Origin of the sequence: Ottowia beijingensis (assembly GCF_013423955.1) — a bacterium.
Lineage (GTDB): Bacteria > Pseudomonadota > Gammaproteobacteria > Burkholderiales > Burkholderiaceae_C > Ottowia > Ottowia beijingensis.
Map to the genome: position 1 here is coordinate 2,212,104 of NZ_JACCKX010000001.1, position 53,846 is coordinate 2,265,949.

58 protein-coding genes and 14 pseudogenes (2 of these 72 cut by a window edge) are annotated in these 53,846 nt (G+C 67.5%); 51 read left to right on the forward strand and 21 right to left on the reverse strand.

What is annotated here, in order from left to right; genetic code table 11:
• The 20 genes and pseudogenes from H0I39_RS11095 to H0I39_RS11190 form a co-directional block, all read left to right on the forward strand.
• Positions 1-339 carry the end of a VanZ family protein gene (locus H0I39_RS11095; protein WP_180550516.1) on the forward strand. It extends 918 nt beyond the left edge of the window, so the window shows 339 of its 1,257 coding nt (coding positions 919-1,257); its start codon lies off the left edge, out of view; it ends in the stop codon at positions 337-339.
• A 9-nt stretch (positions 340-348) separates the two neighbouring features.
• On the forward strand, positions 349-693 hold the full coding sequence (locus tag H0I39_RS11100; protein ID WP_180550517.1) for a (2Fe-2S) ferredoxin domain-containing protein: 345 nt from the start codon (positions 349-351) through the stop codon (positions 691-693).
• 79 nt (positions 694-772) lie between these two features.
• The gene (locus H0I39_RS11105; RefSeq protein ID WP_180550518.1) at positions 773-1,411 is read left to right on the forward strand and encodes an alpha/beta hydrolase; all 639 of its coding nucleotides are present in this window, start codon (positions 773-775) and stop codon (positions 1,409-1,411) included.
• A gap of 69 nt (positions 1,412-1,480) precedes the next feature.
• Positions 1,481-2,637: pseudogene (locus tag H0I39_RS11110) on the forward strand (D-alanyl-D-alanine carboxypeptidase family protein).
• 169 nt (positions 2,638-2,806) lie between these two features.
• Positions 2,807-3,183 (forward strand): annotated as a pseudogene (rpsL, locus tag H0I39_RS11115) (30S ribosomal protein S12).
• Between the two features lie 166 nt (positions 3,184-3,349).
• A pseudogene (gene rpsG / locus H0I39_RS11120) lies at positions 3,350-3,819 on the forward strand (30S ribosomal protein S7).
• 69 nt (positions 3,820-3,888) lie between these two features.
• The gene (gene fusA, locus H0I39_RS11125) at positions 3,889-5,991 is read left to right on the forward strand and encodes an elongation factor G (protein ID WP_180550520.1); all 2,103 of its coding nucleotides are present in this window, start codon (positions 3,889-3,891) and stop codon (positions 5,989-5,991) included.
• A gap of 196 nt (positions 5,992-6,187) precedes the next feature.
• Entirely contained in the window at positions 6,188-7,384 is a 1,197-nt protein-coding gene (tuf, locus tag H0I39_RS11130; protein WP_180551789.1) for an elongation factor Tu, read from the forward strand.
• 23 nt (positions 7,385-7,407) lie between these two features.
• A complete protein-coding gene (gene rpsJ / locus H0I39_RS11135; RefSeq protein WP_180551790.1) occupies positions 7,408-7,704 on the forward strand; it encodes a 30S ribosomal protein S10 in 297 nt (98 codons plus the stop codon).
• A 181-nt stretch (positions 7,705-7,885) separates the two neighbouring features.
• Positions 7,886-8,563 (forward strand): 50S ribosomal protein L3, encoded by a 678-nt coding sequence (gene rplC / locus H0I39_RS11140; protein WP_180550521.1) that lies wholly within the window; start codon positions 7,886-7,888, stop codon positions 8,561-8,563.
• Positions 8,563-9,183 carry a 50S ribosomal protein L4 gene (gene rplD / locus H0I39_RS11145; RefSeq protein WP_180550522.1) on the forward strand — a complete coding sequence of 207 codons (621 nt, stop codon included), beginning with the start codon at positions 8,563-8,565 and terminating at the stop codon, positions 9,181-9,183. The genes rplC and rplD overlap by 1 nt, the downstream gene beginning before the upstream one ends.
• Positions 9,180-9,502 (forward strand): annotated as a pseudogene (gene rplW, locus H0I39_RS11150) (50S ribosomal protein L23); the annotation flags it as partial. The gene rplD and the pseudogene rplW, both read left to right, overlap by 4 nt.
• A gap of 14 nt (positions 9,503-9,516) precedes the next feature.
• A pseudogene (gene rplB / locus H0I39_RS11155) lies at positions 9,517-10,340 on the forward strand (50S ribosomal protein L2).
• A gap of 12 nt (positions 10,341-10,352) precedes the next feature.
• Entirely contained in the window at positions 10,353-10,628 is a 276-nt protein-coding gene (gene rpsS / locus H0I39_RS11160) for a 30S ribosomal protein S19 (RefSeq protein ID WP_180550523.1), read from the forward strand.
• 12 nt (positions 10,629-10,640) lie between these two features.
• Positions 10,641-10,970: a 50S ribosomal protein L22 gene (gene rplV, locus H0I39_RS11165; protein ID WP_106701745.1), complete on the forward strand. Its 330-nt coding sequence runs from the start codon at positions 10,641-10,643 to the stop codon at positions 10,968-10,970.
• Positions 10,971-10,988: 18 nt separating this feature from the next.
• Positions 10,989-11,887 (forward strand): annotated as a pseudogene (gene rpsC / locus H0I39_RS11170) (30S ribosomal protein S3).
• A 3-nt stretch (positions 11,888-11,890) separates the two neighbouring features.
• Positions 11,891-12,307 carry a 50S ribosomal protein L16 gene (rplP, locus tag H0I39_RS11175; protein ID WP_180550524.1) on the forward strand — a complete coding sequence of 139 codons (417 nt, stop codon included), beginning with the start codon at positions 11,891-11,893 and terminating at the stop codon, positions 12,305-12,307.
• Positions 12,308-12,322: 15 nt separating this feature from the next.
• Complete coding sequence (rpmC, locus tag H0I39_RS11180; protein WP_180550525.1) at positions 12,323-12,520, forward strand: 50S ribosomal protein L29; 198 nt, start codon at positions 12,323-12,325, stop codon at positions 12,518-12,520.
• A 9-nt stretch (positions 12,521-12,529) separates the two neighbouring features.
• The gene (gene rpsQ / locus H0I39_RS11185; protein ID WP_180550526.1) at positions 12,530-12,799 is read left to right on the forward strand and encodes a 30S ribosomal protein S17; all 270 of its coding nucleotides are present in this window, start codon (positions 12,530-12,532) and stop codon (positions 12,797-12,799) included.
• Positions 12,800-12,934: 135 nt separating this feature from the next.
• On the forward strand, positions 12,935-13,438 hold the full coding sequence (locus tag H0I39_RS11190; protein WP_180550527.1) for a peroxiredoxin: 504 nt from the start codon (positions 12,935-12,937) through the stop codon (positions 13,436-13,438).
• 386 nt (positions 13,439-13,824) lie between these two features.
• Here H0I39_RS11190 and H0I39_RS11195 read toward each other — a convergent pair whose 3' ends face one another.
• Both H0I39_RS11195 and H0I39_RS11200 read right to left on the reverse strand, forming a co-directional pair.
• Positions 13,825-14,301 (reverse strand): GNAT family N-acetyltransferase, encoded by a 477-nt coding sequence (locus H0I39_RS11195; protein ID WP_308645921.1) that lies wholly within the window; start codon positions 14,299-14,301, stop codon positions 13,825-13,827.
• A gap of 61 nt (positions 14,302-14,362) precedes the next feature.
• Positions 14,363-15,035, reverse strand: a pseudogene (locus H0I39_RS11200) (cytochrome b/b6 domain-containing protein).
• A 145-nt stretch (positions 15,036-15,180) separates the two neighbouring features.
• Between H0I39_RS11200 and H0I39_RS11205 the strand changes: the two are divergent.
• On the forward strand, positions 15,181-15,639 hold the full coding sequence (locus H0I39_RS11205; RefSeq protein WP_180550529.1) for a c-type cytochrome: 459 nt from the start codon (positions 15,181-15,183) through the stop codon (positions 15,637-15,639).
• A gap of 257 nt (positions 15,640-15,896) precedes the next feature.
• Here the strand turns inward: H0I39_RS11205 and H0I39_RS11210 are convergent, their stop codons facing one another.
• Positions 15,897-16,394 carry a TlpA disulfide reductase family protein gene (locus H0I39_RS11210; RefSeq protein ID WP_180550530.1) on the reverse strand — a complete coding sequence of 166 codons (498 nt, stop codon included), beginning with the start codon at positions 16,392-16,394 and terminating at the stop codon, positions 15,897-15,899.
• A 170-nt stretch (positions 16,395-16,564) separates the two neighbouring features.
• On the opposite strand from H0I39_RS11210, the gene H0I39_RS11215 reads away from it, so the two are divergent.
• Both H0I39_RS11215 and H0I39_RS11220 read left to right on the forward strand, forming a co-directional pair.
• Positions 16,565-17,779 (forward strand): nitroreductase family protein, encoded by a 1,215-nt coding sequence (locus tag H0I39_RS11215; protein ID WP_180550531.1) that lies wholly within the window; start codon positions 16,565-16,567, stop codon positions 17,777-17,779.
• The gene (locus H0I39_RS11220) at positions 17,776-18,414 is read left to right on the forward strand and encodes a nitroreductase family protein (protein WP_180550532.1); all 639 of its coding nucleotides are present in this window, start codon (positions 17,776-17,778) and stop codon (positions 18,412-18,414) included. The genes H0I39_RS11215 and H0I39_RS11220 overlap by 4 nt, the downstream gene beginning before the upstream one ends.
• Before the next feature lie 107 nt (positions 18,415-18,521).
• On the opposite strand, the gene H0I39_RS11225 is transcribed toward H0I39_RS11220, so the two are convergent.
• Together H0I39_RS11225 and H0I39_RS11230 are read right to left on the reverse strand one after the other, a co-directional pair.
• Entirely contained in the window at positions 18,522-19,256 is a 735-nt protein-coding gene (locus H0I39_RS11225) for an alpha/beta fold hydrolase (protein WP_180550533.1), read from the reverse strand.
• Between the two features lie 398 nt (positions 19,257-19,654).
• Positions 19,655-20,887, reverse strand: a pseudogene (locus H0I39_RS11230) (CaiB/BaiF CoA transferase family protein).
• Between the two features lie 310 nt (positions 20,888-21,197).
• Here H0I39_RS11230 and H0I39_RS11235 point away from each other — a divergent pair.
• From H0I39_RS11235 to ptsP, 7 genes and pseudogenes are all read left to right on the forward strand, one after another.
• Positions 21,198-21,605, forward strand: coding sequence for a hypothetical protein (locus H0I39_RS11235; RefSeq protein ID WP_180550534.1), 408 nt, complete (start codon positions 21,198-21,200; stop codon positions 21,603-21,605).
• On the forward strand, positions 21,566-21,736 hold the full coding sequence (locus tag H0I39_RS11240) for a hypothetical protein (RefSeq protein ID WP_180550535.1): 171 nt from the start codon (positions 21,566-21,568) through the stop codon (positions 21,734-21,736). The genes H0I39_RS11235 and H0I39_RS11240 overlap by 40 nt, the downstream gene beginning before the upstream one ends.
• Positions 21,733-22,335 carry an MFS transporter gene (locus H0I39_RS24125; RefSeq protein WP_373368290.1) on the forward strand — a complete coding sequence of 201 codons (603 nt, stop codon included), beginning with the start codon at positions 21,733-21,735 and terminating at the stop codon, positions 22,333-22,335. The genes H0I39_RS11240 and H0I39_RS24125 overlap by 4 nt, the downstream gene beginning before the upstream one ends.
• Before the next feature lie 98 nt (positions 22,336-22,433).
• On the forward strand, positions 22,434-22,988 hold the full coding sequence (locus tag H0I39_RS24130; RefSeq protein WP_373368291.1) for a hypothetical protein: 555 nt from the start codon (positions 22,434-22,436) through the stop codon (positions 22,986-22,988).
• 7 nt (positions 22,989-22,995) lie between these two features.
• Positions 22,996-23,446: pseudogene (locus H0I39_RS11250) on the forward strand (PTS sugar transporter subunit IIA).
• On the forward strand, positions 23,415-23,684 hold the full coding sequence (locus H0I39_RS11255) for an HPr family phosphocarrier protein (protein ID WP_180550536.1): 270 nt from the start codon (positions 23,415-23,417) through the stop codon (positions 23,682-23,684). Before H0I39_RS11250 ends, H0I39_RS11255 begins: the two are co-directional and overlap by 32 nt.
• A gap of 120 nt (positions 23,685-23,804) precedes the next feature.
• Positions 23,805-25,551 (forward strand): annotated as a pseudogene (gene ptsP / locus H0I39_RS11260) (phosphoenolpyruvate--protein phosphotransferase).
• Between the two features lie 85 nt (positions 25,552-25,636).
• Here ptsP and H0I39_RS11265 read toward each other — a convergent pair.
• Positions 25,637-26,529, reverse strand: a pseudogene (locus tag H0I39_RS11265) (DMT family transporter).
• 231 nt (positions 26,530-26,760) lie between these two features.
• On the opposite strand from H0I39_RS11265, the gene H0I39_RS11270 reads away from it, so the two are divergent.
• Positions 26,761-27,267, forward strand: a complete 507-nt coding sequence (locus H0I39_RS11270) for a hypothetical protein (protein ID WP_180550537.1) — start codon at positions 26,761-26,763, stop codon at positions 27,265-27,267.
• A 118-nt stretch (positions 27,268-27,385) separates the two neighbouring features.
• The gene (locus tag H0I39_RS11275) at positions 27,386-28,243 is read left to right on the forward strand and encodes an amino acid ABC transporter substrate-binding protein (RefSeq protein ID WP_180551791.1); all 858 of its coding nucleotides are present in this window, start codon (positions 27,386-27,388) and stop codon (positions 28,241-28,243) included.
• Between the two features lie 109 nt (positions 28,244-28,352).
• On the opposite strand, the gene H0I39_RS23300 is transcribed toward H0I39_RS11275, so the two are convergent.
• Positions 28,353-28,787 carry a helix-turn-helix domain-containing protein gene (locus H0I39_RS23300; RefSeq protein ID WP_307776900.1) on the reverse strand — a complete coding sequence of 145 codons (435 nt, stop codon included), beginning with the start codon at positions 28,785-28,787 and terminating at the stop codon, positions 28,353-28,355.
• Between the two features lie 111 nt (positions 28,788-28,898).
• Positions 28,899-29,295, reverse strand: a pseudogene (locus tag H0I39_RS24135) (sigma 54-interacting transcriptional regulator); the annotation flags it as partial.
• Here H0I39_RS24135 and H0I39_RS24140 point away from each other — a divergent pair.
• On the forward strand, positions 29,209-29,595 hold the full coding sequence (locus tag H0I39_RS24140; RefSeq protein WP_373368359.1) for a hypothetical protein: 387 nt from the start codon (positions 29,209-29,211) through the stop codon (positions 29,593-29,595). The pseudogene H0I39_RS24135 and the gene H0I39_RS24140 sit on opposite strands and share 87 nt — an antisense overlap.
• Before the next feature lie 104 nt (positions 29,596-29,699).
• Here H0I39_RS24140 and H0I39_RS23320 read toward each other — a convergent pair whose 3' ends face one another.
• Positions 29,700-30,299, reverse strand: coding sequence for a sigma-54-dependent transcriptional regulator family protein (locus H0I39_RS23320; protein ID WP_307776811.1), 600 nt, complete (start codon positions 30,297-30,299; stop codon positions 29,700-29,702).
• A gap of 349 nt (positions 30,300-30,648) precedes the next feature.
• Here H0I39_RS23320 and exaC point away from each other — a divergent pair.
• Positions 30,649-32,174 (forward strand): annotated as a pseudogene (gene exaC, locus H0I39_RS11285) (acetaldehyde dehydrogenase ExaC).
• 343 nt (positions 32,175-32,517) lie between these two features.
• On the opposite strand, the gene H0I39_RS11290 reads toward exaC, so the two are convergent.
• From H0I39_RS11290 to lipB, 7 genes are all read right to left on the reverse strand, one after another.
• A complete protein-coding gene (locus H0I39_RS11290) occupies positions 32,518-33,849 on the reverse strand; it encodes an IS1380 family transposase (RefSeq protein WP_180550132.1) in 1,332 nt (443 codons plus the stop codon).
• Between the two features lie 146 nt (positions 33,850-33,995).
• Entirely contained in the window at positions 33,996-35,009 is a 1,014-nt protein-coding gene (locus tag H0I39_RS11295; protein WP_180550538.1) for an AraC family transcriptional regulator, read from the reverse strand.
• Positions 35,010-35,047: 38 nt separating this feature from the next.
• Positions 35,048-35,491 carry a serine hydrolase domain-containing protein gene (locus H0I39_RS22180; RefSeq protein WP_373368292.1) on the reverse strand — a complete coding sequence of 148 codons (444 nt, stop codon included), beginning with the start codon at positions 35,489-35,491 and terminating at the stop codon, positions 35,048-35,050.
• Positions 35,443-35,745, reverse strand: a complete 303-nt coding sequence (locus tag H0I39_RS24145) for a serine hydrolase (protein WP_373368293.1) — start codon at positions 35,743-35,745, stop codon at positions 35,443-35,445. The genes H0I39_RS22180 and H0I39_RS24145 overlap by 49 nt, the downstream gene beginning before the upstream one ends.
• Positions 35,679-36,233, reverse strand: a complete 555-nt coding sequence (locus H0I39_RS22190) for a serine hydrolase domain-containing protein (protein WP_257645765.1) — start codon at positions 36,231-36,233, stop codon at positions 35,679-35,681. Before H0I39_RS22190 ends, H0I39_RS24145 begins: the two co-directional genes overlap by 67 nt.
• A 323-nt stretch (positions 36,234-36,556) precedes the next feature.
• Positions 36,557-37,570 (reverse strand): lipoyl synthase, encoded by a 1,014-nt coding sequence (lipA, locus tag H0I39_RS11305; protein ID WP_180550539.1) that lies wholly within the window; start codon positions 37,568-37,570, stop codon positions 36,557-36,559.
• An 86-nt stretch (positions 37,571-37,656) separates the two neighbouring features.
• Positions 37,657-38,349 carry a lipoyl(octanoyl) transferase LipB gene (gene lipB, locus H0I39_RS11310; RefSeq protein WP_180550540.1) on the reverse strand — a complete coding sequence of 231 codons (693 nt, stop codon included), beginning with the start codon at positions 38,347-38,349 and terminating at the stop codon, positions 37,657-37,659.
• Between the two features lie 25 nt (positions 38,350-38,374).
• Between lipB and H0I39_RS11315 the strand changes: the two genes are divergently transcribed.
• The 4 genes from H0I39_RS11315 (at position 38,375) to H0I39_RS11330 (ending at position 40,806) form a co-directional block, all read left to right on the forward strand.
• Positions 38,375-38,887, forward strand: coding sequence for an O-acetyl-ADP-ribose deacetylase (locus H0I39_RS11315; RefSeq protein WP_180550541.1), 513 nt, complete (start codon positions 38,375-38,377; stop codon positions 38,885-38,887).
• 87 nt (positions 38,888-38,974) lie between these two features.
• Positions 38,975-39,889 (forward strand): DMT family transporter, encoded by a 915-nt coding sequence (locus tag H0I39_RS11320; RefSeq protein WP_308645835.1) that lies wholly within the window; start codon positions 38,975-38,977, stop codon positions 39,887-39,889.
• Entirely contained in the window at positions 39,879-40,022 is a 144-nt protein-coding gene (locus tag H0I39_RS11325; RefSeq protein ID WP_180550543.1) for a hypothetical protein, read from the forward strand. Before H0I39_RS11320 ends, H0I39_RS11325 begins: the two co-directional genes overlap by 11 nt.
• Positions 40,023-40,209: 187 nt before the next feature.
• Positions 40,210-40,806 (forward strand): hypothetical protein, encoded by a 597-nt coding sequence (locus H0I39_RS11330; RefSeq protein WP_180550544.1) that lies wholly within the window; start codon positions 40,210-40,212, stop codon positions 40,804-40,806.
• A gap of 272 nt (positions 40,807-41,078) precedes the next feature.
• Here the strand turns inward: H0I39_RS11330 and H0I39_RS11335 are convergent, their stop codons facing one another.
• A complete protein-coding gene (locus tag H0I39_RS11335) occupies positions 41,079-41,357 on the reverse strand; it encodes a YbeD family protein (protein ID WP_180551792.1) in 279 nt (92 codons plus the stop codon).
• 28 nt (positions 41,358-41,385) lie between these two features.
• A complete protein-coding gene (locus tag H0I39_RS11340) occupies positions 41,386-42,294 on the reverse strand; it encodes an aminotransferase class IV (RefSeq protein ID WP_180550545.1) in 909 nt (302 codons plus the stop codon).
• A 168-nt stretch (positions 42,295-42,462) separates the two neighbouring features.
• Between H0I39_RS11340 and H0I39_RS24150 the strand changes: the two genes are divergently transcribed.
• The 11 genes and pseudogenes from H0I39_RS24150 (at position 42,463) to H0I39_RS11390 (ending at position 50,574) form a co-directional block, all read left to right on the forward strand.
• Positions 42,463-42,864 (forward strand): ATP synthase subunit I, encoded by a 402-nt coding sequence (locus tag H0I39_RS24150; protein WP_373368294.1) that lies wholly within the window; start codon positions 42,463-42,465, stop codon positions 42,862-42,864.
• Entirely contained in the window at positions 42,831-42,977 is a 147-nt protein-coding gene (locus tag H0I39_RS24155; RefSeq protein WP_373368295.1) for a hypothetical protein, read from the forward strand. The genes H0I39_RS24150 and H0I39_RS24155 overlap by 34 nt, the downstream gene beginning before the upstream one ends.
• Positions 42,978-42,995: 18 nt before the next feature.
• A pseudogene (gene atpB / locus H0I39_RS11350) lies at positions 42,996-43,881 on the forward strand (F0F1 ATP synthase subunit A).
• A gap of 56 nt (positions 43,882-43,937) precedes the next feature.
• Positions 43,938-44,186: a F0F1 ATP synthase subunit C gene (atpE, locus tag H0I39_RS11355; RefSeq protein ID WP_028603996.1), complete on the forward strand. Its 249-nt coding sequence runs from the start codon at positions 43,938-43,940 to the stop codon at positions 44,184-44,186.
• 36 nt (positions 44,187-44,222) lie between these two features.
• A complete protein-coding gene (locus H0I39_RS11360; protein WP_180550546.1) occupies positions 44,223-44,693 on the forward strand; it encodes a F0F1 ATP synthase subunit B in 471 nt (156 codons plus the stop codon).
• 31 nt (positions 44,694-44,724) lie between these two features.
• Positions 44,725-45,255 (forward strand): F0F1 ATP synthase subunit delta, encoded by a 531-nt coding sequence (locus tag H0I39_RS11365; RefSeq protein WP_180550547.1) that lies wholly within the window; start codon positions 44,725-44,727, stop codon positions 45,253-45,255.
• Between the two features lie 49 nt (positions 45,256-45,304).
• Entirely contained in the window at positions 45,305-46,864 is a 1,560-nt protein-coding gene (atpA, locus tag H0I39_RS11370) for a F0F1 ATP synthase subunit alpha (protein WP_180550548.1), read from the forward strand.
• A gap of 26 nt (positions 46,865-46,890) precedes the next feature.
• Complete coding sequence (gene atpG / locus H0I39_RS11375; RefSeq protein WP_180550549.1) at positions 46,891-47,769, forward strand: F0F1 ATP synthase subunit gamma; 879 nt, start codon at positions 46,891-46,893, stop codon at positions 47,767-47,769.
• 39 nt (positions 47,770-47,808) lie between these two features.
• A complete protein-coding gene (atpD, locus tag H0I39_RS11380) occupies positions 47,809-49,236 on the forward strand; it encodes a F0F1 ATP synthase subunit beta (RefSeq protein WP_180550550.1) in 1,428 nt (475 codons plus the stop codon).
• A gap of 171 nt (positions 49,237-49,407) precedes the next feature.
• Entirely contained in the window at positions 49,408-49,827 is a 420-nt protein-coding gene (locus H0I39_RS11385; RefSeq protein ID WP_180550551.1) for a F0F1 ATP synthase subunit epsilon, read from the forward strand.
• Between the two features lie 129 nt (positions 49,828-49,956).
• Positions 49,957-50,574: a cyclic nucleotide-binding domain-containing protein gene (locus H0I39_RS11390; protein ID WP_180550552.1), complete on the forward strand. Its 618-nt coding sequence runs from the start codon at positions 49,957-49,959 to the stop codon at positions 50,572-50,574.
• Between the two features lie 21 nt (positions 50,575-50,595).
• Here H0I39_RS11390 and H0I39_RS23325 read toward each other — a convergent pair whose 3' ends face one another.
• Genes H0I39_RS23325 through H0I39_RS11405 form a run of 3 tightly spaced genes read right to left on the reverse strand, consistent with a single transcriptional unit; the run spans position 50,596 to position 52,740 of the window.
• Positions 50,596-51,483 carry a TPM domain-containing protein gene (locus H0I39_RS23325; RefSeq protein WP_307776812.1) on the reverse strand — a complete coding sequence of 296 codons (888 nt, stop codon included), beginning with the start codon at positions 51,481-51,483 and terminating at the stop codon, positions 50,596-50,598.
• Entirely contained in the window at positions 51,474-52,073 is a 600-nt protein-coding gene (locus H0I39_RS23330) for a TPM domain-containing protein (protein WP_308645836.1), read from the reverse strand. Before H0I39_RS23330 ends, H0I39_RS23325 begins: the two co-directional genes overlap by 10 nt.
• 46 nt (positions 52,074-52,119) lie before the next feature.
• A complete protein-coding gene (locus tag H0I39_RS11405; protein WP_180550553.1) occupies positions 52,120-52,740 on the reverse strand; it encodes a LemA family protein in 621 nt (206 codons plus the stop codon).
• Positions 52,741-52,910: 170 nt separating this feature from the next.
• On the opposite strand from H0I39_RS11405, the gene H0I39_RS11410 reads away from it, so the two are divergent.
• Together H0I39_RS11410 and H0I39_RS11415 are read left to right on the forward strand one after the other, a co-directional pair.
• Complete coding sequence (locus tag H0I39_RS11410; protein WP_180550554.1) at positions 52,911-53,357, forward strand: YybH family protein; 447 nt, start codon at positions 52,911-52,913, stop codon at positions 53,355-53,357.
• A gap of 119 nt (positions 53,358-53,476) precedes the next feature.
• Positions 53,477-53,846, forward strand: the start of a protein-coding gene (locus H0I39_RS11415; RefSeq protein WP_257645766.1) for a YheT family hydrolase. It continues 605 nt past the right edge of the window; 370 of the gene's 975 nt are visible here — the first part of the coding sequence; it begins with the start codon at positions 53,477-53,479; the stop codon falls past the right edge of the window.

Below are 53,846 nucleotides of genomic sequence, written 5' to 3' on the forward strand. Positions count from 1 at the left end.
GCGCAGGTGGTGCTGCTCAACACCGCGCCGCAGAATCCGTATTACGCCGCCACGCTGCAGGCCTGGGAGCAGGGGCGCTTCATCCACTTCCATGGCCTGGCGCAGTGGGTGGGCTGGCTGTGGCCGTTCGTGGCGTTCCTGTACCTGGCGATGCGCCTGGTGGGCTCCGACGGCGGACAGCCGGCGCGCACCACGCAGCCCGCGCCATGGCCTGCGTCCGCCGCCCCGCCGCCAGACGACCTGGCCGCCGCCGGCGTGGTGGTGACGCAGACGGGCGACCCCGCCGCCGAGGTGGGCGCCGCGGCCCAGCCGGCGCCGCAGTCTCAAGGCGGCGCCTAGAATGCCCGCATGTCTGCCCCCGCCGCACCGTCCTATTACCAGCGCCACATCTTCTTCTGCCTGAACCAGCGCGCGGGCGGCGAGGCCTGCTGCGCCGACCACGACGCCCAGGCCGCCTTCGACCACTGCAAGGCGCGCGTCAAGGCCGAGGGCCTGGCCGGCCCGGGCAAGGTGCGCGTGAACAAGTCCGGCTGCCTGGACCGCTGCGCCGCCGGGCCGGTGGCCGTGGTCTACCCCGAGGCGGTCTGGTACAGCTACGTCGACACCGCCGACATCGACGAGATCGTCGAATCGCACCTGAAGAACGGCCAGGTGGTGGAGCGCCTGCTGACGCCGCCGCACCTGGGGCGCTGACCGCCCTGCGGCGTTACAAGCTTTTTCGCCCTCCAGTCGCCGAAGACATTGCGCCGGCAGCTATAATTTGCATAGCTGCATGAACGCCCAGACCCAATCCCTGACGCTGACCGGCCCCGCCGGGCCGATCGAGGCCGTGCTCGATCTGCCCGAGGCCGACCTGTTCGAGGCGCCGCACGGCACCGCCGTCATCGCCCACCCGCACCCGCAGTTCGGCGGCACCATGACCAACAAGGTGGTGCAGACCATCGCCCGCGCCTGCGTGCAGTGCGGCTGGCGCGCGGTGCGCTTCAACTTCCGTGGCGTGGGCGCCAGCGGCGGCCACTACGACGAAGGCCGCGGCGAGGTGGACGACATGCTGGCCGTGGTGGCGCAAACCGCGCCGGCCGATCAGCCGCTGCTGCTGGCGGGGTTTTCGTTCGGCGGCTTCATCGCCGCGCGCGCCATCGACACGCTGCACCCGCAGCGCGCCATTGCCGGCGCGGTGCTGGTGGGCACGGCGGCCTCGCGCTTCGACGTGCCGCCGGTGCCGGCCGAACTGCACCCGCAGACGCTGGTGGTGCATGGCGAACAGGACGACACCGTGCCCCTGGCGTCCGTCATGGACTGGGCGCGCCCGCAGTCGCTGCCGGTCACCGTGGTGCCGGGCGGCGAGCACTTCTTCCACGGACAATTACCGCTGCTCAAGGCCCTGGTGGTGCGCCATGTGTGCGTCTGAGTTTTTGAATGATTTAGGGCTTCAGCGCTTATCCAGCAAGCGCCGATAGCTCACTTATTTGTAGTAATCATGACCTTCATCTCCCGCTTTCTCGCCGCCGCCCTGCTGACGCTTGCCTCGCTGGCCAGCCATGCGCAGGCGCCGCAACCGCCCGAGGTGGCCGCCAAGGCCTATCTGCTGATGGACGTGACGGCGGGGCAGATCCTGGCCGCCAAGGACGCCGACGAGCCGGTCGAGCCGGCCTCGCTGACCAAGCTGATGACGGCCTACCTGGTGTTCGACGCGCTCAAGGCCAAGAAACTCACGCTGACGCAGACCCTGCCCGTGTCCGAGCGCGCCTGGAAGATGCCCGGCTCGCGCATGTTCATCGACCCCAAGATGCAGGTGCCGGTCGAGGATCTCATCAAGGGCATGATCGTGCAATCCGGCAACGACGCCACCGTGGCCCTGGCCGAAGGCGTGGGCGGCAGCGTCGAGCGCTTCGTGCAGCTGATGAACGACCAGGCCAAGGCGCTGGGCCTGAAGAACACCGGCTACAAGAACCCCGAGGGCCTGACCGAAGCCGGCCACACCACCACCGCGCGCGACCTGGCCACGCTGGCCACGCGGCTGATGCACGACTTCCCCGAGTACGTGCACTACTACACCATCAAGAAATACCGTTACCCCGGCACGCCCGCCAGCAACGACAGCAACCGCAACCTGCTGCTGTTCCGCGATCCCACGGTCGATGGCCTGAAGACCGGACACACCAAGGCCGCCGGCTACTGCCTGGTGGCCACCGCCAAGCGCGACTTCCCCAACCTGCAGGGCCGCCGCCTGGTGTCGGTGGTGCTGGGTGCCAGCAGCGAGGCGGCGCGCGCCAACGAATCGCAGAAGCTGCTGAACTGGGGCTACACGGCCTACGAGGCGGTCAAGCTGTTCGATGCCGGCAAGCCCGTGGCCACGCCCAAGGTGTGGAAGGGCAAGACCAACGAACTCAAGCTGGGCCGCAACGAGCACATCGTCGTCGCCGTGCCCAGCGGCACCGCCGCCCAGGTCAAGACCGAGATCGCCCGCCCCGAGCCGCTGATCGCCCCGTTCCGCCAGGGCAGGCCGTGGCCACGCTGAAAGTGAAGCAGGGCGAGCAGCCACTGGCCGAAGTGCCGCTGATGGCGCTGGAGCCCGTGGAAGAGGCAGGTTTCCTTGGCCGCGCGTGGGACGCGATGCGGCTGTGGATCAAGTGACGCGCGGGCACCTGCATTGCGGTTAACCCCGATCCGGGCTATACTTTAAGGCTTTCCCGCGTTTGGGGTGGGAATTTTGCGTGCGCGCCGCCATCGCCCTGCTGCCTTGCGCAGCAGGCGCCGGTGAATCGGTCGCGCTGATATTTCAAGCGTTTAGGGACGTTTTTCAATGCCAACCATCAGTCAACTGGTGCGTCAGGGGCGGACGGTCGAGAAGATCAAGTCCAAGAGCCCTGCGATGCAGAACTCGCCGCAGCGTCGCGGCGTGTGTACCCGCGTGTACACCACGACGCCGAAGAAGCCGAACTCGGCACTTCGCAAGGTCGCCAAGGTGCGCCTGACCAACGGTTTCGAGGTCATCTCTTACATCGGCGGTGAAGGCCACAACCTGCAGGAGCACAGCGTGGTGCTGGTGCGCGGCGGTCGTGTCAAGGATTTGCCGGGCGTGCGCTACCACATCGTGCGCGGCTCGCTGGACCTGCAAGGCGTGAAAGACCGCAAGCAGGCGCGCTCAAGTACGGCGCCAAGCGCCCCAGGAAGGCTTAAGCGCTTTCGTCATTTTTCGGTGCTTGAATCGGGCGAGAAGACGACCCCGGTCGAGCGTAGTGACCTGATCGGAAGGTCGAGTAAGTGCAGGCTCCGGATGGGTCTGCGCGGCAGGCGGAAAACCAGGACGTTCCAACTGCCAACTGAAGCAAACATGAGGTGAAACATGCCACGTCGTCGCGAAGTCCCTAAACGTGAAATCCTGCCGGATCCCAAGTACGGCAATGTCGAGCTTTCAAGTTCATGAACGTGATCATGGAGGGCGGCAAGAAGGCGGTTGCCGAGCGCATCATCTACGGCGCGCTCGAAACCATGGAGAAGAAGAGCGGCAAGGATCCGCTCGAACTCTTCGTCACCGCCATCAACAACGTCAAGCCGATGGTCGAGGTCAAGTCTCGCCGCGTCGGTGGCGCCAACTACCAGGTGCCTGTGGAAGTGCGCCCGGTGCGCCGTCTGGCGCTGTCGATGCGCTGGATCAAGGAGGCCGCCCGCAAGCGCGGCGAGAAGTCCATGGCCATGCGCCTGGCCAACGAGCTGCTGGAGGCCACCGAAGGCCGCGGCGGTGCCATGAAGCGCCGTGACGAGGTGCACCGCATGGCCGAGGCCAACAAGGCGTTCAGCCACTTCCGTTTCTAATTTCTCCCTCATTCCCTCCTGGAGTGCGGCCCGCCACGAGCGGGCCGGTCCGTTTCACGAAAGACCATCATGGCTCGCAAAACCCCCATCGAGCGCTATCGCAACATCGGCATCTCGGCGCACATCGACGCCGGCAAGACCACCACGACCGAGCGCATCCTGTTTTACACCGGCGTGAACCACAAGCTGGGCGAAGTGCACGATGGCGCGGCCACGACCGACTGGATGGAGCAGGAGCAGGAGCGCGGCATCACCATCACCTCGTCGGCGGTGACCTGCTTCTGGAAGGGCATGGACCTGTCCTACCCCGAGCACCGCTTCAACATCATCGACACCCCGGGCCACGTGGACTTCACCATCGAGGTGGAGCGTTCCATGCGCGTGCTCGACGGCGCCTGCATGGTGTACTGCGCCGTGGGCGGCGTGCAGCCGCAGTCCGAAACCGTCTGGCGCCAGGCCAACAAGCACAAGGTGCCGCGCCTGGCCTTCGTCAACAAGATGGACCGCACCGGCGCCAACTTCTTCAAGGTCTACGACCAGATGAAGCTGCGCCTGAAGGCCAACCCCGTGCCGGTGGTGATCCCGATCGGCGGCGAGGACAACTTCAAGGGCGTGGTCGACCTGCTCAAGATGAAGGCCATCATCTGGGACGAGGCCTCGCAGGGCATGAAGTTCGAGTACCAGGACATTCCCGCCAACCTGGTCGACGATGCCAAGAAGTGGCGCGAGAACATGGTCGAAGCCGCCGCCGAGTCGAGCGAAGAGCTGATGAACAAGTACCTCGAAGAGGGTGACCTCTCCGAGGAAGAAATCAAGCAGGGCCTGCGCGCGCGCACCATCTCGACCGAGATCCAGCCCATGCTGTGCGGCACCGCCTTCAAGAACAAGGGTGTGCAGCGCATGCTGGACGCCGTGATCGACTACCTGCCGTCGCCCGCCGACATTCCGCCGGTGGCCGGCACCGACGACGACGAGAACCCGGTTACCCGCAAGGCCGAGGACAGCGAGAAGTTCTCCGCGCTGGCGTTCAAGCTGATGACCGACCCCTTCGTCGGCCAGCTGACCTTCGTGCGCGTCTATTCCGGCGTGCTGAAGAAGGGCGACACGGTGCTCAACACCATCAAGGGCAAGAAGGAGCGCATCGGCCGCATCGTGCAGATGATGGCCAACGAGCGCATCGAGATCGAAGAGATCGTCGCCGGCGATATTGCCGCCTGCGTGGGCCTGAAGGACGTGACGACCGGTGAAACCCTGAGCGACCCGAGCGCCGCCGTGGTGCTGGAGCGCATGGTGTTCCCCGAGCCCGTGATCTCGCAGGCCGTCGAGCCCAAGACCAAGGCCGACCAGGAAAAGATGGGCATCGCCCTGTCGCGCCTGGCGTCCGAGGATCCCTCGTTCCGCGTGCGCACCGACGAAGAGTCGGGCCAGACCATCATCTCCGGCATGGGCGAGTTGCACCTGGAGATTCTTGTCGACCGCATGAAGCGCGAGTTCAACGTCGAGGCCAACGTCGGCAAGCCGCAGGTGGCCTACCGCGAAACGGTGCGCAAGACGGTCACCGACGTCGAAGGCAAGTTCGTGCGCCAGTCGGGCGGCAAGGGCCAGTACGGCCACGTCGTCTTCACGCTGGAGCCGCAGGAGCCGGGCAAAGGCTTCGAGTTCGTCGACGAGATCAAGGGCGGCGTGGTGCCGCGCGAATACATCCCCGCCGTGCAGAAGGGCGTGGAAGAAGCGCTCACCAGCGGCGTGCTGGCCGGCTACCCGGTGGTCGACGTCAAGGTGCGCTTGACCTTCGGTTCGTACCACGACGTGGACTCGTCCGAACAGGCGTTCAAGATGGCCGCCATCTTCGGCTTCAAGGAAGCCGCCAAGAAAGCCAACCCCGTCATCCTCGAGCCGATGATGGCCGTGGAAGTCGAGACGCCTGAAGAGTACGCCGGCAACGTGATGGGCGATTTGTCCAGCCGCCGCGGCATGGTGCAGGGCATGGAAGACATGGTCGGCGGCGGCAAGGCCATCAAGGCCGAGGTGCCGCTGTCCGAGATGTTCGGCTACTCCACATCGCTGCGCTCGGCCACGCAAGGCCGCGCCACGTACACGATGGAATTCAAGCACTACGCCGAAGCGCCGAAGAACGTGGCCGACGCCATCGTGGCCTCGCGCGCCAAGTAAGCTGCTTCAATAACAGGAGCTGCTTGCGCCCGATTGCAGGGGTTTCAGATCGTTTTCTATCTGAAACCCTTGTGCATCAAGCGTAAGCAGCTATCCTTTTTGTCTTCGGCACACCGCAAGGTAGTGGGCGCTGCCCGTGGCGGCCCCGGCGCTGGAGACGTTAAACCGTCACGGGCATTGTTCTTTCACTGGAGTTATCCGAAATGGCAAAGAGAAATTCGAGCGAAGCAAGCCGCACGTGAACGTGGGCACGATTGGCCACGTTGACCATGGCAAGACCACGCTGACGGCGGCCATTGCCACCGTGCTGGGCAAGAAATTCGGTGGTGAAGTCAAGAGCTACGACCAGATCGACAACGCCCCCGAAGAAAAAGCGCGCGGCATCACCATCAACACCTCGCACGTCGAGTACGAAACCGCCAACCGCCACTACGCCCACGTCGACTGCCCCGGCCACGCCGACTACGTCAAGAACATGATCACCGGTGCCGCCCAGATGGACGGCGCCATCCTGGTGTGCTCCGCCGCCGACGGCCCCATGCCCCAGACCCGCGAGCACATCCTGCTGAGCCGCCAGGTCGGCGTGCCCTACATCATCGTCTTCCTGAACAAGGCCGACATGGTCGACGACGCCGAACTGCTCGAACTCGTCGAAATGGAAGTGCGCGAGCTGCTCTCCAAGTACGAATTCCCCGGCGACGACACCCCCATCATCAAGGGCTCGGCCAAGCTGGCCCTCGAAGGCGACACCGGCGAGCTGGGCGAGCAGGCCATCATGAAGCTGGCCGAAGCCCTCGACACCTACATCCCCACGCCCGAGCGCGCCATCGACGGCGCCTTCCTCATGCCCGTCGAAGACGTGTTCTCCATCTCCGGCCGCGGCACCGTCGTCACCGGCCGCATCGAGCGCGGCATCATCAAGGTCGGCGAGGAAATCGAAATCGTCGGCATCAAGGCCACGCAGAAAACCACCTGCACCGGCGTCGAAATGTTCCGCAAGCTGCTCGACCAGGGCCAGGCCGGCGACAACGTCGGCATCCTGCTGCGCGGCACCAAGCGCGAAGAAGTCGAGCGCGGCCAGGTGCTGTGCAAGCCCGGCTCCATCAAGCCGCACACCCACTTCACCGGTGAGGTCTACGTGCTGAGCAAGGACGAAGGTGGCCGCCACACCCCGTTCTTCAACAACTACCGTCCGCAGTTCTACTTCCGCACCACCGACGTCACCGGCAGCATCGAACTGCCCGAAGGCAAGGAAATGGTCATGCCCGGCGACAACGTGAGCATCACCGTCAAGCTGATCGCTCCGATCGCCATGGAAGAAGGCCTGCGCTTTGCCATTCGTGAAGGCGGCCGCACCGTGGGCGCGGGCGTGGTGGCCAAGATCATCGAGTAAGGAGCAGATCATGGCCAAGCAAAATCCGCATCCGCCTGAAAGCGTTCGATTACAAGCTGATCGACCAGTCCGCTGCCGAGATCGTCGACACCGCCAAGCGCACCGGCGCCGTGGTCAAGGGCCCCGTGCCGCTGCCCACGCGCATGAAGCGCTTCGACATCCTGCGTTCGCCGCACGTCAACAAGGCCAGCCGCGACCAGCTCGAGATCCGCACGCACCAGCGCTTGATGGACATCGTCGACCCGACCGACAAGACCGTGGACGCGCTGATGAAGCTCGATCTGCCGGCCGGCGTGGACGTCGAGATCAAGCTGCAGTAAGGCTTTGCGGCCGGCACCGCGCCGCGCCGTTCTGCCGCTCACAGCGCGGGCTTGCCGACAAGGCAGGCCCGCGTTATAATTTAGGGCTTGGCCTTTTGTGGCCAGGACTTTTCAACCCTCTTTCGTACACCAAACGCGCAGGCCAATTGCAGCGGGCGCGGCGAGAGTTCAGGAGCAATAAATGAGTCAAAGCAATCGATTGGGGTTGCTGGGGCGCAAGGTGGGCATGATGCGTCTGTTCACCGATGACGGCGAAGCAGTGCCTGTCACGGTGGTCGATGTGTCGAACAACCGCGTCACCCAGGTCAAGACCCAGGACAACGATGGCTACGTGGCCCTGCAGGTCACGTTCGGTTCGCGCAAGGCTTCGCGCGTGACCAAGCCCGAAGCCGGCCACCTCGCCAAGGCGGGTGTCGAAGCCGGTGAAATCACCCAGGAATTCCGTGTCGACGACGATGTGGCGGGCAAGTACGCCGCTGGCGCCGCCGTGCCGGTGGCCGAGGTGTTCGCGGTCGGTCAGAAGGTGGATGTGCAGGGCACTTCCATCGGCAAGGGCTACGCCGGCACCATCAAGCGCCACAACTTCCGCTCGCAGCGCGCCTCGCACGGCAACAGCCGTTCGCACAACGTGCCGGGCTCGATCTCCATGGCGCAGGATCCGGGTCGCGTGTTCCCGGGCAAGAAGATGACCGGCCACATGGGCGACGAGACCGTCACCACCCAGAACCTGGACGTCATCCGCATCGACGAGGCCCGTCAGCTGCTGCTGATCAAGGGTGCCGTGCCCGGCTCGCGCGGCGGCTTCGTCACCGTGCGCCCGGCCGTCAAGGCCAAGGCCGCCAAAGAGGAGGCCAAGTAATGCAACTCGAACTCCTGAACGACCAGGGCCAGGCCGCGTCCAAGGTGGATGCGCCCGAGACCGTGTTCGGTCGTGACTACAACGAAGCGCTGGTGCACCAGCTGGTGGTGGCCTACCAGGCCAATGCCCGCCAGGGCACGCGCGCCCAGAAGGACCGCGCGCAGGTCAAGCACTCGACCCGCAAGCCGTTCCGCCAGAAGGGCACGGGCAACGCCCGCGCCGGCATGACCTCCTCGCCCCTGTGGCGTGGCGGCGGCCAGATCTTCCCCAGCAGCCCGAACGAGAACTTCAGCCAGAAGATCAACAAGAAGATGTACCGCGCCGGCATGGCGTCCATCTTCTCGCAGCTGGCGCGTGAAGGCCGCCTGGCCGTGATCGAGTCGATGAAGGTCGATTCGCCCAAGACCAAGCAGCTGGCCCAGAAGCTCAAGGACATGAAGCTCGACTCCGTGCTGGTGATCGCCGACGAGGTCGACGAGAACCTGTACCTGGCGTCGCGCAACCTCGGCAAGGTGCTGGTCATCGAGCCGCGCTACGCCGACCCGGTGTCGCTGGTGCACTACAAGAAGGTGCTGGTCACCAAGGGTGCCATCGACAAGCTCAAGGAGATGTTCGCATGAGCCGCATCAACCCGTCGCCCAAAGAGCGCCAATTCGACGAGGGCCGCCTGATGCAGGTGCTCGTCGCTCCGGTGATTTCGAGAAGGCCACCATGGTGGCCGAGAAGTCCAATGCCGTCACCTTCAAGGTGCTGCGCGATGCCACCAAGCCCGAGATCAAGGCCGCCGTCGAACTGCTGTTCAACGTGCAGGTCAAGGGCGTGTCCGTCGCCAACATCAAGGGCAAGACCAAGCGCTTCGGTCGCACCGTCGGTCGCCGTGACCACGTGCGCAAGGCCTACGTCCTGCTCAAGGAAGGTCAAGAGCTGAACCTGTCCGGGAGGCTGCGTAAACCATGGCTGTCATCAAGATCAAACCGACCTCGCCGGCCCGCCGTGGCATGGTCAAGGTCTCGCGCGACCACCTGCACAAGGGCGAGGGCTTCGCGCCCCTGCTCGAGCCGCAGTTCCAGAAGGCCGGTCGCAACAACAACGGTCGCATCACCACGCGCCACCGTGGCGGCGGTCATCGCCACCACTACCGCGTGATCGACTTCCGTCGCAACAAGGACGGCATTCCCGCCAAGGTCGAGCGCATCGAGTACGACCCGAACCGCTCGGCCCACATCGCCCTGGTGTGCTACGCCGACGGCGAGCGCCGCTACATCATCGCCCCGCGCGGTGTTGAAGTCGGCAGCCAGCTGATGAGCGGCTCCGAGGCGCCGATCCGCGCCGGCAACACGCTGCCGATCCGCAACATCCCGGTGGGTTCGACCATCCACTGCATCGAGCTCAAGCCCGGTGCCGGTGCGCAGATGGCCCGCTCGGCCGGTACGTCCGCCACGCTGCTGGCGCGCGAAGGCACCTACGCCCAGGTGCGCATGCGCTCGGGCGAGGTGCGCAAGGTGCACATCGAGTGCCGCGCCACCATCGGTGAAGTGGCCAACGAAGAGCACAGCCTGCGCCAGCTCGGCAAGGCCGGCGTCAAGCGCTGGATGGGCATCCGCCCGACGGTGCGCGGCATCGTGATGAACCCGGTCGATCACCCGATGGGTGGTGGCGAGGGCCGCTCAAGTCGGGCCGCCAGCCGGTCGACCCGTGGGGCAACCTGAGCAAGGGCTACCGCACCCGCGCCAACAAGCGCACGCAGAACATGATCGTTTCGCGTCGCAAGAAGTAAGGACCACAACACATGACTCGTTCTCTGAAAAAGGGTCCGTTCGTGGACCACCACCTGCTCGCCAAGGTCGACAAGGCCGTGGAAAGCAAGGACAAGAAGCCCATCAAGACCTGGTCGCGCCGCTCCATGGTTCTGCCCGAGTTCATCGGCCTGACCATTGCCGTGCACAACGGCAAGCAGCACGTGCCGGTCTATGTCACCGACCAGATGGTTGGCCACAAGCTTGGCGAATTTGCCCTGACGCGCACCTTCAAGGGTCACGCGGCAGACAAGAAAGCCAAGAAGTAAAGGAAACAGACCATGGAAACACGTGCAGTCCTCCGTGGCGTGCGCCTGTCGGTCGACAAGGGCCGTCTGGTGGCCGACCTGATCCGCGGCAAGAAAGTGGATCAGGCGCTGAACACGCTCACCTTCACGCAGAAGAAGGCCGCCGGCATCATCAAGAAGGTGCTGGAATCCGCCATCGCCAACGCCGAGCACAACGACGGTGCCGACATCGACGAGCTCCGCGTCAAGACCATCTACGTCGAGCAGGGCACCACGCTCAAGCGCTCGGCTGCCCGCGCCAAGGGCCGCGGCGCGCGCCTGTCGAAGCCCACGTGCCACGTGTACGTGACGGTCGGCAACTAAGGAAGGCCTGGAAAGACTATGGGACAGAAAATCCATCCGACCGGCTTCCGCCTCGCCGTGAGCCGCAACTGGGCCAGCCGCTGGTATGCCAGCAACCGCGACTTCGCCGGCATGCTGGCCGAAGACATCAAGGTGCGCGAGTACCTGAAGGCCAAGCTCAAGAACGCCGCCGTCTCGCGCGTGCTGATCGAGCGCCCCGCCAAGAACGCCCGCATCACCATCTACTCGGCCCGTCCGGGCGTGGTGATCGGCAAGAAGGGCGAGGACATCGAGAAGCTGAAGAAGGAACTGGCCGAGAAGCTGGGCGTGCCCGTCGCCGTCAACATCGAGGAAGTGCGCAAGCCCGAAGTCGATGCCCAGCTGATCGCCGACAGCATCACGCAGCAGCTCGAAAAGCGCATCATGTTCCGCCGCGCCATGAAGCGCGCCATGCAGAACGCCATGCGCCTGGGTGCCCAGGGCATCAAGATCATGTCCGCCGGCCGCCTGAACGGCATCGAGATCGCCCGCACCGAGTGGTACCGCGAAGGCCGCGTGCCGCTGCACACGCTGCGCGCCGACATCGACTACGGTTTCAGCGAAGCCCGCACCACCTATGGCATCATCGGTGTCAAGGTCTGGGTCTACAAGGGCGACACGCTGGGCCGCAACGATGCGCCCTCGCTGGACAGCACGCCGCGCCCCGAGGGCGAAGAGCGCCGCGGCCCGCGTGGCCCGCGCCGTGACGGCCGTGGTGGCCCCGGTGGCGACCGCCGTGGCGGCCCGCGCCGCGATGCCCGTGGTGGTGGCAACGCCGCCCTGCCGACGGCAGCGACAAACCCGCCGAAGGCCAGGGTGCCGACGGCCAACCCGCCGTTAAGCGCGTCCGCACCGTCGCCGCGCCCGCTGCAGCAGCGGACGGCGCCAAAGGAGAGTAAACCATGCTGCAACCTGCCCGCAGAAAGTACCGCAAGGAGCACAAGGGCCGCAACACCGGCATTGCCACCCGTGGCAATACCGTGGCCTTCGGCGACTTCGGCCTGAAGTCCACCGATCGCGGCCGCCTGACGGCGCGCCAGATCGAATCCGCGCGTCGCGCCATTTCGCGCCACGTCAAGCGCGGTGGCCGCATCTGGATCCGTGTGTTCCCCGACAAGCCCATCTCCACCAAGCCCGCGGAAGTGCGCATGGGTAACGGCAAGGGCAACCCGGAGTACTACGTGGCCGAGATCCAGCCCGGCAAGGTGCTGTACGAGATCGTCGGTGTGCCCGAGGAGCTGGCGCGCGAGGCATTTGCCCTGGCCGCTGCCAAGCTGCCGCTGCGCACCACCTTCGTCGCCCGCATGATCGGCCAGTAATCAGGAGAACACCAGATGAAAACCGCTGAACTGCGCAAGAAAGACGTCGCCGGCCTGCAAGCCGAGGTGAAGGACCTGCAGAAGGCCCACTTCAACCTGCGCATGCAGAAGGCCACCCAGCAGCTGTCCAACACCGGCCAGCTGAAGACCACGCGCCGCGCCATCGCCCGCGCCAAGACGCTGATTGCTGAAAAGCAAGCCGCCGCCAAGTAAGGAGTGACCATGACGGAAGAAAAGAAATCCCTCAAGCGCACCCTGATCGGCAAGGTCGTCAGCGACAAGCGCGCCAAGACCGTGACGGTGCTGATCGAGCGCCGCGTCAAGCACCCGATCTACGACAAGATCGTGATCCGCTCCAGCAAGTACCACGCCCACGACGAGAACGGCGAGTACAAGCTGGGCGACACGGTCGAGATCACCGAGAGCCGTCCGCTGTCGAAGACCAAGAACTGGGTGGCCACCCGCCTGGTGCAGAAGGCAGCCCAGGTCTGAAGACCACGCTGCGGCGGTGCCCAAGCCGGCGCCGCCAGCACGATGCCAACGAACAGCCCACAATGCGTGGGCTGTTTTGTTTTGCGGGGCTGCGTTCTGGCAGCCTTTTTGTCACCCAACCCAGGAGCGCATTCCATGATCAAAGTCGGAGATTCCCTGCCCGCCGTCACCCTATCCGAGTACTCGGAGGTCGAGGGCAACGGCTGCAGCCTCGGCCCCAACCCGGTGGACGTGGCCCAGGCCACCGCCGGCAAGACCATCGCCATCTTCGGCCTGCCGGGCGCCTTCACGCCGACCTGCTCGGCCAAGCACGTGCCCAGCTACCTGGACAACCATGACGCACTGAAGGCCGCCGGCGTGGATGAAATCTGGTGCCTGAGCGTGAACGACCCCTTCGTCATGGGCGCCTGGGCACGCGACCAGAAGACCGATGGCAAGGTGCGCATGATCGCCGACGGCGACGCCGCCTTCGCCAAGGCCACGGGCCTGACGCTGGACCTGACGGGCAAGGGCCTGGGCCTGCGCAGCAACCGCTACTCGATGCTGGTGAAGGACGGCAAGGTGGTGACGCTGAACGTCGAGGGACCGGGCAAGTTCGAGGTGAGCGACGGCGCCACCATGCTGGGGCAAGTCAAATAACCCCCTGATTCCAATTCCAGATCAAAGCTGCCATAGCTCGTCATTCCGGCGCAAGCCGGAATCAGACGGCGTGTGCGGAGAAACATGGATCCCGGCCTTCGCCGGGATGACGGTGATTGACGCATTGAATTGGAAATGGAATGAGTCCGCTGGCGGCTGCCTTCCCCGAGGGGACGACGCCAGCGGCCGGCTCAAGGTGAGGCCCCGGCGTTCTGGGGTGGCCTGCTCCGCGACTCTGTCGGCTTGCTGCGCAGCCGGTTCCGATGGGGGCCTCGGAAATTTTTTGATGTATCGAATCTGCATCTAGCGCCCAATTATCGGGCGCGAGCAGCTATCAATTCAATACTTCAATACCGCGTCAATCCGTTATCGCCTGATCAGGCGATTCAGCGCAGATCGACCTTCAGGTAATGCGCCCCCGGCAAGGGGTTGTGGTAGTAGGGCGGGATTTCCTCGAAACCCAGGTCCTCGTACAGCGCGCGGGCCGATTCCATGTCGTCCAGCGTGTCCAGCAGCACGCAGTCGTAGCCCAGGCGCACGGCGGCGTCAAGGATCGACTCGGCCAGCATGCGGCCCAGCCCGAAGCCGCGGAAGGCCTTGCGCACGAACAGGCGCTTCATCTCGGCGGCGTTGACGTAATCCACGTCCTCGGCCGGCCGCAGGGCGCAGCAGCCCGCCAGTTCGCCGTCCACCCAGGCCAGCAGCAAGCTGCCGCGCGGCTCGGCGTAGTCGCCGGGCAGGCCGGCCAGCTCTTCCTCGAAGCCCTGAAAATCCAGATCCACGCCCAGCTGCTCGGCGTATTCGAGAAACAGCGCACGCGCAGCATCCAGCTGCTCGGGGCTGGTGGCCAGGGCGATGTCGATCGGCGGTCGTGTGTCCACGGGCGTCAAAAGGCGGGCGCAGCGGGCCTGCGCCGCGGCCAGTCTACCCCAGCATGCCGCGCTGGCCGAGCTGCACCACCCACCAGACCACGCCCGCCGCGGCGCCAGCAGCACCAGCGCCAGCAGGCGCGTGGCGGCCGTGTCGCGGGCCGGGGTCACCGGCTCGGCCATCCGCTTGTCGCCCAGCAGCATGGGCGTGATGAGGTTCTTGCGCCGGATCAGGTACACCACGATGGCCAGCACGTGCAGCGCCACCAGGCCGATCACCAGCCACTGGCCCCAGGTCTTGTGCCAGCTGGTCAGCGTCCACACCGTGTCGCCCGAGACCAGCGGCGTCAGCGGCCCGGCAAAGGCGATCTCGTCGTCGGTGAACAGGCCCGTGCCCACCTGCACCGACAGCACCGTCAGCAGCGCCAGCACCGACAGCGCCCCCAGCGGGTTGTGCCCCGCGGTATCGGCCGCCGTGGCGCGGCCGCCCAAATAGCGCGACAGCCGCCCCGGCGTGGGAAGAAGCTGGCAAAGCGCGACCAGTGCCCGCCCACGAAGCCCCACAGCAGGCGGAAGATCAGCAGCGCGAACACCGCGTAGCCCAGGCGAAAGTGCCAGTTCATGGCGTCGCCGCCCACCTTGGCGGTGATGACGAGGGCGATCACGCAGGCCGCCAGCGCCCAGTGAAACAGGCGCGTGGGCAGGTCCCAGATGCGGGTTGGGTTCATGTCGACAATTACAGTTGGTTAACGCAAGGGCGCTATGCTGCCGCCCGTAGCCTGCCGAGTTTAGTGATGTTTGATCACGCGTTGCAGGCTGCGCCGCGGGCCGCTCATGCAGCCCGTTGCTCATTCAACCCAAGGAGTTTTCACGATGAAGAAAATGATTCGCGCCGCCGCCCTGCTGGCCGCCGCCGCTGCCGTGTCGCTGCCCGCCGCCGCCCAGTTCGCCAAGGCCGAAGACGCCATCAATTACCGCCAGAGCGCCTTCGCCGTGCTCGGCCACCACTTCGGCCGCCTGGGCGCCATGGCCAACGGCAAGATGCCCTACGACGCCGCCGTGGCCGCCGCCGATGGCGACGTCATCGCCGCCGTTTCGGCCCTGCCGTTCACCGGTTTCGTGCCCGGCACCGAAAAAGGCCACGGCACCAAGGTGCGCCCCCAGGCCTGGAAGGAGCTGCCCAAGGTCAAGGAGATGGAGCAGAAGATGATCACCGAAGTCGGCAAGGTGTCGGTGGCTGCCAAGAGCGGCAACCTGGACCAGCTGAAAGCCGCCTTCGGCCCCGCCTCGCAGACCTGCAAGGCCTGCCACGACAACTACCGCGCCCGCTGAGCAGCCGGCACGGGCAGCTCCTGAAACAGGAGCTGCCAGCGCTTGCCACACAAGCGCTGAAGGCCGAAAAGGCATGAAAAAGCCGCACCCTGGTGCGGCTTTCTTGCGTGCGCCGTGGCTCATTCCATTCTCACTTCGAAACTTCAACCATCGTCATCCCGGCGAAAGCCGCGATCCCTGTCTGCTTTCACTCGCCGTCTGGATTCCGGCTTTCGCCGGAATGACGAACTTGTTGTGGTGTTGATCTGGAAATGACATCAGGCCGCGGCCAGCAGCTTCTCGATCAGCTTGTGCAGCTCGTCGAAGTTGGGCGCGCCCACGTACTTCTTCACGATCTGGCCCTGCTTGTCGACGATGTAGGTGGTCGGCGTCAGCTTCACGTCGCCCCAGGCCTCGGCCACCTTGCCGGTGTTGTCGATGGCGACCTTGAACGGCAGCTTGCGCGTCTGCGCAAAGTTCACCACGTAACTCGGCGGGTCGTACTGCATCGCCACGGCAATGGTGTCGTAGCCCTTGTCCTTGTATTTGTCGTAAGTGGCGACGATCTGCGGCATCTCGGCCACGCAGGTGGTGCAGCTGGTGGCCCAGAAGTTGACCAGCGTGACCTTGCCCTTCATGTCGGCGGTGGTCTGGCTGCTGCCGTCGAGCAGGACGAAGGTGGAGGCGGGTGCTTCGCTCTTGCCGCAGGCGGCCAGCGCCAGCGTGGCAATCGCCAGCGCGGCCAGGGCGAGGCGACGCGTGAGGGTGGTGGGCATGGGCATGATTGTAGAAAACGGCCAAAGACCGGGCGGCCGGCACGGGCGCGCCAGGCCTTCAACGACAGAGCCGCCAAAGCCCGCCAAAGTTCAACCCCGCGCCCGGCCGGGCAGAATGGGCCGATGCCCGTGCGTGACCGATCAGGCGCCGGCGCCGCGCGGTGCCCGGCATGAACAAGCTGGTCTGGGTTTTTCTGCCTCTGCTGGCTGCCGCGCTGCTGGCCGGCGCGCTGGCGCTGCGCGGCCGGCTGCCCACGCGCGCCAGGCTCAACGCCATCAGCAGCCTGCTGCTGCTGGTCTACCTGCTGGCCACGGCGGGGCTGGGCATCTTCTGGGTGGCCAACCAGCACCTGCCGGTGTTCGACTGGCATTACCTGTTCGGCTACGCCACCGTGCTGCTGGTGGTGCTGCACCTGGCGTTCAACCTGCGCGCGCTGCTCGCCGCGCTGCGCCCGCGCCGCCAGGCGGCCAGTGCGCCCGCCGCCGCCGCGCCGCGCCGCCGCAGGCTGAGCGGGGCGCTGGCCCTGGGCGGGCTGGCCGCGTCGACGGGCGGTGCCTACTGGCTGGGGCTGCGCCATGGGCGCACCGAGCTGCACATTGGTGGCGACCCGGCCGGCCTCGGCGACGCGAATCAGGCGGCCTCGGCACTCGCCGTGGTCGAGGCCTTTCATGCCCATTCGGCCCATTCGCGCGCCGGCGTGCTGCGCCGCGCCGCCAGTGCCGATTGGGGCGGCGCGCCACCGCCGTTCAAGACCCATGCCCAGGCGCCGGCGCAGCCGCTGCCCGCGCCCTGGCGCACGGCGCCGGCCGATCCACCGGGGCTGAACGCCCAGGCCCTGGCCACCCTGCTGTGGGCGGCCGCCGGCATCACCGCCGAGCGCGGCGGCCTGCGCCTGCGCGCCGCGCCCTCGTCCGGCGCGCTGTTCGCCACCGAGCTGTACCTGGCCGTGCGCCAGTTGCCCGGCGTGCCGTCCGGCCTGTGGCATGTCGACGTGCCCGGCCGCGGCCTGCGGCGCCTGGCCGAGGCGCTGCCGCCGGCGCTGGCCGCCACCCTGCCGCCTGGCGTGCCCGTCGCGCTGCTGGCCACCGCGGTGTTCCGCCGCAGCGGCCACAAGTACGGCGAGCGCACCTACCGCTACCTGCTGGGCGACCTGGGCCATGCGCTGGAGAACGTCCGCGTGGCGGGGCAGGCGCTGCATGTGGGCGTGCACTTCGCCCGCGCCTTCGACGAATCGGTGTGGGCCGATGCGCTGCAGCTGGACGAGCGCGAGGAAGGCGTGCTGGCGCAGCTCTGGTTGACCGATGCCGCCGCCACGCCCCGGCCCGTGGCGCCGCCGGCCGACTGGGCGATCCCCTGCGCCAGGGCAGCGCGCCGCTGGGCATGACCGACGCCGTGCACCGCGCCACCTCGTTGCGCGCGGCGGCCAGCGGAGCGGGCAGCGTGCGCGCCTCGCCCACCGACCGGCCGCCACCGGCCGGTGCGGATTGGCCGCCGCCCGCCGCCGGCTCGCCCGCCATGGGGCGCGCGGCGGCGGTGGCGCTGCCGGCCGCCAGCGGCCCGGTGCCGGCGCTGGCCGATCCGCTGCCGCTCATTGCCGCGCGCCGCTCGGTGCGCCGCTACCGGCCGCAGGCGCTGCCGCTGCCGGTGCTGGGGCAGCTGTTGCGCGCCATGACCACGCCCGCGCCGCAATGGTCTGCCGCCGTGCGCGCCAGTGTGGTGGCGCACGCGGTCGATGGCCTGCCGGCCGGCGCGTGGGCCTGGGTGCCGGTGGCGGATGCGCTGCACGCGCGGCCCGCTGCCGGCGCGCCCGGGCGGCGCCGCAGCCGCGCCGCCGGGCTCGACCAGGACGCCATCGGCGACGCCGCTGCGGTGGTCGTCCTCACGCTCGACCGCGGCGCCTTCGCCGCCGACCCGGCCGGCGCCGCGCGCGGCTGGCGCCATGCCTTCCTCGAATCCGGCCTGTGGGGCGAGCGCCTGTACCTGGCTGGCCAGGCGCTGGGCGTGGGGTGTGCGCCGTAGGCGCGTTCTACGACGACGCGGCCGCCGCCCTCATCGGCGCCGACCCGGCGCGCGAGTGGGTGGTGCAGTTCGCCGCCCTGGGCTGGCCGGCGTGAGCGGCGGGCCGGTCACGCCAGCGCCAGCAGAAGGCGGTGGAAGGCCTCGGGCTCGCTCAGCATCGGGTCGTGCCCCGTCGCCATGTCGACCACGCGCACGCCGCCGCCACCTTGCCACGCACCGCCCCAGAAGGTCGGATCGGCCAGGCGGGCGCGCGAGGTGTCGATGGTGGGCAGCGCCGGTTGCGTGCAGTTGATGAAGGTGCGCGGCACGGCGGCGACGCGGGTCGGGTCGAAGGGCAGTGGCTGCGTGTAGGTGTGGCCGGGGTGCGGCGTCTGGCGGCGGCGCACCCAGTCGGCGGCGGGGCCGGTGAGGCCGAAGGCGGCCGGGTCGGGCGCGGGAAAGGCGTATTGCGCGTTCGCTTCGGCCCCGGCGATGCGCGCCGCCCGCGTGTCGGGCGCGTGGCCGCTGCTCCAGCTTTCGCCGGGGGCGGGCAGCACGGCATCGACATAGACCAGGTGCCGCAGCTTGCCGGGCCGGCGGTCGGCCACGGCGGTGCCGAGCATGCCGCCGTAGCTGTGCACGACGAGGATGCAGTCGTCGAGTTCCTCGGTGTCCAGCGCGCCCAGCACGTCGGCGATGTGGGTTTCCAGGTCGATGGCGGGCGAGAGCAGGTGGGCGCGCTCGCCCACGCCTGTCAGCGTGACGGCGTGCGCGCGGTGGCCGGCGCGGATCAGCGTGTGCAGCGTGTCGCGCCAGTACCAGGCGCCGCCCCAGGCGCCGTGAACGAGCAGGTAGTGGGCCATGGCGGATCTTCCTTTCGTGCGGGTGGGCGGCAAACGCCTGTATCAGCTGCCGTTTCCAGGTTCAAAACCAGCGATAACGATTTGGCGGGGATTTAAGGTATTGAAAAGAGCTGCTTGCGCCCGATTCAAGGGCGCTGGAGCCTTGTTTCATGAATCAATAAATTTCACAAGTCCCCCCTCTTCACTTTCTTGTTGCGGCCCCGCCCTGATGCGGTTTGGCGTTCAAAACAATGACAAATGACCAATGACCGCGGCTGGCGCCGCATGACCGATGAAAAATGCGCCATTTGTCATCGAAGCGCAGCGAAGTCATTCGTCATTCCGGCGTGTGCGGAGAAACATGGAACCCGGCCTTCGCCCCGGATGACGGTGATCGACGCATTGAATTGGAAATGGAGTCAAACCGCCCCCGCATCGCGCAGCGCGGCGATGCGCGCGGCGTCGAAGCCCAGCAGCTCGCCCAGCACCTCGTCGGTGTGCTGGCCCAGCAGGGGCGGCGGCAGGTCGGTGCGCACGGGGGTTTTTCCAGCTTCAGCGGGCTGGCCACCAGCTTCAGGTCGTGCTTCAGCGGGTGCTGCCAGTGCGTGACCATGCCGCGTGCCTGCACGTGCGGGTCGGCAAACACCTCGGCCAGGTTGTTGATGGCGCCGCAGGGCACCTTGGCGGCCTCCAGCGCGGCCAACCAGTCGGGCTTGGTGCGGGTCTTCATGATCTCGGCCAGCAGCGGCACCAGCGTGGCGCGGTTGCGCACGCGGTCCTGGTTCTTCACGTAGCGCGGGTCTGCGGCCAGGTCGGGCCGGCCGGCCACCTGGCAGAACGGCGTACTGGCCGTCGTTGCCCACGGCCAGGATGATGTGGTCGGCGCTGCCGTCGGGCTTGGGCGCCACTTCGAACACCTGATACGGCACGATGTTCTGGTGCGCGTTGCCGGCGCGGCCGGGCACCTTGCCGCTGACCAGGTAGTTGGCGCCCAGGTTGGCCAGCATGGCGGCTTGCGTGTCGAGCAGGGCCATGTCGACGAACTGGCCCTCGCCCGTGCGCTCGGCATGGCGCAGCGCGGCCAGAATGCCCACCGTGGCGTACATGCCGGTGAACAGGTCAGCCACGGCCACGCCCACCTTCTGCGGGCCGCCGCCCAGGTCGTCGCGCTCGCCGGTGATGCTCATCAACCCGCCCATGCCCTGGATGGCGTAGTCGTAGCCGGCGCGCGGCGCATACGGCCCGGTCTGGCCAAAGCCGGTGAGGCTGCAGTAGACGAGGCGCGGGTTGATGGCCTTCAGGCTGTCGTAATCCAGCCCGTAGCGCGCCATGTCGCCCACCTTGAAGTTCTCGATGAACACCTGGCAGTGCTCGGCCAGCGCGCGGATCAGCGCCTGGCCCTCGGGCCTGGCGATGTCGCAGGTCACGCTGCGCTTGTTGCGGTTGGCGCCCAGGTAGTAGGCGGCCTCGTGCGTCTCGCTGCCGTCGTCGGCCGTCAGAAAGGGTGGGCCCCAGGTGCGCGTGTCGTCGCCGGTGCCGGGGCGCTCGATCTTGATCACGTCGGCCCCCAGGTCGGCCAGGGTCTGGGTACACCAGGGGCCGGCCAGCACGCGAGACAGGTCAAGGATGCGGATGCCGTCAAGTGCGTTCATGGCTGCATTCTCGCAAAGGCGCGGGCGATGATTGGGTGTGGGAGCGGGCGGGCCCGCGATGAGACGTCTCGCCGCCACCAACGCTAGATCGCGGGCAAGTCCGCTCCCACACAGCGGATGAGGTCCGAGCGGCATCTGAGACTTCTTGATCATCAAGCAAGGGAGATAGCCACCATCGCTTGCGAAATCTGAAGCCGCGCACGGTTTTCACTATCGCGTTCTGCGCCTTTTGCGAAGTCTTGGCGCTCTCTGCGTTCAGAAAACTCAGCGCCTTTTCAAGTCGACAGCTTTCCCATCAATAATGCGCCGCATGTTTCCGTATCGGCCGGCCCTGTGCGCCGCGGTGGCGCTGGCCGCTGCGGCCTGCACGCCCTCACTCAACTGGCGCGAAGTGCGGCTGGCGCCCACCACCGCCGTGGCCCTGCTGCCCTGCAAGCCCGACCGCGCCGAGCGCAGCGTGCCGCTGGGTGGCGAGCCGACCACGCTGGCCGTTAGCGGCTGCGAAGCCGGCGGCGCCACCTTTGCGCTGATGGCCGCCAAGGTGCCCGCCGGCCGCGCGCCCGACGAGCTGCTGGCCGGCTGGCAGCAGGCCACGCTGGCAACATGCGCGTCAGCGGCACGCCGGCCAGGCAGCCTTTCCATCCGCCCAAGGGCCTGCCGCTGGCCCACGCCCAGCGCGTGGTGGCCCAGGGGCAGCAGGCCGACGGCCGCAGCGTGACGGCGCAGGCCGTGTGGACGGCGCGCACGGCGGGCGACGGCGGCACCGAGCTGCTGCACGCCGTGATGTACGCCGAGCGCCCGCAGCCGGCCGTGGCCGACGCGTTCTTCGAAGGCATCAAGTGGCCATGACATCCCAGAGCGACACCCTGCCGCGCCGCGCCGCCATCGCGGTGTTCCTGGCCTTCGCGCTGGCCTACTTCATCTCGGCGCTGCTGCGCGCGGTCACGGCCACGCTGTCGCCGGTGCTCACCGACGAGTTCAGCCTGCACGCGCGCGACCTCGGGCTGCTGGCGGGCGGCTACTTTCTGGGCTTTGCCGCCATGCAGCTGCCGCTGGGCAGCTGGCTCGACAGGCACGGGCCGAAGCAGGTGATCCTGGGGCTGCTGACGGTGGCGGTGGCGGGCTGCGCGGTGTTCGCGCTGGCGGGCGGCTTCAGCGGCCTGATGGCGGCGCGCGTGCTGATGGGCGTGGGCGTGGCCGCCTGCCTGATGGCGCCGCTGACCGGCTACCGCCGCTGGTTCGACAGCGGCACGCAGCTGCGCGCCAACTCGTGGATGCTGATGACCGGCTCGCTGGGCATGCTGGCCTCCACCCTGCCGGTGCAGTGGCTGCTGCCAGTGGTGGGCTGGCGCGCGCTGTTCTGGGGGCTGGCGGCGCTGGTGGGGGTGGCCATGGCGGTGATCGCCTGGATCGTGCCGCGCTGGTCTTCGCTTGCTCCTCAAAAATAGCTGCTGGCGCAGATGGGGCGGGCGCTGAGGGCCAAAAAGGCTCCTATTCAGACATCGCCCGCAATGCGTATTTCCGCCGCGCCTCGCCGCTGGGCGCGGTGTCGTTCGGCGGCATGGTGGCCATCCAGTCGCTGTGGGCCGGGCCGTGGATGACGCGGGTGGGCGGCGCCACGCCGCTGCAGGCGGCCACCGGGCTGTTCTGGCTCAACCTGGGCATGCTGCTCACCTTCTGGGGCTGGGGCCTGCTGCTGCCGCGCATGATGGCGCGCGGCATCTCGGTCGATAGCCTGGTGGCGCGCATCCAGCCGTTCAGCTTCGTGGTGCTGGCGGCGCTGGTGGCGGCCGGGCCGGCGCTGGGCGGCTGGAGCTTCATCCTGCTGGCGCTGTACTGCATGCTCACCACGCCCTCGGCGCAGGTGCAGCCGGTGGTGGCCATGGCCTTTCCGCAGCAGCTGGCGGGGCGCGCGCTGTCGGCCTACAACCTGGTGATCTTCCTCGGCATCTTCTTCGTGCAGTGGGGCATCGGCCTGGGGGCGGATGCGTTCGAGTCGCTCGGCTGGTCGGCCGGCGACGCGCTGCGCGGCGCCATGGGCGTGTTCGGCGGCATCAGCGCGGCGTGCTGGGCGCGCTTCGTGTGGGCCGGACGCCGATAATGGCGGCGTGAACAACGCCGTCCTGCTGATCGCCCACGCCCCGCTGGCCAGCGCCCTGCGCGAGGCAGCGCTGCACGTGTTTCAAGACGCCGCGGCCGACATCGCCGCGCTCGACGTGCAGGCCAGCGCCGCGCCCGAGGACACGCTGGCGCAGGCGCACGCCGCCCAGGCGCAGCTGGGCGGGCGCCCTGCTGGTGCTGGCCGACTGCTTTGGCGCCACGCCCTGCAACGTGGCGCAGCGCCTGGTGGCGGGCGCGCCCGACCTGCGGCTGATTGCCGGCGCCAGCCTGCCCATGCTGCTGCGCGCCGTCACCTACCGCGGCCAGCCGCTGGACGACATGGCCCAGCGCGCGCTGGCCGGCGGCGTGCAGGGCGCCATGCCGCTGGGCGGCGGCGCGCCACAGAACCAGCCCCGAAGAGCACCGAATGATCAAGAACGACACGACCATCAGCAATAAGCTGGGCCTGCACGCCCGCGCCTCGGCCAAGCTCACCAAGCTGGCCGGCAGCTACCCGTGCGAGGTGTGGATGAGCCGCGGCGAGCGCCGCGTGAACGCCAAGAGCATCATGGGCGTGATGATGCTGGCCGCCGGCATCGGCAGCCAGGTCACCCTCGAGACCGACGGCGAGCAGGAGCAGGAGGCGATGGAAGCCCTGCTGGCGCTGATCAACGACAAGTTTGGCGAAGGGGAATGACGAAATGACCTCGCCGCTGCGCGGCCTTGATGACGGAATGACGACGGGCGTCGCCTGGTCATGGCACGCCAGCGCCGTCATCGAAGCGCAGCAAGGTCATTCCGTCATCGGATTGAGCGCATGACCTTCTCCATCCACGGCCTTCCCGTCGCCCGCGGCATCGCCATCGGGCGCGCGGTGCTGGTGGCGCCGAGCCGGGTGGAGGTGACGCACTACTTCATCCAGCCGGACGAGATCAAGGCCGAGATCGAACGCCTGCGCGTGGCGCGCGATGCCGTGGTCGACGAGCTGCAGCGCATGCAGGCCGAGATGCCCAAGGACATGCCGCCCGAGCTGGGCGCCATGCTCGACGTGCATCTGATGCTGCTGCAGGACGAGACCCTGGCCTACGAAATCCGCCGCTGGATCAAGGAGCGGCTGTACAACGCCGAGTGGGCGCTGATCAGCCAGCTCGAGGTGGTGGTGCGCCAGTTCGACGAGATGGACGACCCTACCTGCGCGAGCGCAAGGCCGACCTGGAGCAGGTGGTCGACCGCGTGCTGCGGCACCTGAAGGGCGCCGCCACGCCCATCGCCGCGCCGCCGCCGCGCCCGCCGCGCCAGCAGGACCTGGGGCTGGACGACACGCTGGACGTGCCGCTGGTGCTGGTGGCGCACGACCTGTCGCCGGCCGACATGCTGCAGTTCAAGAAGAGCGTGTTCGCCGGCTTCGTGACCGACGTCGGCGGCAAGACCAGCCACACCGCCATCGTGGCGCGCAGCATGGACATCCCCGCCGTGGTGGGCGCGCGCTCGGCCAGCCAGCTGGTGCGGCAGGACGACTGGGTCATCATCGACGGCGATGCCGGCGTGATGATCGTCGACCCCTCGCCCATCATCCTGGCCGAATACGGCTTCAAGCAGCGCCAGGGCGAGCTGGAGCGCGGCCGCCTGGCACGGCTGAAGAACACGCCCGCCGTCACGCTGGACGGTCAGCGGATCGAGCTGCTGGCCAACATCGAGCAGCCATCGGACACGGCGGCGGCGCTCGGCGTCGGCGCCGTCGGCGTCGGCTTGTTCCGCACCGAATTCCTGTTCATGGGGCGCGAAGGCGACCTGCCGGACGAGGACGAGCAGTACGCCGCCTACCGCGCGGCGGTGGAAGGCATGCACGGCCTGCCGGTGACCATTCGCACCGTCGATGTCGGCGCCGACAAACCGCTGGACGACCGCCGCCCCGACACCCACCTGAACCCCGCGCTGGGCCTGCGCGCCATCCGCTGGAGCCTGGCCGAGCCGGCCATGTTCCTCACCCAGCTGCGCGCCATCCTGCGCGCGGCGGCGCACGGGCAGGTGCACCTGCTCATCCCCATGCTGGCGCACGCCGGCGAGATTCGCCAGACGCTGGAGCTGATCGACAAGGCGCGCGCGCAGCTCGACGAGCGCGGCCGCGTGTACGGCAGCGTCAGCCTGGGCGCGATGATCGAGATTCCGGCGGCGGCGCTGTCGATGCGGCTGTTTCTGCGCCACTTCGACTTCTTGTCGATCGGCACCAACGACCTGATCCAGTACACGCTGGCCATCGACCGCGCCGACGAATCGGTGGCGCATTTGTACGACCAGCTGCACCCGGCCGTGCTGCGCCTGGTGGCCGACACCATTGCCGCTGGCGCGCGCGCGGGCAAGGCCGTCAGCGTGTGCGGCGAAATGGCGGGCGACACCAGCGTCACGCGGCTGCTGCTGGGGCTGGGGCTGCGCAGCTTTCGATGCACCCGTCGCAGGTACTGGCCGTCAAGCAGGAAATCCTGCGCGCCGACGCGGGCAAGCTGCAAGCCTGGGCGCAGGCCGTGCTGGACAGCGACGAGCCGGCCGAGCTGCTGGTGGGATAGCGGCGCCTTCGCCCGCCTGAAACTTCAAGCCAGTATGCCGCTGGCGCCTGTCCATCAAGCGCGAGCAGCTATAAAAATTGGAGTATCACCTGGCGCGCGTGCCGACCACCGCCGCGCCCAGAATCAGCGCCGTGGCCAGCGCGATGTTCCAGCTTAAGGGCCGGCCCGTGGTGACCATCAGGATCAGCGTTGACAGGAGTGGCGTGAGGTAGCTCAGCACGCCGATCTGCCGGGCGTCGCCGCGCTTGAGGGCCGCGTCCCACAAGAAGAAGGCGCCGCCCAGCGGGCCAGCCCCAGCAGGGCGATCAGCGCCAGGTCGCGCGCCGACAGCGCCACGCTGGGCTCCAGCAGCGCGTGGCACACCAGCGCCAGCACGCCCGACACCACGCCGAACAGGCCGATGGCGGCCGTGGGAAAGGCGCGGCCCGTCATCGACAGGCGCTTGGTCAGCAGCGAATAGGTGGACCACACCACCGCCGCCGCCGCCGCGCAGCCATAGCCCGCGGCGGCCCACGGCCCGGCGCTGGCGCCCGCGCCGCCGCGCCCCACGATGGCGATCGCCGCCCCGGCAAAACCCAGCACCGCCGCCACCATGTGCAGGTGCGTCAGCCGCACGCCCGGCAGCAGCAGCGGCGCCAGGAACACGATGCCCAGCGGCCACAGGTAGTTGACCAGGTTCGCCTCCACCGGCGGCGCCAACTGCAGCGCGGTGAACAGCAGGAAGTGGTAGCCAAACAGGCCGTACACGCCCAGCGCCAGCGTGGGCCAAGGTACGGCCAGCCGCCGTACGTCAAACCGCACCATGGGCAGCGCCAGCACGCTGCCCAGCAGCAGCGCCAGCCCGGTCAGCAAAAACGGCGGCACGTGCGCCAGCGAAGTGCCCAGCGCGGCCAGCGAAGCCCACAGGCCCACCGCGCCCAGGGCGAGGCCATTGGCCGCCGCAGCGGACGAGGAGGAAGGGCGGGCGGAGGAGGTCAAGGGCGGCGCGGCGCGAGGGCGGTGTAGGTCAGCGATGGGGGCGATGGGCGGACATTGCTTGCGTAAGATAACCGGCTTTCCGCCACCGCCCGCCAGGCCCAGTCGTCTTGCCATGACCTCTCTCACACGCGCCCCACGCGGCCGGATGGCCCGCTCGGTCGTCGCCCGCGCGTCGCCGCGCTGTGGCTGTCGGCCTGCCTGGCGACTGCGGCGTTCGCTGCTGCGCCTTCGGTGCCCGACACGGCCACGTTCGTCGACAAGGCCAGCGGCGTCACCTACGACTACCCGGCCAGCTTCAAGCTGGACCCGGAGTTCCATGGCTCGCCCGTCATGATCGGCGTGTCCGATTCGTCGATGGAAAAAGGCGACATCAGCTTTCGCTTCCTGACCGACCCAGCGCTCGTGCCAAAGGTAGACAGCGCCGCCGACGCCGAGCAGCTGGGCGCCGCGCTGCGCGCGCAACTGGACGCGTCCTTGCGGCGCGCGCAGTTTCAGCGCATGGGCAGCACGCAGCTGCTGGGGCGGCCCGCCGCCGACGTGGTGTACCGGCACATTCTTAATGTGGCTTCACGGCGGCCGCTGCAGCTGCGCCTGGTTGCCACGGTGATCGGTGGCAAGACCTACTCTCTGCGCTGCAGCTACCGGCCGATCTGGCCGCCGAATACGACGCGGTGTGCGACGCCATTCGCGACAGCGCCCGCCTGCGCTGACGGGCCGCTGACCGGCACCGGTGGCTAGGGCATGCCCCGTCGCCGCAGCGCACAAGTGGCTGTAAGCTGTAGTCACCCACCTCTTCTGGAGCTTGAATTCGATCAAACGTGTTTTGACGGGCGCCCTGTGCGCCGCCACCGTAGCCATGCTGGGTGCCGCGCTGCCGGCCCATGCCCAAAGCGCCGACACGCTGTCCAAGATCAGCAGCAGCGGCAAGATGACGTTTGCCTACCGCGAATCGTCGGTGCCGTTCAGCTACCTGGAAGGCCCGGAGAAGCCCATCGGCTTTGCGGTGGACATCAGCAACGCCATCGCCGACGCGGTGCGCAAGCAGACCGGCAAAAGCAACCTCACCGTGGGCTGGCAGGCCGTGACCTCGGCCAACCGCATTCCGCTGCTGCAAAACGGCACGATCGACCTGGAATGCGGCTCCACCACCAACAACAGCGCCCGCGGCAAGGATGTGGACTTTGCCATCAACCATTTCTACACCGGCACGCGCCTGCTGGTGAAGAAGTCGTCGGGCATCAAGAACTACGCCGACCTGAAGGGTACGACGGTGGCCATTACCACCGGCACCACCAATATGCAGGTGGTGCGCCGCTACAACGAGGAAAAAGGGCTGGGCATCAACATCGTGCCCACCAAGGACCACGCCGATGCCGCCCTGCTGGTTGAGGCCGACCGCGCCGCCGCTTTCGCGATGGACGACATCCTGCTGTTTGGCCTGAAGGCCAACGCCAAGGACCCGGCTTCGCTGGAAGTGGTGGGCGATTCGCTGCAGGTCGAGCCCTACGCCTGCATGATTCGCAAGAACGACCCGAAATTCAAGGCGCTGGTCGACGGCGTGATCACCGGCATGATGAAGTCGGGCGAGTTTGAAAAGCTCTACAACAAGTGGTTCATGCAGCCGATCCCGCCGCGCAACCAGAGCATCGGCCTGCCGATGAGCAAGGAGCTGCAGGACAACATCAAGGCCCCTTCCGATAAGCCGGCCACCTGATGGTTTGACCCAAAGTCGCAAGGCCCAAGGCCCGCTTCGAGCGGGCCTTTTTCTGGGCAATCAGGAAAAGCGCAATGCAGGCGTCGCCCGGCGGCAGGCGCGCGCGAGATCAGGCCTCGGCGTCGGCCTTCTTCAAATGGCGGTAAATGGTCTGGCGGCTGATGCCCAGGCGCCGGGCGGCCTCGCTGACGTTGCCGCCGCCATCGGCCAGCGCCTGCGCGATGGCCTGGCGGGCGATTTTTCGCAAGGCCGCCGGCGGCGCGGCTTCCGGTGCTCCGTCAGCTTGGCCCACCGAAATGGCGCGCGTTTCCGCCGCTTTACCGGCGGGCTGCACCCGCGCTGCCGGGCTGGCCAGCGCATCGCGCAGGTCGCTGGCCAGGTGCGGCCAGTCGATGGCCGGCTCGTGCGCCGGGTCGCGCAGCGCGCAGGCGGTTTGCAGCACGCTGGCCAACTGCCGCAGGTTGCCCGGCCATGTGTAGCCGCGCAGCGCGGCCAGCAGATCGGGCGCGATGCGCACGCCGCTGTCGTCCCACTGCGCCAGCATGCGCGTGGCCAGCGCATCGAAGTCCTCGCGCTCGCGCAAGGCGGGCAGCTTCACGCTGAAGCCGTTGAGGCGGTAGTACAGGTCGCTGCGAAAGCGCCCTTCCGCCACCGCGTCGGCCAGCACGCAGTGCGTGGCGCTGACCAAGGCAAAGTCCACAGGCACCGGCGTGCCGCCCAGCGGCGTGACCTTTTTTCCTGCAGCACGCGCAGCGACCGGGTTTGCAGCAGCAGCGGCATGTCGCCGATCTCGTCCAGGAAGAGCGTGCCGCCCTCGGCCTCGCGGATGCGGCCCAGGCTGCCGCCCTTTTGCGCGCCGGTGTAGGCGCCGGGGCGTAGCCGAACAGCTCTGCCTCGATCAGCGATTCCGGGATGGCCGCGCAGTTGACGGCCACGAAGGGCCGGCCGCGCCGCGGCCCGCTGTCGTGGCAGGCCCTGGCGAAGACTTCCTTGCCGACGCCCGATTCGCCCTGGATGAGCAGTGCGATGGGCTTGTCCAGAATGCGGCGCACCTGTTGCGCGGCGCGGCGCCATTGCGCGTCGCCCGTGTCGCTGGCTGCCAGCGCGTCCACGCGAGCCTCGGGAACGACAGTGCGCGCGGGCGTGCGCTGCGCGGGTTGCTCAACCCGCAAGAACATGCGCCGACCGTCCGGCAGGCGCACGGTGTGCGGTTCGCGCCCCGTGCGGGCCAGCAGGTGCGCCAGGCGTTCTTGCAGGCGCGTTTCCAGCTGAAGCGCAAAGAAGTCGTGCGGCGCCAGGCGCAGGGCGCGAATCGCTTCCTGGTTGGCGCCCAGCAGCGTGCCGCTTTCTGACAGCACCACGATGCCCTCGGCTGGCGTGTCCAGCCCTTCGGCGGCGCTGTGCAGGTGCACGCGCACCGCATCGCGGTAACGTGCCTTGAGCCAGTTGTTTTCGATCAGCCGCGCCGCGCTGCTGGCCAGCCCCAGCGCGTGCATGTGCGATGCGCGCTCGTCGCCCGAAATGTCGATGGCGCCAGCCACGGCCCCTGCGCGGTGAAGATGGGCGCGGCCGAGCAATGCAGGAAGCCATTGCGTTCCAGATAGTGCTCGCCGGCCCGCACCTGCAGCGCGCTGGCGTCTTCGATGGCGGTGCCGATGGCGTTGGTGCCCCGCACCGATTCGCGCCAGGACGCGCCGGTGCGCAGCTCCACCCGCTGCGCCTTGGTCAAAAAGCCGTGGTCGCCCACCGTGTGCAGCAGCATGCTGTCTACGTCGGCCAGCACCACCATGCAGTCGCCGCCGCGAATCTGGCCGTACATGAAGTCCATCACCGGGCGGGCGAAAGACAGCATCTGCGCGTTTTGCTCCAGCGATTGCGACAGGCTCAGCCCGCCCGCGGGCTCGGCCAGCTCGCGGCCGCCGAAAGGCGGCAAGCCTGCGTGCAGGCTGCGCTGCCAGGAGCGCGCCAGGCGGTCGTTCAACGCGCTGGGCAGGCAGGCACCGTGGTCCAGCAGGTGCCGGCGTGCCAGCTGCAGGCTGTCGGTCGCAATACCCATGGCTGTCTGTCTCCTGATCGGCCTGCCGAGGGGCGGCATGGCGGGTGTCGGGTGCCCGTGCGCACCGGCGTTCAAGCGCGCGGTCGGTGGGCTGTGCCAGTCTATCGGAGCGGCGCGGCGTATGAAATGCCCCTGCTCGGATGTGACGTTCCAAATTGTCCGGGCCTGTCACGCCCGCTGTTCCATAAAGTGACATTGCCCCGGGGCCAAGCCAAGCCACAGGGCTGCCAATTACAGGGTAAACCCGCGCCTTTGGCCCAGGTGTGCCAAGCTGGCACGGCCTGTGTATCTGTGCCTGCAGCCGACCCGCCTTGGGCGGCCGCATACCTACCTCTCAGGAGACAAGACCATGGACATGTTTGAGCTCAAACGTTTCGGCCTCGAAGCCGCCTACCCCTACAAACAGCAGTACGACAACTACATCGGCGGCAAATGGGTGCCCCCGTCGGCTGGCCGCTACTTCGAAAACGTCTCCCCCATCACCGGCAAGCCCTTCACCAAGGTCGCCCAGTCCGACGCCGAGGATGTGAACCGCGCCCTGGACGCCGCCCACGCCGCACAGGCCGCCTGGGCCAAGACCTCGGTCACCGAGCGCTCCAACATCCTGCTGAAGATCGCCGACCGCATGGAGCAGCATCTGCAGACGCTGGCCATCGCCGAAACCATCGACAACGGCAAGCCGCTGCGCGAAACCATGGCGGCCGACATTCCGCTGGCCATCGACCATTTCCGCTACTTCGCGGGCGCCATCCGCGCGCAGGAAGGCGGCATCTCCGAGATCGACGAAACCACGGTTGCATACCACTTCCATGAGCCTATCGGCGTGGTCGGCCAGATCATTCCCTGGAACTTCCCGCTGCTGATGGCTTCGTGGAAGTTGCCGCCCGCGCTGGCCGCCGGTTGCTGCGTGGTGATGAAGCCCGCCGAGCAAACGCCTGCCTCCATCATGGTGCTGATGGAGCTGATTGGCGACCTGCTGCCGCCCGGCGTGGTCAACATCGTCAACGGCTTCGGCAAGGAAGCGGGCGAGGCGCTGGCCACCAGCACGCGCATTGCAAAAATAGCCTTCACCGGCTCCACCCCGTGGGCCAGCGCATCCTGCGCGCGGCGGCCGACAACCTGATCCCCTCCACCGTCGAGCTGGGTGGCAAGAGCCCCAACATATTCTTTGCCGACGTGATGGACCACGACGACGCCTTCCTCGACAAGGCGCTGGAAGGCCTGTCGATGTTCGCGCTGAACCAGGGCGAGATTTGCACCTGCCCGTCGCGCATCCTGATTCAAGAATCGATCTACGACCGCTTCATCGAGCGCGCCCTCAAGCGCGTGTCCGCCATCAAGCAAGGCCACCCGCTGGACACCAGCACCATGGTGGGCGCGCAGGTGTCGCAGCAGCAGATGGAGCGCATCCTGGGCTACATCGACATCGGCCGCAATGAAGGCGTGCAGACTCTGACGGGTGGCGAGCGCAACCGCCAGGGCGGCGACATCAACGACGGCTTCTACGTCAAGCCCACGCTGCTGTTCGGCAAGAACGACATGCGCGTGTTCCAGGAAGAGATCTTCGGCCCGGTGGCGTCGGTCACCACCTTCAAGGACATGGACGAAGCCATCCACATCGCCAACGACACCACCTTCGGCCTGGGCGCAGGCGTGTGGTCGCGCAACGGCAACACGGCCTACAAAGTGGGCCGCGCGGTGCAGGCCGGCCGCGTGTGGACCAACTGCTACCACCTGTACCCCGCGCACGCGGCCTTCGGTGGTTACAAGAAGTCCGGCATCGGCCGTGAAAACCACCAGATGGCGCTGAACAACTACCAGCAGACCAAGAACCTGCTGGTCAGCTACAGCGAGAACAAGCTCGGCTTCTTCTGAGACCCCTGCCCCGGACGGCATGGATGGAGTTGGCCCGCCGCGCAGTCATGCGCCGGCGGGCCTTTTTGTCATGCAGGCGGGTGCAGCAGGATGATGGTTTGCTTCAATAAATATAGCTGTCAGCGCTGATCAGGCGGGCGCTAGCCCGGATATTTCACGCATGTAGCCAACGGCGTGCGCAGCGGGGCATCGCGGCGCGGATTTGAGCGAGCAAGGCCACGATGTTGGCCGCAGCCATGGGTGTGATGGTCGGCATGCGCAATGCCGTCGCACTGACCCCCACCCCGGCTTGGGTTGCGGGCCGTTTTTGTGTCATCGCGCCGGCCAGGCGCTGCTGGTGTGTTCAGGGTGAGCGCAGCTGGCTCATGGCGTGCGCGAAGGTCTGCGCACTGGGCCAGTTGGAGGCCAGGTACAGGCGGATGCGCCGCGTGTTGCGCGTCACCACTGCCGCCACCTTGAGCAGCTTGATGCGCAGCGTGTCGATCTGCGCCGTGGCCAGCTCTGTGCCCTGCAACGCCAACGCGCGCAGCCTCTCTACCAGCACGTAGCCCAGCGCGGCCAGCAGCATGCGCAGTTGGTTGGAGCGCAGCACATGGCAGCTCGTGCGCGTGGCGAACAGCCCTACCTGCGCTTCCTTGATCCGGTTCTCCGCCTCGCCGCGCTGGCAGTACACGCCGTCGTACAGCGCCTGGGGATCACCGGCAAGGTTTGTCACGATGAAGCGCGGGTTGCAGCCTTGCGCGCCCCATTCAAGCCGCGTGATCACGCGCCGCTCGTGCGGCCAGCTCTGTGCGGCGTAGTCGAATTCATCGACCATGCGCTGTTTGGCCCCGCTGCGCTCGTATTCGTCTTTCATTGAGAGTTCGGCAAACGCCACGCGCGCCTGCAGCCGTGCATTGCGCGCCAGACCCACGATGTAGTGCACGCCGGCGCGCTCGCACCAGTTCAGGATGCGTTGGCGGCAGAACCCGGAGTCGGCCCGAAACACGATGCGCACCTGCGGCCAACTCTGGCGCAGTCTGCGCACCAGCAGCTTGAGGATGGCCCCAGCGTGCTGCGCCGCATCGATGTTGCTGGGCCTCAAGTAGGCGCACAGCAGTTGCTGGCCGCAGAACACGTACAGGGGCAGGTAGCAGTAGCTGTCGTAGTAACCATGGAAGAAGCGTGCCTCCTGCTGGCCGTGCAACGGGTTGTCGGTGGCATCAAAGTCCAGCACCAACTCTTCGGGCGCGCTCTCGAAGCTGGCGATGAACTGATTGACCAACACCTCGTGCAGCCGCCACGCCGTGGCACGGTCGGCCCATTTCTCCAGTCGGCAAAGCGTGGGCGCGCTGGCAATCTCGTGGTCCACGCCAACAGCCGTCTGCACAGCCACGTCACAGCGCAGAGCACCGTGGTCGTTGAGGTCTTCCCAGCCCAGCGCCAGGCCGTACACCCGCTGGCGCAACATGTCGCGCACGTCGTGCGTGATCAGTAGCGGATTGCGCGGATCGGCGATGCAGCGCGCCGCCGCATCCATCAAGCCCAGCTTGCGATCGACCTGGCCAAGCAGCATCACGCCACCATCGCTGGTCATGCTGCCGCCGTCAAAACACCCCTGCACCACGCGCCGGCCCAACCGGCCAAAGTCCATGCTCCCAACGTCAATTTCTTCGGTACAGTTTGGCTTCGGCATTGCCCGCTCGTTGATCAAGATTCGACACCTGGATTTTCGGGCACACAAGGGCAATGCCGTACTCGTTTGTGGCTCTACTACGGTGAAATATCCGGGCTAGAGCCCGTTTTCTTTGACAGTCATTCGCCGCGGCAGCGCGCCGGGCGTCAAGCGCGGCGATTCAGTGTTTCAGAAGGCGACTCGCCGAACCGCTGGCGGTAGTTGGCCGCGAAGATGCCCAGCTGCGCGTAGCCCCAGGCCTCGGCCACGTCGCGCACGCGCGCGCCGGGCCGCGCCGCCAGCAGGTCTGCGCGCACGCCAGCCAGGCGCGCGTCGCGCAGCGCCTGCATCGGCGTGCATTGGCGGTATTCGCGAAACGCGGCGTTGAGCGTGCGCACGCTGACACCCGCATGGCTGGCCAGCGCGCTCAGCGTGGGCGCCTCGCGCGCGCGGTCGCGAATGTGCTGCTCGGCCATCAGCACGTGGCGCGGCGCCAGGCTGTGCAGCGTGGGCGATGTGGGCACGTCCAGCTGCTGGCGCCATTGCGTCAGCAGGTGCACGCCGATCATTTCCTCCAGGTGGCGCCCCAGCGGGCCGTGCTGCACCGCGTCGGGCATCTCGGTGATGCAGCGGCAGACGTAGCCCAGCAGCTGCATCCAGCTGGATTGCGCGCCGCCAAAGCGGTAGGCGCGCGCCCACATGCGTTCATCGGCGGGGCAGCCGAACCAGCGCTGGTGCAGCGCGGCCATGGCGTCGTGGCGAAACGTCAGGTTGACCTGCAGGTGCCGGGCGTCGGCGTCCAGGCGGTAGTGCGCGCGCGAAAGATCGACCAGGTACGAATCGCCCACGCCGGTGTCGGCGTGCGTGCGGCCGCTGGACCAGTGCCGCACCGCGCCTTGCAGCGTGGTCAGCACCAGGCCAATGCCGGCGCCTTCGTCAAAGCCGCTCAGGTGCACCGGCACGCCGTAGCTGAACCGGCTGAGCGTGAGCTGCCCGATCTGCATGGCGTCCAGCACCGCGTTGGGCTGGCGCGCCGGGCCGGCGGGCTTTGCGTCGTACGGCAGGTAGATCTGCCGGCACCAGTGTTGCACCTCGTCCCAGTCGGTGGACGCCACCAGCCGGTGGCGCTGCGAGGGCGCGCCATCGGCGCTGGTGATCAGCACATCGCGCATCGCTTGCATACCGGCACGCTCCTTGGGGCGCCGCGCGGTGCTGCGGCTCAGCGATGATGGTAAACGGTGGTTTCGAACTCGACAAAGCCGGGGTACGACACCGCGTCCTGGAACGGCAGGATCTGCGTGGCCCAGTAGCCGCCGATGCCGCTGGCGCGGTCGATCCAATAGTAGCAGTTGGCCAGGCCCGCCCACATCAACGAGCCCGCTGCGCGGCCGGACGGCGTGCGCTCGCGGTTGGTGAGGAAGGTGTACGCCCAGCCCTTGGGCGAGCCCGGGAAGAATTCGCCGGTGTTGCTGAGCGAGGGGATCGAGGTCGTCCACCCGCCGGTCGACAGGCCCATGGGCGCCAGGCCGTCGCGGCTCATCGCCTGCACCGTCTCGGGCTTGAGCACGCGGCCGTGCGGGCCGGCGCCGTCGTTCAGCATCATGCGGATGAACTTCATGTATTCGCCCACCGTGGCGTACAGGCCGTGGCCGCCCATGTCCATGGGGGCGGATCGGGCAGCGCCAGCACGGGCAGCGGCGTCAGCTTGCCGTCGGCCGCGCGGTCGTGGATGGTCACGCGGCGGCTGCGCATGGATTCGGTCATGCCGAAGCCGATGTCCTTCATGCCCAGCGGGCCGAAGATCCGCTCGGCCATCATCGCGCCCAGGCGTTGGCCGCGCTGCTGCTCGACTATGCGGCCCAGCCAGTCGATGTTGGGCCCGTAAGTCCAGGCGGCGCCCGGCTCATGCACCAGCACGGTACGGATGTAGGCAAAGTCGCAGCCCACCACCGTCGGGATGCCCTTGGCCGTGCGGTAGGCCAGGTCGTCGGCGCTAAAAACTCATACGCCAGGCCCGAGGTGTGCAGCATCAGGTCGTTGACGGTGATCGCGCGCTTGGGCGGGCGGGTGCGGGGTTGGCCGGCGGCGTCAAAGCCGTCCAGCACCTGCAGCTCGTCGATCTCGGGCACGTAGCGGCCGGCGGGGTCGTCCAGGCGGATCTTGCCTTCTTCCACCAGCTGCATCACGCATGCGCCGGTCAGCGCCTTGGTGGTCGAGAAGATGGCGAACACCGCGTCGGTGGTCATGGGCTGGTCCTGGCCCAGCTCGCGCGTGCCGGCCGCGCCTTCGTAGAAGTTGCCGTCGCGGTCGGTGACCATGGCGACGACGCCGGGTACGCCGCCGTGGCGCTGGGTGGTCTGGGTGAGCAGCGCGTCCAGCGCAGACGTGATGGTGCCTTGTGGCATGTCTTTGTCTCCTGTTTTTGGTGTGGTTTCGCGCCGCCCGGCGGCCCGGCGTCCGACGCGCCTTCACTCTAGGGCTGGCTGCGGCGTGGCGCTGTCTGGAACTGGCGCGGCAATGTCTCTGGCTGGCAGGAATCGTGGTGACGTACAAGGGGGCCATGGCGGCCCGGCGGCTGGCGCTGGCCACGCGAGCGCCAGCGCGGCGCGTGCATGTGCGCCAAAGTCATCACCTCAAGAAGACCGCCCCAAGCGGCGGCCGAAGCGGCCGGCGCGACCCACGCACCGCCCGTGCACGGACGACGCGGGGCAACTGGCGCGCCGCGCCGTCAGACGCCGGCAGCCTGTGCCTGCTTGTCGGCGTGATAGCTCGACCGCACCATCGCGCCCACGGCCGCGTGGGTGAAGCCCATGGCGTACGCCTCGCGCTCGAACATCTTGAAGGTGTCGGGGTGCACGTAGCGCTTGACCGACAGGTGCGCGTTGCTGGGCGCCAGGTACTGGCCGATGGTCAGCATGTCGACGCCGTGCGCGCGCAGGTCGCGCATCACGTCCAGAATCTCTTCGTCGGTTTCGCCCAGGCCCACCATCAGGCCGCTCTTGGTCGGCACGCCCGGGTGCAGGGCTTTGAATTTCTTCAGCAGGTTCAGGCTGAAGGCGTAGTCGCTGCCCGGGCGCGCTTCCTTGTACAGGCGCGGCACCGTCTCGAGGTTGTGGTTCATAACGTCGGGCGGCGCGGCTTTCAAAATCTCCAGCGCGCGGTCGTCGCGGCCGCGGAAGTCGGGCGTCAGGATCTCGATCTGCGTCTGCGGCGAACGCGCGCGCGTTTCGCGGATGCAGTCGACAAAGTGCTGGCTGCCGCCGTCGCGCAGGTCGTCGCGGTCGACGCTGGTGATGACCACGTACTTCAGCTTGAGCTGCGCGATGGTGCCCGCCAGATTGACCGGCTCGTTCACATCCAGCGGGTCGGGTCGGCCGTGGCCCACGTCGCAGAACGGGCAGCGGCGCGTGCACTTGTCGCCCATGATCATGAAGGTGGCCGTGCCGTGGCCAAAGCACTCGCCGATGTTGGGGCAGCTGGCCTCTTCGCACACCGTCACCAGCTTGTTCTGGCGCAGGATGTCCTTGATCTCGTAGAAGCGTGTGGTGCTGCTGCCGGCCTTGACGCGGATCCAATCGGGCTTCTTCAGCGCCGGGCCGTCGTTCTGCACCTTGATGGGAATGCGCGAGAGCTTGGCGCCGGCCTTCTGCTTGGCGGTGGCGTCGTAGGTTTCGGCGGGCTGGTGTTCGCGCACGACGGGGGCGTCGGGGCCGATGGTGGTGTTCGAGGTTGTGGAGGGCATCAATCGCGGCCAAGGCCGCTCCTACACCAAGCAGGGCGCGCCATCGCTGTAGGAGCGGCCTTGGCCGCGATGGCGCTCGGGTTCGATCACACCGCCAGCAAGCGGGTCAACTGTGCGGCCAACTGCTGCGCGGCCTCGTCCCACGTGGCGGAAACGCCGATTGTAGAAAGGTCCACCGTCTGCAAACCCGCATAGCCGCAGGGGTTGATGCGCTGGTAGGGAGATAGGTCCATGGCCACGTTCAGCGCCACGCCGTGATACGTCCGGTGGTTGCTGACCTTGATGCCCAGCGCGGCGATCTTGCCCAGGCCGCTGAAGTCGGGCTGCGGCGCCGGGCTGCCGGGCTCGCGCCGCTGCGGGCGCTGGGGCAGCACGGCGTGGCTGAAGGGGTCATCCAGCCGCACGTACATGCCCGGCGCGCCCGCCACGCGGTGGCCGGTGACGCCGAAGTGCGCCAGCGTGCGGATCACCGCCTCCTCCAACCGGTGCACGTATTCCTTGACGAAGTAGCTGCGCGCCTTCAGGTCGATCAGCGGATACGCTACCACCTGCCCCGGCCCGTGGTAAGTCACCTGCCCGCCGCGATCCGTGGGCACCACCGGGATGTCGCCCGGCATCAGCACATGCTCGGGCTTGCCCGCCAGGCCGAGCGTGAAGACTGGCGGATGCTCGCAAATCCATAGCTGCTCGCGCTCGCCGGGCAAGCGCTGGGCCACGAAATCCTTCATGGCGTCGAAGGTGGGCGCGTAATCCACGCGGCCGAGCAAGCGGACATCCATGCGGCGAGTGTGACACCATCGCCCCATGACCACCTTGCGCGCCGTGCAGGCCGACATCACCACGCTGGCGGTGGATGCCATCGTGAACGCCGCCAACTCCAGCCTGCTGGGCGGCGGCGGGGTGGACGGGGCGATCCACCGTGCGGCGGGGCCGGAGCTGCTGGCCGAATGCCGCGCGCTGGGCGGTTGCCCGACGGGCGAGGCCAAGACGACGCGCGGCTACCGGCTGCCGGCGCAGTGGGTGATCCACACGGTGGGGCCGGTGTGGCACGGCGGCGATCAGGGCGAGCCGGCGCTGCTGGCGTCGTGCTACCGCCGCTCGGTGGAGGAGGCGGTGCGCGTGGGGGCGCGCAGCATCGCGTTTCCGGCCATCAGCACCGGGGTGTATGGCTACCCGAAGGCGCCGGCGGCGCAGGTGGCGGTGGCAGCGGTGCGCGCGGCCCTGGCAGCGCACGCAGGCGCCATCGACGAGGTGGTGTTCTGCTGCTTCAGCGCGGACGATTTGCACACCCTGCAAGCGGCGCTGCAGCCGGGGTGATTGCTCTTATTGATGTAGCTGTTCGCGCTCGTCCGACGGGCGCTGTGGCCATATTTCATGTATATCCTGCGGCAGACCCGGCGCCATGTGCCGCGATCCGCCTGCCAACGTCGTGAACCCCCGTCTGCATTCCCCGCCAGGCTGCTGCTGGCCGTCGGCACGCTGCTGGGTCTGTACTTTCCGCTGGGCAAGCTGGCGCGGCTGGGTGGGGTGCCGCCGCTGTTGTGGGCGGCGCTGATTTCGCTGGGCGCCAGCGCGGTGCTGGGGGCGTGGCTGCTGCTGCGGCGCCGGGCGCTGGTGTGGGATGCGCAGCACCTGCGCTACTTCGTGGTCACGGCGCTGGTGTCGTACGCGGTGCCCAACGTGCTGGTGCTGAGCGTGATCACGCACCTGGGCAGCGGCGCCACGGCCATGCTGTTCACGCTGTCGCCGCTGCTGACGGCGCTGCTGTCTGCCCTGGCCGGGCTGCGTGCGCCGGCACGGCTGGAATACGCGGGCATCGCCATCGGCTTTGCCGGCGCGCTGCTGGTGGCGCTGGCGCGTGGCGAGGCCGGGCGGCCGGCCGACTGGCTGTGGGTGGGGCTGGGGCTGCTGGTGCCCGTGCTGCTGGCCATCGGCAACGTGTACCGCAGCCTGGACTGGCCGCCGCGCGCCGACCCCACCTGGCTGGCGGTGGGCAGCCACGGGGTGGCAGCGGCGCTGCTGCTGGCGGCGGGCGCGGTGACGGGGGCGTTCAGCGGCCTGCCGGCGCTGGCCGCGCTGCCGGGCATCAGCGCCTTGCAGGTGGCGGCGGCGGTGGCGATGTTTCCGCTGTTCTTCCGCCTGCAGCACGCGGGCGGGCCGGTGCTGCTGAGCCAGATCGGCACCGTGTCGGCGGGCGTCGGCGTGCTGATCGGCGCGGGGCTGATGGGCGAGCGCTACCCGGCGCAGGTGTGGTGGGGCACGGGCCTGATCGCGGTCGGCATCGGCCTGACGGTGCAGGCGCGGCGCCGTGGTGATTGATGGGAAAGCTATCGGCTTGAAGATGCGCTGGATTTTTGAACGCAAAGAACGCCGAGACTTGGCAAAAGGCGCAGAACAAGCGGGCGAAAACCTGGCGCGCGCTTTCACCAGCGATGGTGGCCATCTTCGGTGATGGCCGGCAGATGATGCTTGTGCGTCTTCTGCGCTGCCTTGGCGATTTCTGCGTTCAAGGGTTTTTCAAGTTGTGTTCTTTCGAGTCAACAAAGGAACTGAATGCTATCGATAAAGAAGCTGCCCGCGCTTTCTGGACGGGCGCTGAAGCGGGTTTTTGTTCGGATTCAAGGGCGGCGCCGGCGGGCTTGCTGGGGCTGGCACTGGTGGCCTGCGAATCCAGCCCGCCGACCGATTCCGTGGTGGCCGCCGCCGCGTCGGCACCGGCCGCGGCGGCCAGCACGGCGGCTGCCGCGCTGCCGCAGCGGCCCGCGCCGCTGGGTGCGGCATCGGTGCCCGAGCCGCCGGCGTCGCGCGCCTCGGCCCCGCCGCCGGCGCGCACCGAAAGCCACGGCTACGCGCTGCACTGGCAGCGGCCGCCGGTGCGCGCCGAGGGCGATGGCGTGACGGTGGTGCCGCAAGGCTGGGGCCGCGGGGTGCGGCTGGTGGTGACGTCCAGCGCCGGCGTCGGCCAGGTGGAGGTGCGGCCGGTGCGCGGCGTGTGGCCGCACCGGGTGCAGGTGGAGTTCGAGTACGCGGCCGGGCGCCCCTTCGATGTGCTGGAGGGCGTGCGTTTTCAGGTGGTCAATCCGGCGCACACGGCGGGCGACGAGGTGCCGCCCCTGCCGCCGGATGGCTTCAGCATCTGGCAGCGCGACAGCCGCTTCTGGGTAGCGCTGCCCGAGGGCTGGCTGGAGCGCCAGCAGACGCTGCGCATCGGCTGGGTGGATCGGTATCGCCGCTGAGGCTGCGCTGGGGGCAGCGCTGTGCGCGGGATGGCCGGGCGCCGGCAGTGGGGGTGCGCAGGCTCAGCGGTCAGAACAGGTGCGGCACAAAAACAAGCGATAGTGATTTGACGCCGTTTTACGGTATTGAATAGATAGCTGCTTGCGCTTGGTAATCGGGCGCTAGAGCCCTATTCAGTACTTGAAAAAATAAGCAAAGTCCCCCCTTGTTTCCCCCTTCTGGCGCGCAGGGGCTCGGCCCCGCTGCCTCGATCAGCGCCCCGTCGCCCCCGTCACAGCACCCACTTGGCCATTGGGTGCGTGCTGAGCGTGCGGTACAGCTCGTCGAGCTGCTCGCGGCTGGTGGCCAGCACGGTGAGCGTGACGCCCAGGTACTTGCCGCCGCCGCTTTCGCGCAGCTCCACGGTGGCGGCGTCGAACGTGGGGTCGAACTGCTTGGCGATGTGCGTCATGGCGATGACGAAGCCGTTCTCGTTCACGCCGACGACCTTGATCGGGAAGCGCGAGGGGTATTCGATCAGCGATTCGCGCTGCTCGGGCGTCAGCTCGATCGGGGGCTGAGGGGCTGGGTGGGTTCGGTCATGCGGTGAACAGCGCCTGCTTGGCGCGCTGGTAGGCGGCGTAAAGCCGCTGGGTGATGGGGCCGGGCCGGCCGTTGCCGACGGGCTGGCCGTCGAGCGTGGTGATGGGCAGCACCTCCTTGGTGGCCGACGACAGCATCAGCTCGTCGGCGGCCAGCACCTCGGCGCGCGGGATGCGGCGCAGCTCGAAGCCGATGCCCTCTTGCGCGCACAGCTCCTCGATGGCGCCGTAGCGGATGCCTTCGAGCACCAGGTGGTCCTTGGGCGGGCCCATCACGACGCCGTTCTTCACCACCCAGACGTTGCTGGCGGCGGCTTCGCTCAAAAAACCGTCGCGGAACATCACAGTCTCCAGCGCGCCCTGCTCGTAGCTGATCTGCCGCGCGAACACCGCGCCCAGCAGGCTGATGGACTTCAGGTGCGCCTTCTTCCAGCGGAAGTCGTCGGCTGTGACGCAAGGCACGCCCTGCGCGCGCTGCTCGGGCGTGGGCGGCTTCATTGGCAGGCAGGTGGCGAACACGGTGGGCGTCAGGCCCGGCAGCATGGGGTGGTCGCGCAGCGCCACGCCGCGCGTGACCTGGAAGTAGTAGAACCAGTCGAGCACGCTGTCGCGCTCGGGGTGCGCGGCGATCAGGTCGAGCGCGATCTGCCGCCATTCGGCGTGCGTGTGCGGGTTGGGGATGCGCGTTTCCGCAAGCCCGCGCTCCAGCCGTGCCATGTGCTGCTCGAAGCGGAACGGCTGCGGCGCGTGGCCCGGCTGGCCGTAGATGGAGATGCCCTCGTAGATGCCGTCGCCGAAGATGAAGCCGCGGTCCAGCGGGCTGATGCGCGCTTCGCGCAGCGTGGTGAGCTCGCCGTTCAGGTGGCAAGGCAGCGGCGGCAGGTGGGCGGCGGGGTCTGGGCTCATGGGGGTGTGCAATGGGTGGTGGCGGCGACCATTGTGGCCCAGCGCCTGCCCGTGCGCAGCAACGGCCGCGCACGCTTGTAGGACTGCGCGCCGCCTCATCAGGACTTCCCCTATAATCAGAGGCTTTGCAGTCGCAGACAGACACACGTCAACTGCACGTAATCCGAGATGACCACAATCGCACCTGATCCGGCGCGGGTGGGGTCTGCTGAAGAGGCAGATGATGCCGCCGAGGACGGATTCAAGCCCTGGAGCGCCGAGCAGGCGCAACAATGGCGTGCGGCGAATCCGCCGCTGTCGCCCTGGCCGGTGGTCGGGGTGCAGGCAGCGGTGGGGCTGATGGCGGTGGCCGTGGCCTGGCTGGTATCGGCAGGGCAGCGGCCCCCGGTCTGGTCGGTGGCCTACGGCGCGCTGGCGGCATGGTTGCCCGCGGTGCTGTTTGCCCGCATGGTGGCCCGCCGGATGCGACGGCAAGCCAACGCCGGCAGCGCCCTGATGGCGCTGATGGTGGGGAGGGGATCAAGATCGCGCTCACCGTGGCCCTGCTGCTGGCAGCGCCCAAGGTGCTGACGCAAGTGCATTGGCTGGCCTTGCTGGCCGGGTTTGTGGTGACGATCAAGGCGGCCTGGCTGGCCTTGTGGCTGATGTCGGCAAGGCGCCGCTCGGCAAAACGACAAGAGTGACGTAGGAACTGGTGACTTATGGCTGCTGAAACCGCTGCAAACGGACCAACCGCTGGGGCATACATCCAGCACCACCTGCATCACCTGCAGAAGAACTTCTCGTTCGAGACGGTCACGCAGAAGGACATCATCGACTTCAGCATCTTCAACCTGGACTCGGTGGTCTGGTCGATCTTGCTGGGCGCACTGGGCTGCTGGCTGCTGTGGCTGGGCGCGCGCAAGGCCACTTCGGGGTGCCGGGGCGCTTGCAGGCCGCGGTCGAAATCATGTCCGAAATGGTCGAGAACCAGGCCAAGGGCGTGATCCACAACGCCAAGAGCCGCAAGCTGGTGTCGCCGCTGGCGCTCACCGTGTTCGTCTGGATCTTCCTGATGAACGCCATGGACCTGCTGCCGGTCGATCTGATTCCCACCATCTGGCACTCCGCCGGCCCGGCCATGGGCGAGCCCGATGTGATGCGCTTCCTGCCCACGGCCGATCTGTCCACCACGCTGGGCCTGTCGGTCAGTGTGCTGATCGTCTGTCTGGTCTACAACGTGAAGATGAAGGGTGCCGGCGGCTGGGCGCACGAGTTGGTCACTGCGCCGTTCGGAGCCAACCCGCTGCTGTGGCCCATCAACTTCCTGATGCAGATCATCGAATTCGTCGCCAAGACCGTCTCGCACGGCATGCGACTGTTCGGCAACATGTTTGCCGGCGAACTCGTCTTCATGCTGATCGCCCTGATGGGCGGCGTATGGGCCTGGCAGTTCAACCCCTCTCGGGCGGTTTCTGGCTGGGTGTCGGGCACGTGATTGCGGGATCTGTGTGGGCGATCTTCCACATCCTGATCATTACGCTGCAGGCGTTCATCTTCATGATGCTGACGCTGATCTACGTGGGTCAGGCGCACGACGCGCACTGAGTTCCGCAATTTCCTTTTTTCCTTCAACTTTCCCTTTCTTTTCTCTAGGAGCAATCATGGAAAACGTTCTCGGCCTCGTCGCTCTGGCTTGTGGTCTGATTGTCGGTCTGGGTGCCATCGGCGCGTCGATCGGTATCGCCCTGATGGGTGGCAAGTTCCTCGAGTCCTCCGCTCGCCAGCCCGAATTGATGAACGAACTGCAGACCAAGATGTTCGTTCTGGCCGGTCTGATCGACGCTGCGTTCCTGATCGGCGTCGCCATCGCCCTGCTGTTCGCCTTCGCCAACCCGTTCACCCTCGGTTAATCGGCGTAGCCTTTCGAGACTGAAAGGAGTCGAACCGTGAATATCAACGCGACCCTGTTCCTGCAGGCCGTTGTCTTCGCGATCCTGGTGTGGTTCACGATGAAGTTCGTGTGGCCGCCGATCACGAGGGCACTGGACGAGCGGGCTCAGAAAATCGCCGACGGGCTTGCTGCCGCCGACAAGGCCAGGACTGAACTCGCCGCTGCCAACCAGCGCGTCGAGGAACAGCTGGCCAGCTCGCGCAACGAGACCGCGGCCCGCCTGGCGGAAGCCGAGCGCCGTGCGCAGCAGATCATCGAGGAGGCCAAGGTGCGTGCCACCGAGGAAGCCAACAAGATCGTGGCGACGGCCAAGGCCGATGCCGAGCAGCAGGTGGTGCAGGCACGCGAAACCCTGCGCGAGCAGGTGGCTGCGCTGGCCGTCAAGGGCGCCGAGCAGATCCTGCGCAAGGAAGTCAACCCGACGGTGCATGCGGATCTGCTGTCCCGTCTGAAGACCGAGCTCTGATTCATCAGCGCTCGCTCAAAGGAAACGCTCCATGGCAGAACTCGCCACCATTGCAAGACCCTACGCCGAGGCCCTGTTCCAGGTGTCCCGTGCCGACCTGTCCGGCACGCAAGCCTGGCTGGACGGTTTGGCGAACGCGGCAGGCAACAACGAGTTGCTGCAGTTCGCGGCTAACCCCAAGGTCAACGCCAGCCAGGTGTTCCACATCGTCACCAGCGTGCTGAAGAACCCGCTGCCCGAGCGTGGCACCAACTTCCTGCGCACCGTGATCGACAACGAGCGACTGGCCGCGCTGCCCGAGGTGGCGCGCCAGTTCCGCCAGCTGGCCAACAGCGTGAGCGGCAGTTCCGACGCCCTGATCCAGAGCGCCTTCCCGATCGGGCAGGGCGAACTGGCTGAGCTGGTCGGCACGCTGGAGAAGCGCTTCGGCCGCAAGCTCGAGCCCACGGTGGAGGTTGATCCCTCGCTGATCGGCGGCGTGCGGGTGGTGGTTGACGACGAAGTGCTCGACACCTCGGTCAAGGCGCGCCTGGAACAAATGAAGATGGCCCTGACCGCCTGAACGTCAGGCCAGGCTCCTCGATAAAACCTCATAGGACAAGGAAAGAGTCATGCAACTCAATCCCGCAGAAATTTCAGAACTGATCAAGAGCCGCATCGAGGGCCTGGGTGTCAGCGCCGACGTGCGCAACCAGGGCACCGTGGTGTCGGTCACCGACGGCATCGTGCGCGTGCACGGCCTGTCCGATGCCATGCAGGGCGAGATGCTGGAGTTCCCGCCCTCGCCCGATGGCCAGCCGAGCTTCGGCCTGGCGCTGAACCTCGAGCGCGACTCCGTCGGCGCCGTGATTCTGGGCGAGTACGAGCACATTTCCGAAGGCGATACCGTCAAGTGCACGGGCCGCATTCTGGAAGTGCCCGTCGGCCCCGAGCTGATCGGCCGCGTGGTCAACGCCCTGGGCCAGCCGATCGACGGCAAGGGCCCCATCAATGCCAAGATGACCGACGTGATCGAGAAGGTCGCGCCGGGCGTGATTGCGCGCCAGTCGGTCAGCCAGCCGGTGCAGACCGGCCTCAAGGCCATCGACTCGATGGTGCCCGTGGGCCGCGGCCAGCGCGAGCTGATCATCGGCGACCGCCAGACCGGCAAGACCGCGGTGGCGATCGACACGATCATCAACCAGAAGGGTCAGAACATGACCTGCGTGTACGTCGCCATCGGCCAGAAGGCGTCGTCCATCAAGAACGTGGTGCGCGCCCTGGAGAAGGCCGGCGCCATGGACTACACCATCGTCGTTGCCGCCTCGGCCTCCGAGTCCGCCGCCATGCAGTACGTGGCCGCCTACTCGGGTTGCACCATGGGCGAGTACTTCCGCGACCGCGGCGAAGACGCCCTGATCATCTACGACGACCTGTCCAAGCAAGCCGTGGCGTATCGCCAGGTGTCGCTGCTGCTGCGCCGCCCGCCGGGCCGCGAAGCCTACCCTGGCGACGTGTTCTACCTGCACAGTCGCCTGCTGGAGCGCGCCGCGCGCGTGAACGCCGACTATGTCGAAGCCTTCACCAAGGGCGAAGTCAAGGGCAAGACCGGCTCGCTCACGGCCCTGCCGATCATCGAGACGCAGGCCGGCGACGTGTCCGCCTTCGTGCCGACCAACGTGATCTCGATCACCGACGGCCAGATCTTCCTGGAAACCAACCTCTTCAACGCCGGCATCCGTCCCGCCATCAACGCGGGTATCTCGGTGTCGCGCGTCGGTGGTGCGGCCCAGACCGACCTGATCAAGAAGCTGGCCGGCGGTATCCGTACCGACCTGGCGCAGTACCGTGAACTGGCCGCCTTCGCGCAGTTCGCGTCCGACCTGGACGCCGCCACCAAGAAGCAGCTGGACCGCGGTGCCCGTGTGACCGAGCTGCTGAAGCAGCCGCAGTACAGCCCGCTGCCCATCAGCCTGATGGGGGCCTCGCTGTTCGCCGTCAACAATGGCTACATGGACGACGTGGAAGTCAAGGACATCCTGCCGTTTGAGGCCGGCCTGCATGGCTATCTGAAGGACAAGCACGGCGATCTGCTGAGCAAGCTCGAGTCCGGCAAGGCCATCGACAAGGACAAGGATCTGGAAGCGGCCCTGAAGGCTGCGGTCGAAGCCTTCAAGAAGACCTTCGCCTGATCCTTTCACTGAAAGGACGATAAGCAATGGCAGTCGGCAAGGAAATTCGCGGCAAGATCAAATCGGTGGAAAACACCAAGAAGATCACCAAGGCCATGGAGATGGTGGCCGCGTCCAAGATGCGCAAGGCGCAGGATCGCATGCGCTCGGCCCGTCCCTACGCCGAGAAGGTGCGCAACATCGCCGCCCACCTCGGCGCGGCCAACCCCGAGTACGTGCACCCCTTCATGAAGTCGAACGACGTCAAGAAAACCGGCCTGATCGTGGTGACCACGGACAAGGGCCTGTGCGGCGGCATGAACACCAACGTGCTGCGCGCCGTCACCGCCAAGCTGCGTGAGCTGCAGGGCGAGGGCGTGCAGACGGAGACGGTGGCCATCGGCAACAAGGGGCTTGGCTTTCTGACGCGCGTCGGCGCCAAGGTGGTGTCGCAGGCCACGCAGTTGGGCGACACGCCGCACCTCGAAAAGCTGATCGGCCCCGTCAAGGTGCTGCTCGACCAGTACGAGAAGGGCGAGCTGAACGCGGTCTACATCGCCTACACCCGCTTCATCAACACCATGAAGCAGGAGTCGGTGATCGAGCAGCTGTTGCCCCTGTCGGCCGAGCAGATGCAGCAGGAAACGCGCGACAGCGGCAAGCAGCACTCCTGGGACTACCTGTACGAGCCGGATGCGCAGTCAGTCATCGACGACCTGCTGGTGCGCTACGTCGAGGCGCTGGCCTACCAGGCCGTGGCCGAGAACATGGCGTCCGAGCAGTCGGCGCGCATGGTGGCCATGAAGGCCGCCACCGACAACGCCGGCAACGTGATCAACGAACTGAAGCTGGTCTACAACAAGACCCGCCAAGCGGCGATCACCAAGGAACTGTCCGAGATCGTGGCGGGCGCTGCGGCGGTCTGACACCGATCACACCCGAATACAAGTATTGGAGCAAGACAAATGGCTCAAGAGAACATGACGAACACCAAGGGCGTTCAGGGAAAAATCGTTCAGTGCATCGGCGCCGTGGTCGACGTGGAGTTCCCGCGCGACCAGATGCCCAGGGTGTACGACGCGCTCAAGATGGAAGGCTCGGCGCTGACGCTGGAAGTGCAGCAGCAGCTGGGCGACGGCATCGTGCGCACCATTGCGCTGGGGTCAAGTGACGGCCTGCGCCGCGGCATGATGGTGACCAACACCGCAAACCCCATCACCGTGCCCGTGGGTCCCGCCACGCTGGGGCGCATCATGGACGTGCTGGGCAACCCGATCGACGAGCGCGGTCCGGTCGACCAGACCCAGACCGCTTCCATCCACCGCAAGGCGCCCACCTACGACGAGCTGTCGCCGTCGCAGGAATTGCTGGAAACCGGCATCAAGGTGATCGACCTGATCTGCCCGTTCGCCAAGGGCGGCAAGGTGGGCCTGTTCGGCGGTGCCGGCGTGGGCAAGACCGTGAACATGATGGAACTCATCAACAACATCGCCAAGGCGCACTCGGGCCTGTCGGTGTTCGCTGGCGTGGGTGAGCGTACCCGCGAGGGCAACGACTTCTACCACGAGATGGCCGAATCCGGCGTCGTGAACCTGGAGAACCTGGGCGAGTCGAAAGTGGCCATGGTGTACGGCCAGATGAACGAGCCGCCGGGCAACCGCCTGCGTGTGGCGCTGACGGGCCTGACCATCGCCGAATCCTTCCGTGACGAAGGCCGCGACGTGCTGTTCTTCGTCGACAACATCTACCGCTACACGCTGGCCGGTACCGAAGTGTCCGCGCTGCTGGGCCGCATGCCTTCCGCCGTGGGCTACCAGCCGACGCTGGCCGAGGAAATGGGCCGCCTGCAGGAGCGCATCACCTCCACCAAGGTGGGCTCCATCACGTCGATCCAGGCCGTGTATGTGCCGGCGGACGACCTGACCGACCCGTCGCCCGCCACCACCTTTGCCCACCTGGATTCGACCGTGGTGCTGTCGCGTGACATCGCGGCGCTGGGCATCTACCCCGCCGTGGACCCGCTGGACTCGACCAGCCGCCAGCTCGATCCGCTGGTGGTCGGCGAAGAACACTATGGCGTGGCCCGCCAGGTGCAGGGCACGCTGCAGCGCTACAAGGAACTGCGCGACATCATCGCCATTCTGGGCATGGACGAGCTGTCGCCGGAAGACAAGCTGGCCGTGGCCCGTGCGCGCAAGATCCAGCGTTTCCTGAGCCAGCCGTTCCACGTGGCCGAGGTGTTCACCGGCTCGCCCGGCAAGTACGTGTCGCTGAAGGACACGATCAACGGCTTCAAGATGATCGTGAACGGCGAGTGCGACCACATGCCCGAGCAGGCGTTCTACATGGTCGGCACCATCGACGAGGCCATCGAGAAGTCCAAGAAAGTCTGAAGTGACGCCCCCTGAGTCGCTTAGCGCCTTCCCCCAGAGGGGGACGCCGCCAGTGGCCGGGCCAAACCCGCTCCACGGCGGCACGGACATGGTCTGCTCCGCGACCCTCGGATCGGGGAAGCGTGCCAGACATGCAGGTGTCGCGGCAGGGGTACAACGAGGAATAAAAGCATGGCCAATACCATTCATGTCGACGTGGTCAGCGCCGAGGAGTCGATCTTCTCGGGCGAGGCCACGTTCGTGGCACTGCCCGGTGAGGCCGGCGAACTGGGCATCTATCCGCGCCACACCCCATTGATCACGCGCATCAAGCCCGGTTCGGTGCGCATCACCAAGGCCAACGGCGAGGAAGAGTTCGTCTTCGTCGCCGGCGGCATTCTGGAAGTGCAGCCCAACCTGGTCACCGTGCTGTCCGACACCGCCATCCGCGGCAAGGACCTGGACGAGGCCAAGGCGGCCGATGCGCGCAAGCAGGCCGAGGAAGCCCTCAAGAACGCCAAGAGCGAGATCGACATGGCCCGTGCCACGTCGGAGCTGGCCATCCTGGCGGCCCAGATCGCCGCGCTGCGCAAGTATCGCCAGAAGCGCTGATCGAGAGACAGCCCATGCGCGCCGCATTCGACGCCGGCGCCGTACTTTCCAGGCCCGCCTCGTGCGGGCCTTGTTTTTTGATAACTAATGCCTTTGGGCGACAGCCAGGCACTGCCTAAAATCCACACCATGTTTCTAGGCAAGGCCAAGGCGGGCGAAAACGTCCAGGTGAAGGCTGCGGCGCTGCTCATCACGTCGGGCGCGCTGGTCGAACTGAGCGCTGCCGACGCGCGCGAAGTGGTGGGCTACATGCGGCCCGAACTGGTGAAGGCCGGGCAGGTGGTGATTCGCGAAGGCGAATCCACCCGCAACGACTTCATGGCGCTGGTGCTGGATGGCGAGGTGACCGTGGAGAACTCCGTCGCCGCGGCGCACGACAGCATGGTGGTGTCGGTGCTGGGGCCGGGCAGTCTGATCGGCGACATGGGCATCATCGACGGCGGCCCGCGCTCGGCCACCTGTACCGCGTCGACCGATCTGGCGCTGGCCGTGCTCACGCGCGACTCGTTGACCCGTTTGATGGAGAACAAGCCCGGCGTGGCGGCGCGCCTGCTGCTGGCCATGTCCAAGCGCATTGCCGATCATCTGCGCGAAACCAACCGCAAGCTGATGACGTTCGCCCAGGTCAGCAAGGCCTTGCAGCAGGAGCTGGATGCCGCCCACGGCGTGAACAAGCGCCTGCTGGACCAGGTGGCTGCGCTCCAGGGCAAGCCGGTGATGGGCGCCCCCGGCGCCAACAAGCTCTGAAGAAGCGGAGCCCGCGCCGCGTCAGCGCAGCACCGGCTCGTCCGGCAACTGGTTGGGCTCGTCGCGCGACGCCTCGGGCGATTCGGGAAAGTGCGCCACCAGCACCGCCGAGACCTCCTCCAGCGCCTTGGTCAGCCCGTCCTCGAAGCGGCCCTCGTGCAGCGCGCCGCCCAGGCGCGTCACCATGGCTTGCCAGGCGCCCGGCGCCACCAGCCGGTTGACGCCGCGGTCGGCGACCAGCTCGATGGCGTGTTCGGCCAGCAGCAGGTAGATCAGCACGCCGTTGTTGTGCTCGGTGTCCCACACGCGCAGCTTGGAGAACTGCATCAGCGCCCGCTGCCGCACGATCTCGGTCATGGGGATGCGGTCGCGCAGGTGGCGCCACAGGTAGCTGGTGGGCAGCCCGCCCTCGACGCAGATGCGCACCTCGCCGGTGTGGCGCTGCTCGCTGGCGGCCACGCGGCGGCGCAATTGTTCGGCCAGCGCCGGGGAATGGCGCGCGCGGCATCGGTGTGGTCGAGCCAGCGGTGGCGGATCAGGCGGGCGATGGTCTTGAACACGGTCACCACCCCGCTGGCGCCGCCGCCACCAAAATTGCCGCCGCCGCCAGAGCCGAAGCCACCCCGAAGCCGCCGCCAAAACCGCCACCGCCGCCGCCCCAGCTGCCCCCGAGGGCGGCGGGATCACCGGGCCGCCCCAGCCGCCCGAGCGCCCGCGCGAGCGCGGTTGCGGCAGGGCCGACACGATGCCGCTGAACAGCGCGAACACCAGCGCGATGACGCCGGCGATGATGGCCAGTGCCAGGCTGGCCGTGACCACGAACGCCAGCCCGCCCACGCCCGCGCCGGTGGCCAGCGCCCCCAGCTTGCGGCCGAAGATGCCACGCGCGAAGGCGTTGATCATCGGCATGGCGACGAACAGCAAAATGGCCAGCTCGAACAGGCCCAGCCCCAGGTCGCCCTGGCCGCTGCGCCCTGCGGCTGCGTCACCGGCGGCAGCGCCTCGCCCCGCACCAGCGCGCCGATGCGGTCCACGCCGGCGTTCAGCCCGCCGGCGTAATCGCCGTTGCGGAAATGCGGCGTGATGGCCTCGTTGATGATGTGGCTGGCGGCGATGTCGGGCACCGCGCCTTCCAGCGTCTTGGCCACCTCGATGCGCACGCGCCGGTCCTGCACCGCCAGCAGCAGAATCAGGCCGTCGCCGACGTCCTTGCGGCCGATCTTCCAGGTGTTGCCGACGCGGTTGGCGAAGGCGGCGATGTCTTCCGGCGCCGTGGTCGGCACCACCAGCACCACCACCTGCGCGCCCTTGTCTTGCTCCAGCGCCGCCAGCTTGGCCTCCAGCGTGGCCTTCTGGGCCTCGTCCAGCGTGCCCGAGGTGTCGACGACGCGCGCGGTCAGCGGCGGCACCGGCACCAGTTGCTGGGCGTGGGCGGCGAGCGCCGAGAGCGCTATTAATAAAATAGCTATCAGGGCACGAAGGAAGGGCTTCAGAGGCACTTTTTATATGTAAACGATGGCCGCAGGCGAGCAAGGCCTGTGAGCGTCAGCGCGATGCCGCCGGGCCCGGACCAGTGGTGAAGTCCACGCGCGGCGCGGTGGAGATGGCGGCCTCGTTGGCCACGGTGAAGTTTTCCTTCGGCTTGTAGCCGAACACCATGCCCGTCAGGTTGGTCGGGAAGCTGCGTGCCAGCACGTTGTACTGCTGCACCGCCTCGATGTAGCGGTTGCGCGCCACGGCGATGCGGTTCTCGGTGCCTTCCAGCGCCACGCGCAGATCGGCGAAGGCCTTGTTGGCCTTCAAGTCGGGGTAGCGCTCCACCGTCACCATCAGGCGGCTCAGTGCGCTGGACAGCTCGCCCTGCGCGGCCTGGAATTGCCTGAAGGCTTCGGGGTTGTTCAGCGTTTCGGGCGTCACCTGGATGCTGGTGGCCCTGGCGCGGGCGTTGATCACCTGGTTGAGCGTGTCCTGCTCGAACTGGGCTTCGCCCTTGACGGTGTTGACCAGGTTGTCGATCAGGTCGGCGCGGCGCTGGTACTGGTTGACCACCTCGCTCCAGGCCGACTTGGTGGCTTCGTCCAGGCGCTGGAAGTCGTTGTAGCCGCAGCCGGTGAGCGACACGGCCATCGCCAGCACGGCGCCGATCTTGAGCAGCCAGCTTTTCATGGGAATTCCTCCGAACTCAGAGAGTGGTTTTGAACAGGCGCGGAAGTTAGCATGAAACGAATGCTTTGTTCTGTAGGCTGAGCGCTCGTTCTGCGCCCACCCCATGTTCGCGTGGTGTGCTGGCCACGCGGCACAATGCGGGGCTGTCATCACCCGAGCCTTCGCGTGCCATGCCCAAGTCCCGCTACCGCGCCGCCCAGCACGGCGGTTCTGCCGACGACGTCGAAGCCGCCTTCTACGAAGCGCTGCAGGCCGGCGACATCGAGCAGCTCATGGCCTGCTGGGCCGACGAGGACGACATCGTCTGCGTGCACCCCGGCGGGCCGCGGCTGGTGGGCGCGGCGGCCATCCGCGCCGCGTTCGAGGCCATGTTCGCCAACGGTGCCGTGCGCGCCCACCCCGAGCGCCTGCGCAAGGTCGAATCGCTCGGCGCCGCCCTCCACAACGTGCTGGAGCGCGTGGACCTGGTGACCGCCGAAGGCACGCAGCACGCCTGGGTGGTGGCCACCAACGTGTACTTCAAGACGGCACAGGGCTGGCGCCTGGTGGCGCACCATGCCAGCCCCGGCCGCAGCGAGGTGGCCGAGGTGTCGCAGCCGGCGCAGCTGCTGCATTGAAGCTGCGGGCTGCGGCCTTTTCAAGAAAAAGTGGCTTCAGCGCCCGACGGGCAAGCGCAGGCAGCTATCAAAATAGAAGTGACCCCTATCGCGCGCCCGCCTGGCTGCCGGGCGGCCAGTTGCAGACGCTGTGGCCGGCGCTCCACGCGCGCCGTGTGGCCGGGCCGCGCATCGCCTACCGGCGCGAGCGCTGGGACACGCCCGATGGCGACTTCGTCGATGTCGACTGGCTCGAACCTGCCGCACCGGCCGGCGCGCCGCTGCTGGTGCTGTTCCACGGCCTCGAAGGCTCGTCGCGCAGCCACTACGCCGAGGCCTTCGCCGGCTGGGCGCGCTCGCACGGCGTGGGCCTGGCGGTGCCGCATTTCCGCGGCTGCTCGGGCGAACCCAACCGCGCCCCGCGCGCCTACCACTCGGGCGACTTCGCCGAGGTCGGCTGGCTTCTGGCGCGCTTCCAGGGCGCGCAACGGGCGCGCGGCGGCGGGCCGG

Excerpts from the sequence above, each read along its gene's own strand:
- H0I39_RS11100 (WP_180550517.1), top strand. The coding sequence starts at position 349 with ATGTCTGCCCCCGCCGCACCGTCCTATTACCAGCGCCACATCTTCTTC.
- H0I39_RS11105 (WP_180550518.1), top strand. The coding sequence starts at position 773 with ATGAACGCCCAGACCCAATCCCTGACGCTGACCGGCCCCGCCGGGCCG.
- fusA (WP_180550520.1), top strand. The coding sequence starts at position 3,889 with ATGGCTCGCAAAACCCCCATCGAGCGCTATCGCAACATCGGCATCTCG.
- rplC (WP_180550521.1), top strand. The coding sequence starts at position 7,886 with ATGAGTCAAAGCAATCGATTGGGGTTGCTGGGGCGCAAGGTGGGCATG.
- rplD (WP_180550522.1), top strand. The coding sequence starts at position 8,563 with ATGCAACTCGAACTCCTGAACGACCAGGGCCAGGCCGCGTCCAAGGTG.
- rpsS (WP_180550523.1), top strand. The coding sequence starts at position 10,353 with ATGACTCGTTCTCTGAAAAAGGGTCCGTTCGTGGACCACCACCTGCTC.
- rplV (WP_106701745.1), top strand. The coding sequence starts at position 10,641 with ATGGAAACACGTGCAGTCCTCCGTGGCGTGCGCCTGTCGGTCGACAAG.
- rplP (WP_180550524.1), top strand. The coding sequence starts at position 11,891 with ATGCTGCAACCTGCCCGCAGAAAGTACCGCAAGGAGCACAAGGGCCGC.
- rpmC (WP_180550525.1), top strand. The coding sequence starts at position 12,323 with ATGAAAACCGCTGAACTGCGCAAGAAAGACGTCGCCGGCCTGCAAGCC.
- rpsQ (WP_180550526.1), top strand. The coding sequence starts at position 12,530 with ATGACGGAAGAAAAGAAATCCCTCAAGCGCACCCTGATCGGCAAGGTC.
- H0I39_RS11190 (WP_180550527.1), top strand. The coding sequence starts at position 12,935 with ATGATCAAAGTCGGAGATTCCCTGCCCGCCGTCACCCTATCCGAGTAC.
- H0I39_RS11205 (WP_180550529.1), top strand. The coding sequence starts at position 15,181 with ATGAAGAAAATGATTCGCGCCGCCGCCCTGCTGGCCGCCGCCGCTGCC.
- H0I39_RS11210 (WP_180550530.1), bottom strand. The coding sequence starts at position 16,394 with ATGCCCACCACCCTCACGCGTCGCCTCGCCCTGGCCGCGCTGGCGATT.
- H0I39_RS11215 (WP_180550531.1), top strand. The coding sequence starts at position 16,565 with ATGAACAAGCTGGTCTGGGTTTTTCTGCCTCTGCTGGCTGCCGCGCTG.
- H0I39_RS11220 (WP_180550532.1), top strand. The coding sequence starts at position 17,776 with ATGACCGACGCCGTGCACCGCGCCACCTCGTTGCGCGCGGCGGCCAGC.
- H0I39_RS11225 (WP_180550533.1), bottom strand. The coding sequence starts at position 19,256 with ATGGCCCACTACCTGCTCGTTCACGGCGCCTGGGGCGGCGCCTGGTAC.
- H0I39_RS11235 (WP_180550534.1), top strand. The coding sequence starts at position 21,198 with ATGTTTCCGTATCGGCCGGCCCTGTGCGCCGCGGTGGCGCTGGCCGCT.
- H0I39_RS24125 (WP_373368290.1), top strand. The coding sequence starts at position 21,733 with ATGACATCCCAGAGCGACACCCTGCCGCGCCGCGCCGCCATCGCGGTG.
- H0I39_RS11255 (WP_180550536.1), top strand. The coding sequence starts at position 23,415 with ATGATCAAGAACGACACGACCATCAGCAATAAGCTGGGCCTGCACGCC.
- H0I39_RS11275 (WP_180551791.1), top strand. The coding sequence starts at position 27,386 with ATGCTGGGTGCCGCGCTGCCGGCCCATGCCCAAAGCGCCGACACGCTG.
- H0I39_RS23300 (WP_307776900.1), bottom strand. The coding sequence starts at position 28,787 with ATGCTGGCGCAGTGGGACGACAGCGGCGTGCGCATCGCGCCCGATCTG.
- H0I39_RS23320 (WP_307776811.1), bottom strand. The coding sequence starts at position 30,299 with ATGGGTATTGCGACCGACAGCCTGCAGCTGGCACGCCGGCACCTGCTG.
- H0I39_RS11290 (WP_180550132.1), bottom strand. The coding sequence starts at position 33,849 with ATGCCGAAGCCAAACTGTACCGAAGAAATTGACGTTGGGAGCATGGAC.
- H0I39_RS11295 (WP_180550538.1), bottom strand. The coding sequence starts at position 35,009 with ATGCAAGCGATGCGCGATGTGCTGATCACCAGCGCCGATGGCGCGCCC.
- H0I39_RS22180 (WP_373368292.1), bottom strand. The coding sequence starts at position 35,491 with ATGGACATGGGCGGCCACGGCCTGTACGCCACGGTGGGCGAATACATG.
- H0I39_RS22190 (WP_257645765.1), bottom strand. The coding sequence starts at position 36,233 with ATGCCACAAGGCACCATCACGTCTGCGCTGGACGCGCTGCTCACCCAG.
- lipA (WP_180550539.1), bottom strand. The coding sequence starts at position 37,570 with ATGCCCTCCACAACCTCGAACACCACCATCGGCCCCGACGCCCCCGTC.
- lipB (WP_180550540.1), bottom strand. The coding sequence starts at position 38,349 with ATGGATGTCCGCTTGCTCGGCCGCGTGGATTACGCGCCCACCTTCGAC.
- H0I39_RS11315 (WP_180550541.1), top strand. The coding sequence starts at position 38,375 with ATGACCACCTTGCGCGCCGTGCAGGCCGACATCACCACGCTGGCGGTG.
- H0I39_RS11340 (WP_180550545.1), bottom strand. The coding sequence starts at position 42,294 with ATGAGCCCAGACCCCGCCGCCCACCTGCCGCCGCTGCCTTGCCACCTG.
- H0I39_RS24150 (WP_373368294.1), top strand. The coding sequence starts at position 42,463 with ATGACCACAATCGCACCTGATCCGGCGCGGGTGGGGTCTGCTGAAGAG.
- atpE (WP_028603996.1), top strand. The coding sequence starts at position 43,938 with ATGGAAAACGTTCTCGGCCTCGTCGCTCTGGCTTGTGGTCTGATTGTC.
- H0I39_RS11365 (WP_180550547.1), top strand. The coding sequence starts at position 44,725 with ATGGCAGAACTCGCCACCATTGCAAGACCCTACGCCGAGGCCCTGTTC.
- atpA (WP_180550548.1), top strand. The coding sequence starts at position 45,305 with ATGCAACTCAATCCCGCAGAAATTTCAGAACTGATCAAGAGCCGCATC.
- atpG (WP_180550549.1), top strand. The coding sequence starts at position 46,891 with ATGGCAGTCGGCAAGGAAATTCGCGGCAAGATCAAATCGGTGGAAAAC.
- atpD (WP_180550550.1), top strand. The coding sequence starts at position 47,809 with ATGGCTCAAGAGAACATGACGAACACCAAGGGCGTTCAGGGAAAAATC.
- H0I39_RS11385 (WP_180550551.1), top strand. The coding sequence starts at position 49,408 with ATGGCCAATACCATTCATGTCGACGTGGTCAGCGCCGAGGAGTCGATC.
- H0I39_RS11390 (WP_180550552.1), top strand. The coding sequence starts at position 49,957 with ATGTTTCTAGGCAAGGCCAAGGCGGGCGAAAACGTCCAGGTGAAGGCT.
- H0I39_RS23325 (WP_307776812.1), bottom strand. The coding sequence starts at position 51,483 with ATGCCGATGATCAACGCCTTCGCGCGTGGCATCTTCGGCCGCAAGCTG.
- H0I39_RS11405 (WP_180550553.1), bottom strand. The coding sequence starts at position 52,740 with ATGAAAAGCTGGCTGCTCAAGATCGGCGCCGTGCTGGCGATGGCCGTG.
- H0I39_RS11410 (WP_180550554.1), top strand. The coding sequence starts at position 52,911 with ATGCCCAAGTCCCGCTACCGCGCCGCCCAGCACGGCGGTTCTGCCGAC.